Source organism: Sporolactobacillus kofuensis (genome assembly GCF_024125425.1).
GTDB classification, from domain to species: domain Bacteria; phylum Bacillota; class Bacilli; order Bacillales; family Sporolactobacillaceae; genus Sporolactobacillus; species Sporolactobacillus kofuensis.
Window position 1 is genome coordinate 1 of record NZ_JAMXWN010000017.1, and the last position, 57671, is coordinate 57671.

A 57671-nucleotide genomic window follows, 5' to 3' on the forward strand; every position below is an offset into this window, starting at 1 on the left:
CGCTTGTTTTATTTAAAAAGATATGAAGAATGAAAAACACGTAGTTCTTGAAATGAGAACTACGTGTTTTTCATGTTTTTACGTGCATGAATCAAGGATGAAATGGAGTCAGTGAGAGAGTAAAATTAAATAATAGTTAATGGATTCATATCTGGTTCATATTGGGTAGGTAAACTGTAACGAGTTCATGCTATGTGATATGTATCCATGGTTGAAAATCTTGAAGTAGAGAATGGTTAAATAAGGATTGAAAGACTATTGAAAGAATGGAGTTGAGGAAATGGTTCGTCTGGCAAACTATATGAAGCCGTATCTATGGCCGGCAATTTTATCTGTACTCTTTGTGTTCTTGCAATCATTAGCGAATTTGTACCTACCAACGCTTATGTCGGATATTGTGGATACGGGTATTGTGAAAGGCGACATGCCGTACATTTATAAAATGGGGTTCTTGATGCTTCTTGTAACGCTCGTGGCCGGTATTCTTACGGTTGTTGCGAATTATTTGGCATCTAAGGTAGCGTCTGGCTTTGGGAGAGACGTTCGAAATACAATGTTTGCCCATATTGAGACATTTTCACTGAAGGAATTTGATCAAGTAGGGACCAGTTCACTGATCACAAGAACTACAAATGATATTGCACAAATTGAACAGGTCTATATGATGATCCTTAAGATGATGACAATGGCGCCACTGATGTGTGTCGGTGGTATTATCATGGCACTGTCAAAGGATGCCAAACTTTCACTGGTGCTTGTTGTTTCTCTTCCTTTGCTCATCGTATCGATTCTCATTCTTGCTAAGAAAGGGTTACCTTTCTTTAAAGTCATCCAAAAAAAAATGGATCGGCTTAATTTGATTTTACGCGAGGAACTGACGGGCATTCGTGTCATTCGTTCGTTTAATCGTACGAATCATGAATTGAAGCGGTTTGATGAAGCCAATAAAGACATTACACAAACATCAATAAGAATAAATCAGATTATGTCAACTGCTATGCCGCTGATGATGTTGATCATGAATTTATCTATGGTGGCAATTGTTTGGTTTGGTGGCCTACGAATTAATAGCGGGGCAATGCAGGTTGGGGATCTGATGGCATTCATTCAATACGCGATGCAAATTATGTTTTCGATACTTATGGGCGTGATGATGTTCATCATGATTCCAAGAGCACAGGTTTCGGCTTCACGTGTCAATGAGGTATTGGACATCCAACCGGATATTAAAGATATGAAATCCTCATCACTAGCAAGCAATGCCAATGAGAAACAAGGTGTGACTTTTAACGACGTGACGTTTCGCTATCCTGGAGCGGAGACACCGGCGCTGTCTCATCTTTCTTTCACCGCACGTCCTGGGGAAACGACGGCAATTATCGGAGGGACTGGTGCTGGGAAATCAACAGTGCTGAATATGATTCTGAGATATTTTGATGCAGTCAACGGCCGTGTTGAGGTGAATGGTGTCAATGTTAAGCAGCTTCCTCTTAACAAACTTCGTCAGATGATCGGGTATGTACCACAGAAGGCAGTATTGTTTACCGGATCGGTTTCAGATAATATTCGTTACGGTAATGAACAAGCGACGGATGAAGAAATTAGAGAGGCTGCGCGTATCGCACAGGCGGACGATTTTATTCGGGAAATGGACGAAGGTTATGATTCTGTCATTGCCCAAGGAGGTAAGAACGTATCTGGCGGCCAAAAGCAGCGGTTGGCCATTGCGCGTGCACTGGTACGCCATGCAGATGTTTACCTACTGGATGATAGTTTTTCAGCACTTGATTATCAGACGGATGCACGTTTGCGTGCTGAACTGAGCCAAGTGACTAAAGAAGCTGCATTAATTATCGTCGCCCAACGGGTAAGTACAGTGCTTCATGCCGACAAGATCATCGTCTTGGACGATGGCAAAAGTGTAGGAATGGGTACACATGATCAACTCATGAAATCATGCGCGGTTTACCAAGAAATTGTGGCTTCGCAGTTGGATAAGGAGGAGTTGGCATGAGCGAAAAAGGAAACCGCGGCTCTCATGGGGGATTTGGCCCGGGGCATATGCGCATGCCGGTCCAAAAGGCGAAAAATTTTAGAAAGACATTCCATCGATTGATGGGGTATTTGCGGCCTCATCTAGTCGTGTTGATAGCAGTATTTGTGACAGCCCTATTAAGTACCATTTTTACAATTATTGCTCCGAAACTGATGGGTAATGCCACGACCAAACTTTTCGAAGGCATGATGATGAAAATAAAGGGCGTCCCGGGTGCCCATATTGATTTTCATTATATTTGGGGCATTGTCGTTACGCTTGTTATTCTGTACGTATTGAGCTCGCTGTTCACATTCATCATGCAATATCTGATGAGTGGTGTAGCTCAGAAAATGGTTTATAACCTACGTAAACAAGTAAATGAAAAATTGTCACGGATGCCGGTTGACTATTACGATGCGCATCCATACGGAGATGTGTTGAGCCGGGCAGTTAATGACACGGAAAATATTAGTAACACTTTGCAGCAAAGTCTGACCGCTTCCATCACGTCTATTGTGACCTTAGTGGGAGTCATTGTGATGATGCTAACAATCAGCCCGCTGCTGACCTTAGTGCTCCTTGTGACCATACCGCTCAGTTTTATAGGAATTGGTCAGATTACGAAACGTTCTCAAGGTTATTTTAAACAGCAACAGGTGCAGATCGGACAAATAAACGGGCATGTGGAAGAAATGTTCACGGGCCATCAAGTGATAAAAGCATTCGGCAAGGAAACAGAATCGATTAACAAATTTAAAGAAATGAATGGGAAGCTGTACGATTCTGCATGGCGGGCACAATTTCTATCAGGAATTATGATGCCGATGATGATGTTTGTCGGCAATATTGGCTATGTATTGATTTCTGTTGTCGGGGGTATTTTGGTTGTTAAGCGTTCGATTGAAATAGGTGACATTCAGGCGTTCATTCAATATGCACGTCAATTTGGACAGCCGCTTAACCAGATCGCAAACATTTCTAATATTATTCAGTCGACAATTGCATCTGCAGAGCGTATTTTCGAGATTCTCGATGCGGAGGAGATCATGGATCCGGCTGATGCGAAGGTACTGGGAACGCCATCCGGACATGTTGTTTTTGATCATGTTTCCTTCCGTTATAAGGAAGACCAACCATTAATCGAAAATATGAATATTGATGTTAAGGCGGGGCAATCAGTTGCGATTGTTGGGCCAACAGGTGCCGGAAAGACGACATTAGTGAACTTGTTGATGCGTTTTTATGATTGTCGTTCAGGAAAAATTACCGTTGACGGCGTGGATACTCGTGAATTAAAACGGGAGCAACTACACAAACTGTTTGGCATGGTACTCCAGGATACATGGCTGTTCAAAGGCACCATACGGGAAAATATTGCCTACGGTCGTGAAGGAGCGACGGATGAAGAAATCATTCAGGCTGCAGAAGCAGCACACGCCAATCACTTTATACGCACGCTTCCGGATGGCTATGATACGGTATTAAATGAAGAAGGCACAAATATTTCACAAGGGCAGAAACAGTTGCTGACGATCGCACGGGCAATCCTTGCTGATCCTGTGCTATTAATTCTTGATGAAGCTACGAGTAGCGTAGATACACGAACAGAGGTACACATTCAGAGAGCGATGGATACCCTTATGAAGAACCGCACTAGTTTTGTCATTGCCCATCGTCTCTCAACAATTAAAGAAGCTGACCTGATTCTAGTCATGGACCATGGTCGCGTGATTGAGCAAGGAACGCATCATTCTTTGCTGGAAGATAAGGGATTTTATGCTGAACTTTACAATAGCCAGTTTGCAGAAGCGGCGGATAGACAGGAAATGAATTAATTAGTGATGATAGGCAATCGGGGATTCAACCGGTTGCTTTTCATTTTTTATCAAATCTCCATCGACTTTTTTTATTTTTTTGTTTTACTTTCCGCATAAGTATATTAAACTCTTTTAAAGTGGAGTAAAGAAAAAAGCGAGGCAGAGCAATGACAAAAAAGATTGTGTTTACCGGCGGTGGATCGGCAGGTCATGTCACACCGAATTTAGCGCTTATTGATGAATTAAAAGGTTGGCAGGTTACTTATATTGGCTCGAAGGATGGCATTGAGAAAAAATTAGTGCAGGCACATGGGGTTGACTATCGAGCAATTTCAAGCGGAAAGCTTCGCAGATATTTTGATATGAAGAATTTCAAGGATCCATTTAAGGTGCTCGCTGGCGTCATGCAAGCGTATCTAATGCTGAAGAAAATTAAGCCGGATGTGATTTTCTCTAAGGGCGGGTTTGTTTCGGTCCCTGTTGTAATTGGTGGTTGGTTGAATCACATTCCGGTTTACATTCATGAATCGGATATTACACCGGGCCTTGCCAATCGCATTGCGATTAAATTTGCAACGAAATTATTTGTTACGTTTGAAGAGGCTGCGGCCCATTTACCGAAAGATAAAGCCGTCTACACAGGTGCACCCATTCGAGACGTCTTATTCAAAGGCGATCGTAACAAAGGCTTGGACTTTCTGGGTTTCCAATCGGACAAACCGGTACTCTTAATTATGGGGGGAAGTCTTGGAGCAAAGAAAATCAACGAAGTGGTTCGGGAATCACTTCCTGACTTACTGAAGAAGTATCAGATTGTGCATCTGTGCGGGAAAGGCAATGTTGAACCAGCGCTTGAGTCAACGGAAGGTTATCGGCAATTCGACTACGTCGACAAGGAATTGCCGGACGTTATGGCTGCTGCTTCGATTATTTTGTCACGTGCGGGATCCAATGCGATTTTTGAATTTTTGGCGTTAAAGAAACCGATGATTTTGATTCCTCTGCCGCTTCGTGCAAGCCGCGGTGATCAGATCCTGAATGCGGAATCCTTTAAGAACAAAGGATTATGCGAAGTGCTGGAAAATGACACGCTAACCCCGGCACTACTACAGCAGACGATCGAAAATGTGTATAAAAATCGATATGACTATGTGGATCGTATGGAAGCAGCGCAAAATGCAACGCATGGCATTAAAAACATACTCAGTGAGCTTAAAAAATAAAAAGATGAGCGATAGGGGCAATAGTCCCGGTCGTTCATCTTTTTTTGACTGATAAGACTGTAGAGGATGATTTTTGGCTTAAAAGTAGTGAAGATACGCGACACCTTCGAGATCGCGAGCCAGGCGAGACCCCGTAGATTGCCTGTTCGAGGAGGTACATGGATCGCCCGCGGCAAACGAGCACGCGAAGCGCATGTGTGTGTCACTGAGGCAGATCTTTCTCACATGGCATTGTAAAAGCGGAAACAAAATGAGGGTGGGAACATCTCGTCCACAGACACAAGAAAAGCCCAAAAATCATACAGTGACAAAGGATAAGAATTTGAGAAATAGTTTGCTAGCTGTGATTGAATAGATTCTTAAGAACGGGAAATAATGAGACGAGAGGTGGTGAGCTGGAAATGTTGAATCACGCATCAAAGGAAGAGACATGCATAATCTGTGGGCACCAGAAAGCAGAAGGCATCCACATTTGTAATCAATTAATCTGTGATGATTGCCAGAAGAAGATTATTGAAACGGATGTGACGGATTGGAAGTACAAATTTTTTATGAATAAGTTGGCGAAACTTCAGGTGAAGCAGGAGAAGGTTATTTTTCATGCAGGATCAGGAGGAGAAGCAAGCAAGCGCTGAGGCTTCTCTTTTTGTTTTTCAAATCTTATTGACTAAGGTTGCTTAATTCTTCTTGAACAAGATTTGTAATTTACGTGAGGATTCTTTTTCTGCTAAACTGAAGGCAAAGGAAGGGCATTGTGACTATCTGGGGACAAGCTGACGTATAATTGTTTTCGAAAGCTGTCTGTTGGACCACATATGTCTTAGTCTAATGTTCGGGAGGCGGGGACAAATGCCTGCCAAATCAATCGTTCTATGGAAACATTGGTTGCTCTTTGTATGCCTGTGTCTTTCTATGCTCTTATCAGTATCTTTTTTAATGATGAGGTATCCAAGTCAAGATCCTGTACTTAATGTCGGCTTACCGTTCTTTTTCTCTTTCTTCTGCTTTGTACTCGGTTTCTACTTGTGGTACCTAAATAAGTCTGAACGTGGAGAACAGACGCTGATTCTCTTTCTTGCGGTATTTAGTCTCATATGGAACGCTTGGGATGTGGGCGGTTCCGGAATCATCTATCAAGTGGGGCAAAGTGTCTATCTACTTGCCAATTTATTTGGATTTATTCTCTGTATGGAGGTACTGACAAGTTATCTTAGATTTTGGACGATTGAATGGCTACCTCGTAGGTGGCTTAGATACATAGAGGGTACGGTTGTTCTGATCTCGATTCCCTTGGTCATTTGTATTAATTATGGACAAGCAGAAGCACGCGCTGCCGCAATGCTGCTCGTTGCAGCACTGATGGCCGTTATTCTTTTTCGAACAATCTATGTCTATCGTCGTCATCGTGAAGCAGTCTATAAATCTATGTTTCAGCTCCTTCTTGCTTGCTTGGTCATTGCTATCGTTCCGCATCTCGTTCGTTCTATACTTCCGGCTATTTTGCAAGATCGTTTTCTTTTTCATCCGGTTTCGGGTACCATTCTCTTGGTCTTGCCCTTAGCCTTATTTTATTTAATGATCTCTGATCGCTTTATAGATACTTCTTTTACAACAATTGGCATTGTGTATTGTGCACTAGTGGCGTTGATCCCGGCAATGATCCTAGGTATGGTCTTTCATGAAATGACAGAATGGGGCATCATTATCTCTAATCGTACAAATGTTGTGCGTTTTAGTGTTGTCGCTTTTGTTTCTATATTTGCGTTCTTATACATAAAGCAGTACTTGGATTTCTATCTGAGGAAAAGGCTGTACCCTAGGCAGCAGGATATACAGACGAGCCTCAATCGTCTCTTACAATGGATGAATGACGATTACGATTTAAATAATATAGGCCGGATCGTAAAAAGAGAGATGGAAGCTTGTCTGCCGGTAAAAGATGTTCGGCTTGCGTTGGTGGATAAAGAAGATACCTCTGATACATTGATGGTCATGAAGCCTGGTGAAAGCGTAGATCGAAGACCGGATCAGTTGCAGGATGAACTTGGAAAAATCATTAACGCAATGAACGGTTTCCGTATTTTATTGGCTGAAAGCAGACGAGGTAAAGTGGTGTTAGAAGGGCAATGGAAGATGCCGAGAAGGCGGCTCAACCCCGATGAACGTACATGGTTGGCTACGCTGGTCAGTTACACCCAGATGGTTATTGAGAATTTATCGAATACAAAGGACATGCTCGAGAAATTGGAAGAAACAGCCGTACAAAGTACATCGGTGCCACTAACCATTAAGAAGATGATGCTGCGTATTTCCGAACGTGAACGTTGGAAACTATCGCGAAGCCTGCATGATCGCAACATGCAAGATCAGCTGGATATTGCAAGACAACTTGACGCATGGGGATCCAGTACGGATCATTCGGAAACGAAGGCCATAATGGTTAGACTCCGCGAACAGATTCTGGATAGTGTGTATGTACTGCGCCAAGTGATCAATGATCTTCACCCGGAATTTATCTACCGCACAGGGCTAAGAAAAGCGCTTATGGAATTAATTGAAAAGGTTAATCTTCGTGCTGATTTTACATTACAGGCAACGATTGACGAAAAGTTGGATGGGTTTCAGCGAGAATGGGAAATGGCGGTATATAGAGTGGTTCAAGAATTGCTCAATAATGCGCAGAAGCATGCCCATGCGCGTTTGGTCACTTTGGCACTGACAACAACAAAGGATACCTTCGTCTTAAAGTATGCGGATGATGGTGTGGGGCTCAATGTCTCAAAAATTAGAAAATCTTTTGGAACGATGGGATTTCCCGGGATGATTGGACGCGTCGAAGGGCTTGGTGGAAACATCAAACTTCAATCAGGTCATCACGAGGGATTGAAAGTAACCATTCAGTGGACAAGAATAACCGCACAGGTCAATGAATCAAGGAAGGTGTGATTCGATGGATAAAGGAAAAAGGAAAAAATGGATGCGTTCATTGGTGCTTTTGATCGCATTGAGCTATTCGCTCGTCCTTGCAATCCATTTTATGATTGCCATCCTTGGCTCACCCTATGTCGGTATCTATACAGTAAATCAGCATAACAAAGTAAAGGTCAGCTTTGTTGCCCCTTACAGCTGGGCCGAATCTGCTGGTGTTAAAGTAGGGGACGTTGTTGTTGGCGTCAATGGCCAGCGGCCTGAAGAAGATCGAAATATTACCCACTTTGATATGGTTGGTCAAGCCAAATCCGTTGATCTAGAACGCGGATTATTAGAATTTCATCTGGATATTGATAATAGTGCCTCGAAACCGGCGTTACTTTTTTATCTGATCATCCCGCTTGCATTTTTCACGACCTGTTTTGTGGCTGTTCTCTTTTTATATGTACGCAAGGAAAGCAAACCTGTAGTACGCACACTCATTGCTTTATTAATCACGTTTAGCCCTGTACTCTTTGAAATGGCGGCGAATGCTCGTCACGACAGCTGGAGCTTGAGACTGACGAGTGTAGCGATTGTATTCACCATGATTTTCCTTACACAGTTCCTTCGAGACTATTTTTTGGACAGCGGCTTTTTGCTTGTATCCAACTGGCTGCTCGGATGCCTTTATTTGTGTGGATCATTAATTGTGATTAACAGCTGCTTCCTTATCAATCGAGAGGTTAGTGCTTACTATCTTCAGGAACTGTTTTTCTCGGTTTTTGTTTTTGGTTTGCTTTGTATTCAGCTCACCCGGCTTTATTATCAGATTCGGTTATCCTCAGAATACGGACGAGTCATCCACTATCTAATCGCAGGCTTTTTCTTTTCACTTGCACCGTTTATTCTTTTTTATGCGCTACCGAACATGTTCATTGGGACATCTCTGGCACCTGTGGAGTGGACCACACCTTGGATGATCTTACTCCCAATTACCCTTTGTTCTCTTGTGTTGTCCTCGGCGCTCATTGACATGACGTTTTATATTGGCCGACTTGGATACTATTGCGCAATGAGCTTTGTCATCACGATCATCATATTGCTTGGATTCCTCGGTTTGGTCCAGCGCCATTTGACAGAGAGCCCATTAGATATAGCGAAACTTGGTGCATTAACTTTTGTCCTCATTGTGCTCGTCTTCTATATTAAAGAATACACAGATTACAAGTTCAGAAACTATATCCATCCAAAGCGAGAAAGACATCAGGAATTATTAAATAGGTTCCTTCAGAAGTCAAAGACAGAGTATACACTGCGTCATGTCGAATTGATGCTACATCAAGCGATTCTTGATGAACTACCCGTTCAAGATGTTGCCCTTTTCCTTGTCAGTCGGGATGGAGAAGTTCATCGAATCAATCATCGGTTGGCAAAGTCGATGGGTGAGACCATTACTTTTGATCATGTGTTCGGTATGAAGAAGAGTGATCAAGGGTTCACGGCTGTATTAAGAGAAGAAGCTGATCAAAAAGTAGTGTTGGCGGGCGCATGGATGAAGCCGGGACGCGGCCTAAATTTAGATGAACGAATGTGGCTTGAGACATTGATCAACTATGCTCGAGTCGTTGTTGATAATTTGTATAAAATGGAGGGCTTAATGGCGGCATTTAATCATCTGGAGGCCGATCGCAAAAAAATTCCACAAGCAATGAATCGGTGGCTTTTTACGATTTCAGAGCGGGAACGCGCACATTTATCAAGAGATATGCATGATACCAATATTCAGGATCAACTGGCGATTGCGCGTGATATTGATCGGGTATTGAAAAAGCCGATGGATTCAGATACTGCAAATAAACTTTACTATATTCGCGAACGTATTCTAGATAATGCCGACGACATGCGTAAATTAATCAGGGGGTGGTATCCTGCTGAAATTTTTAAAGGAAAGCTCAATCAGTCGCTGAACATGTTGTTCCAGCGCGTCAATTTAACCGCTGATTTTCATTTGGAAACCGAGATCGAAAGGGCACCGATCGTGCTGACAAAAGAACGGGCATTATGTCTTTTTCGTTCAGTGCAGGAATTATTGCGTAATGCGATCAATCATGCTCAAGCGAATCAAGTCAGACTGTCTCTTTCATATCGGGATGGAAGTTGTCTGATTAACTATCAGGATGACGGGCAAGGGATGGACACCGATACGATTAATCCTTACTTTAGTACGTCCGGTATTCCGGGGTTAGTAAGCCGAGTAGAAGGTTTGGGCGGACGCATTCTATTCGATTCCATGCAGAAGGAATGGCGTGGCAGCGGTTTGTCCGTACACATTGAGCTGCCTTTCAAAGATAAGGGGTTGAGTATATGACATCAGTGCTCGTAATAGACGATCATGCCGTTGTTGCCAGTGGCACAAAGGCAGTGCTGCAGAATGCAGGTTTTGAGGTGGAGACTCAGTCGTCGGCAAAGAACATTCAATTGATTTTAAAGGAAACACATTATGATCTCTTTCTCATTGACTTAAATATGCCGGATATGGATGGTATGGCTGTATCTGATTTGATTCTTGATCAGGATCCGGATGCAAAAATTATTATCTATACAGGCTATGAGACGGAAATAGAGCCGTTGTTTGCATCAATGCTCAAACGAGGCATTTCCGGAGTTGTCAGCAAATCAGCTTCCATTGATTCCTTAATTGCCGCGCTGCATGCTGTTTTACGTGACGAAGTGCTTTTACCCATGTGGCTATTCCAGCGATTACGGGTGAACGACTCGGTACATACAGACGGGTCAAAAGTACATCTCAACCAAAATGAACGTGACATTCTTGCCGGAGTTGTCCATGGGGATACGAACCGTGAGATTGCGCAGAATCTCTTACTTGGTCAGCGAACAGTTGAAAAGTATCTGACGGGTATCTTTCAAAAGTTAGGTGTGCATTCCCGTGTTGAAGCGGCGGAAAAAGTGAATGAACTAGGTATTCATCTAGAAATAAGTAGAAATTAATGAATAGGAGACTTGGATAAGTGATCCATATGAGCAAGGAACACCAGTCCCTCTGGATACGATTTCCTTCTACTCTTGTTTGCTTACATTTCCCGCACTATTTTTGCGGGATCACGCATGATAAATGCGGGGCGATGCGGCCTGATTTGTACTAAGCTTGTATTAGGAATATCAGGGCGTGAGGAGGGGTAGAAGGATGAGTCATGTGCTGAATCCGACGATCTTCGAATTTTTTCTCACATATAGTGTATTCCTCTCGGTGAGCCTATTGTGGGAAAGGTATGTGAGAAAAACGCTGACGTATCATCGAGGTGTCTTTCTTTCCTTGCTCGTGGGCTATCTGCTCATTACGTTATTGCTGGCCGTACAACCGATGAGTCGTGTTGAACAGTCCCTAATCAGCCCGGGGGGGCCGTTTGTTAACCTTCAGCCATTCAGAGACATTATGCTGCAAACGCAAAGCGATCAAGGACATTGGCTACTGATGTGGAATAGTCTTTTGCCGGTTCCGTTTATTTTCTTTGTCGGATTTGCTTCGCACGGAAATCTTCGGCTCTCCGGTCTGATTGTCATTGGAATGACTGCCATACTGGTGGTCGAATGTGGTCTCTATTTCATGAACAATGTGCCTCACTTCCCAAAACACCTCTTTGATATCGATGCTCTGATTCTCAATTCTATTGGCGTACTCACAGGTTCAATTCTTTTCTTCTGTATGCAGAAAACACAATGGATGCAAGAATGTATATCGGAAACCATGTCTACAAGATAAAATCCTCATAGAGTAAACCTCTGAATCTTGATTCCCATTTTAATCAAATCATTCTCTTAGGAGATGAATCTACTTGAAAAAACCGGCCGGATATATTATAGGCGTTTTGCTTCTTTGTCTGAGTCTCGTTATCTATAATACCCAATCAGTTAATCATCTGTTTGCAATAGGATTGTTGATTGTCTCTTTGACCATTATTGGTATGACAGAACTTACGGTTAAGCTTGAAAAGAAGTAATCTCAGAATCAATATCCTTCCATCAAATCCATTTTTTCCACTCTTCTCATGTAATGAATCGTTCGGATTATTATTAGTGGTATCATCCATGACTATGCTAAAATGAAGGTATTAACGATCAAGGATGCTTAGACATGGATCAGAACAGAACGCCTATTTTTGACGGATTAGTAGACTATAATCGACAGCAGTTGTATTCCTTTCATGTCCCGGGGCATAAGGATGGGCTGATTTTCCCTGAAAAGGCAGCTGAGCTTTTTAAATCGATCTTATCGATAGATGCGACTGAAGTTGCTCATTTGGATGATCTCTATCATCCTGAGGGAATGTTGGGTGAAGCGGAATGCTTGTTGGCGGATTACTACAAGACGATCAAGAGCTATTTCCTTGTCGGCGGCTCAACGCTTGGCAATCTGACGATGGTCATGGCAACTTGTGCTCCCGGTGATGTTGTTTTTGTACAACGCGACAGTCATAAGTCCATTTTCAATGCATTAAAAATGGCGGGTGCACATCCTATTTTTATCGCGCCGGAGATCGATGCTGAGACAGGATTATCGATCGGCATGGACCCCGAGTCGCTTGCTCGGTGTCTCAAGCGGTGGCCGAAAGCTAAGGCACTTATTTTAACCTACCCGAATTACTATGGGATTGCCGCTCACTCCGTACGTCGGTTAATTGAACAAGGACAAGAGCATGGACTATTGATTCTGGTAGACGAAGCCCATGGACCGCATTTTAAAATGGGGACACCGATTCCGCCAAGCACACTGGATATGGGGGCGGACTTTGTTGTCCATTCAGCGCATAAGATGCTTCCTGCAATGACAATGGGTGCCTACCTTCACGTGAACTCATCGCGCGTCTCTTACGATAAAATTGCGTCGATTCGGGAAATGCTGCAAAGTTCGAGCCCATCTTATCCGATCATGGCTTCACTGGACTTAGCACGCTACTTTATGGCGACATTAACTAGGGAGCATTTGAGTCAGATGCTCGAGCAACGTGACCGGTTCGTTGAACAGCTTCAATCGGTACATGGATTGCAAGTTCTGCAAACAGATCCGAAGCGTTTCACGGTTGATCCTTTTAAAATCACCTTGACGCTGAACACTCAGGAAACCGGGTTTGATGTTCAGGAAAAATTGATCGCATCAGGACTTTATCCGGAAATGGCCGATCCAAGGCATGTGCTGCTCGTTCTAGGTTTGACCGATCAAATCCATTATGACAATGCTTATTTTCGGATAAGGCAAGTAGTGTCCGCTTGCACACCACGCGTTACTGAATACTCGGAGAAGCCACCATCTTTTCCAGCGAGCATCGAACTCTCAGATACATACCGCAATTTGTCAGGAATGCGTGTTGTTGAGGTGGATCAGTATCAGGCGATCGGGAAAATTTGTGCTGAACATGTGATCCCCTACCCACCAGGTATTCCTGTCATTATTCAAGGTGAATGCATTACAGCGCGCAACATCGAAATGATTCGCTACTGGCAGCGAGCCGGTGCCGCCTTTCAGAATGAAAGTAGTAATCACGAAAAAATTAAGATTTACCAGGCAGGAGTATCATAAGCATGGAACATAAAGGACTTTTCATTACGTTTGAGGGACCAGATGGTTCAGGAAAAACAACACAGATTCATCGACTGGCAAATGAACTGAGCCAGCGAAATCTCCCTTATCTGCTCACGCGTGAGCCAGGAGGTACGAAGATTAGTGATACGATTCGGGCGATTATCTTGAATCCTGAACATGCAGAGCTGACCGATGAGACGGAAATTTTGTTGTATGCTGCCTCACGAAGCCAGCATGTTTCCGAGAAAATCTTACCAGCGATAAAAGAGGGGAAAATTGTGCTCTGTGATCGTTTTGTTGACGCTTCGATTGCCTATCAGGGATACGGCCTTGGCCAGCCCATCGAAACGATCAAGCAAATTAATCGCTTTGCAACAGGCGGCTTGACGCCGGATCGGACCTACATGATTGACGTTTCTCCGGAAACAGGGCGTAGCAGAATGAAAAGCCGAACCGGCAACCCTGAGCAAGGAGTTACGCATTCAGCCACAGATCTTGATCGGATCGAAATGCGGGCGCTTGCCTATCATCAACAGGTGAGAGAAGGATTTTATGCGATCTATGAAGAAAATAAATCAAGAATATGTATGATTGATGGCGAGCAAGATCATGAACAGGTCTTTTCAGATATTCTCAAAGATTTAACTCATTTTATGAAACAGTAAGAAGTCGGACTTGTCTAATTCATTCAAAGTACGAAAGGATGATTGTGATGAAGTTGATTGTAGCTGTTATTCAGGACAAAGATAGCAATCTCTTGCAGCAGGCACTTGTTGATGCTGATTTTCACGCAACAAAGTTGGCGAGTACTGGCGGTTTTCTTCGCTCGGGTAATACAACGTTCATTATTGGTACGGAAGATCATCAAGTCGATGATTTACTTGAATTGATCCGACTGCACTGTCACAGCCGCAATCAGGTGATTTCTCCTATTTCTTCGCTTGATGCCAATACGGATGGATACATAATGCATCCTGTTGAGGTTGAGGTAGGCGGGGCGACTGTCTTTGTCCTAGATGTCGATCAATTTAAACACTTTTAACCATTCAAGGCTTGGAGGGGCGTTTCATGGCGATAAAAATTAATCAGCAGCCGAGCATCAGTGAATCGGTCGCCAAACGCGAGAGTTCTGTAGCGCAACCGCGTACAACCTTTGAGCGGACGCTCACCACTCAAAAAAGTGCGATGAAAACCGATGCATTGAAGGCGTTACTGAATAAAGTTGATGAACAAGCAAAACGCGTCTCTGTTTCGCGCACAATTCGGGATCTGCAAGTGTACAAGCAGTACGTACGTTCTTTTCTCCAAGAAGCAGTTCAAAATGGGCTCGGTACTTCTCAGTCTCGATCATGGCAGCAGGGCGGAACGCAGCAAACTTTAGTTAAGACTGTCGATCAGAAACTGATGACCTTGACGAATGATTTACTGGATAAGAATAAAAGCGAATTGAAACTACTTGATCAGCTGGATGAAATTCGTGGAATGCTAATCAATTTATATGTATAGATTTGGAGAATAATTTATCAGAGAGCGAGCGAACACAAGACATGAACTGGCAGGAGCTAAGCGAGCAACAGCAAACCGTGGCAAGGGTTCTTTCTCATGCCATGCAGAGAGAGGAACTGGCGCATGCATACTTGATGGAAGGTCCAAAGGGTACCGGAAAACGACAGACAGCATTGCTGGTCGCGCAAACACTATTTTGCACAGCTCCGACAGAGAAGAAACCATGTCTTGAATGCCGAAATTGCCGGCGTATCGCATCGGGTAACCATCCGGATGTGATTTGGGTAGCTCCTGAGGAAGGTGCTGCATCAATAAAAAAGGAACAAATCTCCTATTTGATGAAGGAGTTTTCCTATCGAAGTGTGGAATCTTCCCACAAAGTCTTCATTGTTGAACAGGCTGAGAAAATGACGGCCCAGGCGGAAAATAGTTTATTGAAATTTATAGAAGAACCTCATCCTGGAACACTAGCACTTCTTGTGACCGAGCATCTTCATCAGCTACTCGACACAATTATTTCCAGATGCCAAGTCCTTTCGTTTATTCCTTTATCTGATCAAGTTGTCGAAAAGCGTTTAATACAAGATGGTCTGCCGAAACAATTAGTGAAACTGGCCGCTGCACTTACGCATGACTATCAGGAAGGATCCCTTCTCTGTCAAGAGGCATGGTTTGCCGATGCGCGTTCTCAAGTGTTACAATTGGTGCAAAGACTTTTTAAGTCTTCAGATTCTGCATTGCCCTACGTTTATGAAAAATTCACTCCCAACTTTGATAACAATCAGAAAATGGCTGTTGGTTTGGACTTGTTGCTACTTTGGTTTCGAGATCTTTTGTCGCTTCATTTGAATCGGCAGGAAGAAATTGTCTATGAGGATCAGATTGATGGGCTTAAGGAGCAAATGCTCTCGCTTACATCGAATCAAGTGATTCGGGCCATGTCCTCAATTTTAGATGCCCGTAGACAGTTGGACGCACATGTCAATGGAGTTAGTGTTATGGAGCGACTTGTGATCAAGTTAGGAGGTTACTTTAAATGAATTATGATATTGTCGGCATTCGATTTAAGAAAGCCGGAAAAGTATATTATTTCGACCCGGAACAACTGTCTATTCCGGAGGATGCTCATGTCGTTGTGGAGACGACACGAGGTATTGAATGCGGGACGGTTGTGATTGGGAGAAAAACAGTTGATGAAGAGGATGTCGTTCTGCCATTAAAGAAAGTCGTGCGGATTGCGACGGAATCGGATGAATTGCAAGTGCGTAAGAATAAGGAAGACGCACAAGCTGCTATGGATATTTGTCTTCAGAAAATATACAATCACCACTTGGAAATGAAACTGGTGGATGTTGAATATACATTTGATCGCAATAAAATTATCTTTTACTTCACTGCAGATGGTCGTGTTGATTTCCGTGAGTTGGTCAAGGACTTGGCGGCTGTATTTAAAACGAGAATTGAACTGCGTCAGATTGGTGTTCGCGACGAAGCGAAAATGCTGGGTGGAATAGGCCCTTGTGGGCGTATGCTTTGCTGTTCAACATTCCTTGGCGACTTTGAGCCGGTGTCAATTAAAATGGCGAAAGATCAAAATCTGTCCTTGAATCCCGCAAAAATATCAGGGGTTTGCGGACGGCTGATGTGCTGTTTGAAATATGAGAACGATCAATATGAGTCAGCGAAAAAGTCTCTTCCGGATATTGGTCAGACGATCAATGTCAGTTATGGACCCGGACAAGTGGTTGGGTTGAATATATTGGAACATTTGGTTCAAGTTGAATTAAAGGATCAAAATAGAGTGGTTGAGTATACATTGGATGAGCTTATTGAAGAAGGGGTTATTTCTTCGGGAAGCCACTAAATAAGAGGTGGATGAACTTGGAGAAGAAGGACATTTTCTCACAAGTCAGTCATTTGGAGGAACAGCTGGGGCAAATCTACGTAGATTTTGGAAATCTGAAAGCTCAACTCACCGCGTTATTGGAAGAAAATCAGAATTTGACTTTAGAAAATCGGAACTTGAGACAACGCATTGAGGATGCCGGCAGCCAAAATTCTGATACGAAAACCCAAAAGACGCATAAATCGGGAACCATTTCTGAACCTGACATTGGTGAGGGCTATGACAATCTGGCAAGGTTGTACAAAGAGGGCTTTCATATTTGCAATTTGCATTACGGCAGTGTCCGCAAAGATGGCGATTGTTTGTTTTGTCTCTCATTTCTAAATAAAAAATGATTGCGCGGGTTCGGACGACGCGATCTGAATGCATTGTTTGGGTGAAATGTAATGAATGAAACATATGATCAGAGTAAGGAACGCGTCGATTATCTTTTTAATACAGGTTTAAAAATCATTCAGTCAAGTGATCTTTTCCCTTTTTCCCTGGATTCAGTTCTGCTTTCGCGTTTTGTCTATGTACCAATACAAAAGGGCAAGCTAGTGGATCTTTGTTCAGGAAATGGCGTGATTCCATTTCTTCTATCAGAACGGACAAAAGGAAAGATTACGGGTGTTGAAGTGCAGCCTGAGGTATGTGCCCTTGCCGAGCGCGGTGCCGTTCTTAATCACTTAGAAGATCAGATCAACTTTATATGTGCGGATGCCAAGAACATCGATAAGCAAATTGGAAGAGGGACCTGTGACGTGGTCACCTGCAATCCCCCCTATTTTTCGGTCGATGCGGCACGTGATATTAAGCTGAATCGTCATTTGGCGATTGCACGCCATGAGCTTTTGATTACGCTCGCAGATGTGCTCTTTATAAGTAGTCGACTACTGAAGCCGGGCGGTAAGTTTGCGCTGGTGCACCGGCCGGAACGTCTTGTTGATATTTTGGAGGGTATGCGTGCGCAAGGCATTGAACCGAAACGGGTTCAGTATGTGCATCCGCATCGCCATAAACCTGCAAATATTGTATTGGTTGAAGGAACAAGAGGCGGCAAGCCTGGACTCTCAGTGCTGCCGCCAATCGTTGTCTACCATGCAGACGGTCGTTATACGGAGGATGTGTGGCCCGAGTCATGAAGCCATTTAGTGTTTATATACTGGAGTGTGCGGATGGCAGCCTCTATACGGGGTATGCTGCTGATGTGGCAAAACGGTTCGCACTGCACTGCAGTGGGAAAGGTGCTAAATACACGCGAAGCCATAAACCTCTACGTATTGCCTATCAGGAGCAGTTGACGGACAAGTCATCCGCGATGCAAAGAGAATGGGCGATTAAGCACCTGACCAGGCAGGAAAAACAGGAATTAATTCAAAGGAGCAGCACAGATGTGGGAACAGCGCAGTTTTCAAAGCGATCATGAAGGGAAAGGAACCTTGTTTCTTGTCCCCACACCGATTGGAAACCTTGACGATATGACCTTTCGTGCACTTGAAGTGCTTAAGAAAGCCGATCTGCTCGCTGCTGAAGATACGCGGCACACAATGAAACTCTGCACACACTTTGACATTCACGTGCCGCTGGTAAGCTATCATGAACACAATAAGAAGACAAGCGGAGCAAAGCTACTTACAGAACTCGAAAGCGGAAAGAACATTGCTCTAGTGACGGATGCCGGTACACCGGGTATTTCTGATCCGGGGGCCGACCTTGCGGCATTATGCATTGATCACCAGATTCCGGTTGTTCCGCTACCTGGAGCGAACGCAGCGGTAACCAGCCTCATTGCATCAGGGTTACCCACGGATCACTTTCTCTTTTACGGCTTTCTTCCGCGTGCAAATAAGGAACGCGGTCAAGCACTGGATACGTTGCGGGTGTTTCCGTATCCGATCATTTTTTATGAGTCGCCTTTTCGAATAAAGGATACGCTGAAAGATCTGTTCGATACTTTTGGAAATCGGTGCATTTCCCTGTCGCGTGAGCTCACCAAGCGTTATGAAACGTTTGTCCGCGGTTCACTGGATGAGGTTATGAGCTTTATCGGTACAGGTGAGGCTCCAAAAGGAGAATTTTGCTTAATCGTTGAAGGAAATAACGACAACGAAGAACAGGCAAACGCATTATGGTGGTCGGCACTTACTGTTCAGGAGCATGTTGACCATTATGTGCAGGAGAACGGATTGTCTGTGAAAGATGCGATCAAACAAGCGGCAACGGATCGTGCACAGCCAAAGCGTGAAATCTATCGGATTTATCACCAAATTGAAAACTAACCTTTGAGGATTTACGCTTGTCGTGAATCCTTTTTGATTAAGATAAGAATGTCTATGATTTTTGGCTATAATGTGGTAGTAATGCGAGACGCCTGCGGAGGTTCCTGCTGATCGTGAGCCAAGTGAGACTCCGCAGAAAGTGGGTTGACCGAAGAGGATTAAGGATCGCCTGCGGCAAGCGAGCGATCAAAGCGCAATGGGTGTAAAAAAAGGACTGGGCGGTTCTTGCCACGGTTTTGCTAAATAGACGCAGTTACTCATGGAAAAACTTGGGGTGAACACACAAGGATCGTGCATCAGAGCAAGCTTCGTGATCCCTTTCGCTTTCTTGACATTCATTACGGTGAAACGTATAGTTTTTAAAGATAGGGATCATTTGGAAACGGTATTCATTAAGGAGGTTGCACAGGCTCATGACTGAAGAAAAAAAATCTTTCTATTTAACGACGCCTATATACTATCCAAGCGGTAGATTACATATTGGCCATGCCTATACTACGGTGGCTGGAGACGCGATGTGCCGCTATAAACGGCTGCGCGGATACGATGTCATGTTCTTAACAGGAACAGATGAACATGGCCAGAAAATTGAAGAAAAAGCAAAAGCAAAAGGGATAGCGCCCATAGACTATGTGGACGGAATGGTTGCTCAGATTAAGCAGCTATGGAAGAAACTTGATATTTCCTATGATGATTTTATCCGCACGACACAAGAGCGCCACACAAAAGTCGTACAGAAACTTTTTGCAAAGCTGGAACGCCAAGGCGACATCTATCTCGGCGAATATGAAGGCTGGTACAGTATTCCTGATGAAACCTACTATACCGAGTCGCAATTGGTCGATATTGAAAAGAACGACAAGGGTGAAGTGATCGGTGGGAAGAGCCCGGACAGCGGTCACCCGGTTGAGAAAGTTAAAGAAGAATGCTACTTCTTTAAGATGAGCAAGTATGTCGATCGTCTGCTGCAATACTATGAGGAACACCCCGACTTTATTCAGCCGGAGTCGCGTAAGAACGAAATGATCAATAACTTTATTAAGCCCGGCTTGGAAGATTTGGCGGTTTCCCGTACTTCCTATACATGGGGAATCAAGGTTCTCGACAATCCAAAACATGTGGTCTATGTGTGGTTGGATGCGTTGATTAATTATATAACAGCGATCGGTTATGGTTCTGAAGATGAAACGAAATTTAATAAATTCTGGCCGGCCGACGTGCATTTGGTCGGAAAGGAAATTGTTCGTTTTCATACCATTTATTGGCCAATTATGCTGATGGCGCTTGGTCTTCCGTTACCAAAGAAAGTGTACGGACACGGCTGGCTATTGATGAAGGATGGCAAAATGTCCAAATCAAAAGGCAATGTTGTGGATCCGGAACCGCTGATCGACCGCTATGGGCTTGATGCGCTGCGCTACTACTTGCTCCGCGAAGTACCATTCGGTTCTGATGGTATGTTCACACCGGAAGCCTTTGTTGAACGTATTAATTTTGATTTGGCCAACGATCTTGGGAACTTGCTCAACCGTACCGTTGCAATGTGCAACCAATATTTTGATGGAAAAGTTCCTGCCTATGCTGGTCATGTCACCGAATTTGACGCAGGACTCGAAGATGCGCTGAAGGAGACACGCGCGACCGTTGAAGAGCAGATGGAAAATCTGCAGTTTTCGGTTGTTTTGTCGGCAATCTGGAAGCTGGTCGGACAAACAAATAAATACATCGATGATACGCAGCCTTGGGTCCTCGCCAAGGATGAAGCGAAGAAAGAAGCACTTGCATCGGTGATCGGACATCTCGTGAACACGATCCGGGTTGTTGCAATTATGATTCAGCCGTTTTTCACATCGACGCCAAAGAAAATGTTCGCACAGCTCGGTGTAACTCAGGATGAAGATCTGGCATGGGATTCAATCCAGGTACCTGATGCGAATAAAGGTCAGTGGACGGTGCAAAAGGGAGAACCCATCTTCCCACGTCTTGATCTGAAGGAAGAAGTGGCTTACATCAAGTCGCAGATGCGCGGCGCAGCCGATACAAAACCGAACGGCAACAAAGAAAGCAAGTCAAAGGCGAAGAAAAATGCTGAGGTACCGGCACAAATTAATCTGGAGGACTTCCAAAAAATCGATTTACGTGTTGCCGAAGTCCTTAAGGTTGAAAAGGTGAAGGGTGCAGATAAACTGCTGAAACTTCAGCTTGATCTTGGTTATGAACAACGACAAGTTGTTTCAGGAATTGCCGAGTACTATACGCCGGAAGAACTGGTCGGCTTAAAAATAATTGTGATTGCAAACCTTAAGCCTGTGAAATTACGGGGTGAGCTGTCACAAGGCATGCTACTGGCGGGTGACGCAGAGGGCACGTTAAAAGTTGCGACGGTCTCGGGTCCGTTACCTAATGGGACAAAGATTCGTTAATCTGAAGAGATGGACGACACAGAAGGCGGGAGTTCGGCGATTCGCAGATCCCGCCATTTTTGTATGACATAAACGTATAGAAAGTTTGAAACGCTGATTCTGTCTGTATTGAAGGATTGTTGTGAACGGAAAAAATCGTTTCATTGAATGATTTCATGATCGTATTCGGTCAGAGGAGGACAGTCATGCTCTTTGACACACATACACATATCAATGATGAGGCTTTTGATGCAGATCTTCCGGCTGTACTGGATCGTGCAAGAGCGGCCGGTGTTGCTCAAATGGTTGTCGTTGGTGTTGATCGCGCGACTATTGAGCGGGTCTTTCCAATTATCGATCAGCATAAGCATATTTATGGTGCCATTGGTTGGAATCCAGAAGATGCAATTGATATGACTGAAGATGATTTTCAGATGATTAAGCAGCAGCTTAGTCATCCGGGTATTGTCGCACTAGGTGAAATTGGGCTGGATTATCATTGGGATAAATCGCCGAAATCGGTGCAGCATCAGATATTTCGCAGACAAATTCGGTTGGCTAAGGATGCGGGTCTTCCGTTGATTATTCATGACCGCGAAGCAACAGAAGATGTTGCGCGTATTCTTCGTGAGGAGCATGCGGAAACAGTGGGCGGTGTGATGCATTGCTACAGCGATAACTGGGAATGGGCGCAGCAATTTATCGATTTAAATTTTTACATCAGTTTTGGGGGACCTTTGACCTTCAAGAATGCGTCCTTGCAGCGAGAGACAGCTGAACAGATTCCGCTTGAACATTTGCTGATTGAAACCGATTGCCCATTCTTAAGTCCGCATCCGTTCCGCGGCAAGAGAAATGAACCGGCGCGCGTCCGTTTGGTGGCTGAGAAGCTTGCGGAAATTAAAGGGCTGACCCTCGAACAGATTGCCCAAATAACAACGGAGAACGCAATGCGTTGTTTTCGAATCAATACGGCTACTGAAAACAGCTGAGCAAGGAGAAACTTATGATTGTTAAAGAAATTATTGTTGTGGAAGGCAGAAGCGACACGGAAGCCATTCATCGTGCGCTCGATGCCGATACAATTGAGACGAATGGATCGCGCGTCAGCAAACGCACGATTCGAGCGATTCAACATGCGCAGGCGCGCCGCGGAGTCATTGTATTTACGGATCCGGACTATCCAGGCGAGCGGATCCGAAAGATTGTCAGCAGCGCTGTACCTGGGTGTAAGCACGCGTTCATTACGCGGAGAGAAGGGCGTGGCGCGGCAAATGAAAGCTTAGGCATTGAACATGCCTCGCCGAGAACCATTCTTCATGCTTTGGAAAAGGTCTATACACAGTTCGAGGAACCCGAGGAACAAATCAGTATGCAAACGTTAAGATCGCTAGGATTACTTGGGGGCAAGACATCACGCGCACTTAGGGAACGGCTCTGTGATCAGTTGAACATTGGCTACGCAAATGGAAAACAGCTGTATAAACGGCTGCGCATGTTTCAAATTGCAGAGAGTGATCTGATACAGGCACTCGATGCCATCCGATCGGAGGAATGAGTGTCATGAATAAGAGGATCTCTTCACCGAAGACGATGCAGGATGTCATTCATCGTCACCGGTTTACGTTAAAGAAAAGCCTGGGGCAGAATTTTCTTATCGATGAGAACATTTTGAATAACATTGCAGCTGCTGCGGGAATTGATCAGGAAAGCTACGTATTGGAAATCGGACCGGGTGCCGGTGCACTGACGCAAGTGCTCGCGAGTCAGGCAAAGAAAGTGATTGCCGTTGAAATTGATCGTCGACTTGAACCGGTATTACGTGATACACTTCAGGATTTTGACAATGTAGCTGTGCACTTTGGAGATGTTCTGAAACTGGATCTCCATCAGATTATCGCTCAGGAGTGCCCACCTGAGGCGTCGGTGACTGTTGTCGCTAATCTTCCCTACTATGTCACCACACCTATTTTGATGAAGTTGTTAACCGAGGGTCTCCCAATTGAAACGATTGTGGTTATGATTCAAAAAGAAGTAGCGAGCAGACTTCAAGCTGAACCGGGCGAAAAAAGCTATGGATCTTTGTCCATCGCCGTCCAATATATTGCGGACCCCAAAATTGTCATGACCGTTCCAAAGACGGTTTTTGTTCCACAGCCCAATGTCGATTCAGCGGTCATTCGTCTTGATGTACGTGCTAATAAAAAGGTAAAAGTTCAGGATGAAGCCTTTTTCTATAAATTGATTCGCGCGAGCTTTGCGCAGCGTCGTAAAACGTTGATGAATAACCTGATGAATAATTTGTTTGACAAAACAAAAAAAGAACACCTGCTTCAAGTGCTGAATCATGTAGGCATTGACCCGAATCGTCGTGGTGAAACGTTAACCATTGAAGAATTTGCGCATTTAAGTGATGCATTATCTCGTCAATAATAAAAAGAAGAGCCGTTCGGCTCTTCTTTTTTTGAAGATTAGTAAGGATAACTGCTTTCGTATAAATGCAGCGAAGATGCGAGATGCGTGCGGGAGTGCAGTCGAGTGAGCTCAGCGGATTTTTAGTTGTTTGAGTAGGCTCACGGATTGCCCGCGGCAAGCGAGCAACCGAAGCACAAAGAACGCAAGATCAAACTTGGTGATTTTTTCCCGATTTTCTCCCTCAATGAAGCTTTCTAAGGCATTAAAAAGTGTAGTTCGGCTTAGCGTCGAATATTCAACCAAGAGCACGCATAACATGATAAAGACGGCTCTGAAGTCTTAAGGTTCCGGACCGCGTGGAGAGAGGGAGAGGGACATGACGATTGAAGTTGGGGATCTTGTGGCGCGTACATCGTACCACTGCGATGTTCCGTTTCGTGTAGTAGCGATTCATGAAGAGTCGAAAAGTGCCGAACTAAATGGTCATGATTTACGTCTTTATGCGGATGCACCGCTGGATGATTTGGTTCTGGTAAGCGATGATGAACGGGAAAAATACGAGAAAATGACGAGTTCAAAAGAGGCGGAGTCTTATAAACTGTTCAGGCAGGATTATAAGCAAATGAAGCTGAAGAGGGGCTACACGGCAACAAATGGTTACCGAGAAAATACGTCTTACTTTGAAATGCCGGGTCGTGTACTCCATGTTGACGGTGATCCTTATTACTTGAAGAAATGCCTCGCCTTTTATGAAAAGTTACGGGTTCCTGTGATTGGAAAGTATATGCCGGAGTCAGAGATGCCTGAGCTTGTCCCCAAGCTTGTCGGCCAGATTCGTCCAGATATCCTTGTTTTGACCGGCCATGATGCATTTATGAAAAATAAAGGAACGGCGGACGAAATAAAGGCTTATCGAAACTCCGGCTATTTCGTTCGAACGGTTAAAGAAGTGCGTTACCATTGGCCGAGTTTGGACCAGATGATTATATTTTCCGGAGCCTGTCAATCCCATTTTGAATACTTAATTCGCGCAGGGGCCAATTTTGCCAGTTCACCAGACCGTGTGAATATTCATGCACTTGACCCGGTGTATCTTGCGGCGAGAGTCAGCTTTACTTCATTTATGGATCGAATTAATGTATGGGAGGTATTGCGCAATACACTGAGCGGAGCAGGCGGCCTTGGTGGCGTCGAAAGCCGTGGTATGTTACGGACCGGACTCCCCTATCCCACCGAATAGTCAACCGAGAAGTGAGAATAATGGCGAAACATTGAAGAAAAAAGTAATTGTATTGGATGATAAATGTATTGACAGTCACAATGGTTTCCTGATATAATTCATACTATTTGATTTTTTGACGTCCATTGTGGTATACTTATAATTAAGCGAGGTGGATTGTCGAGATGGGAAAAACCATTGATGATATCAAAGGCGCTTTAGATGAACGTGTCGGCAAACGTTTGACTTTGAAGGCAAATGGCGGCAGGCGCAAAACGATTCAACGCATTGGTGTTTTGGAAGGAACCTACCCGTCTGTATTTATTGTGAGGCTGGATAAAGATTCGAACGCTTATGATCGCGTTTCATACAGCTACACAGATGTTTTGACGGACTCGGTGGAACTCACCTTTTTAGAGGAAATGGCAAGCGGTCAGTAATGAACAGCGTTGTCCATATTCCGTAACTTAAGACCAACTATTATTATAGCGGATGCGCGCACACTTTTTTGTTGGAAGTTCAGACAAAATTGGAGATGCGCGTTTATGCTTTTATGCAACTTATCGCCAAAATTCATATTAGCACATTTGGCGAATAGAAGGAAGCAAAGTGACACAACCTAATCCTGCTCGACCATTGGAAAGGGGTTGTGCCGATCATGGCCAGACGCAGAGGCATTATGTCTGAATCGTTTAAAGAGGAACTTGCCAAAGAACTGGGTTTTTATGATACGGTAAAAACAGAGGGATGGGGCGGCATCAAGGCTCGGGACGCGGGTAACATGGTGCGCCTAGCAATCCAAAAGGCTGAACAACAGCTATCAAACGCAGAAAAGCGCAATGATTGAGCACGAATTAGGGGGATTCTGTCCAGAAAAGGATGGAACCCCCTTTTTCTTCATGCTTGTTTCCTATATAGTACTATAAGAAGAATAAGATTTTCTGCGTACTATAGGATGGGTGGTCCGGAAAAAGCCGCGCTCCTGTTGATAAATCACAAATCCGTGGCTAACACAGGAAGCCCTTTATATGGGCCAAGAGCTGGTCATCGACAAATTTTTCTATGCAGATAGTAATAGGAAAAGTGGGGGAACTGTTTGAAAGTACTAGAGAAGGCACCGGCCAAAATCAACTTGTCTTTGGATGTCCTCGGCAAAAGAGACGATGGGTATCACGAAGTAAGAATGGTGATGACGTCCATTGATCTTGCTGATCGAGTGGAATGTGAGGATTTGCCGGAGGACACAATTTCGATCCGGACATCGGCACCTTATGTCCCTGAAGATGAACGTAATTTCGCTTATCAAGCGGCAAAGTGCATAAAAGAAACCTATAATATCCACCGCGGCGTGGCTATTTCAATAAAAAAGAATATACCGGTTGCTGCCGGACTTGCAGGCGGAAGTACCGATGCAGCAGCAACGATACGTGCGTTAAATAGACTCTGGAATTTAGAAATGACTTATGAGGCAATGCTCGACATAGCGGTTCAGATTGGGTCTGATGTTGCCTTTTGTATTAAAGGGGGCACCGCGCTCGCTACGGGAAGAGGCGAGCAAATTGCTCCGCTTCCCTCACTGCCGCCGTGCTGGGTGATTTTGGTGAAACCGGCAGTATCCGTATCAACTGCACAAATTTATAAAGAGTTAGATAGCAAGTCCGCGGATCATCCGGATGTTGACGAGATGATTGAAGCGATCAAACGCGAAGATTTTCTTGGCATTTGTCAATTACTCGGGAATACGCTTGAAGCAGTAACGATGAAAAAGGTTGCAGATATTGGAAAAATCAAGCAACATATGAAAACAATCGGTGCCGAGGGTATACTGATGAGCGGAAGTGGACCGACTGTCTTTGCCTTGACTCAACATGAATCGCGTATGCAGCGCCTGATCAATGGCATGAAGGGCTACTGCTCACAAGTATTTGCTGTTCGCCTTTGCAAACCGTTCCCCCTCTTGTCTAAATACGAATAATGGTGTAGAATTGCCTTAAATTATTCGGATTTGGAGGATTATCATGAAACTTAAGCGAAGCAGCAGGCTCGTAGACATGACAGAATATCTGCTGCGCCATCCTCATCAGGTCATTCCGCTTTCCTATTTTTCGGAACGATATGCCTCCGCCAAATCCTCGATAAGCGAAGATCTGACGATTATTAAGGAGAATTTTGAGACTCAGGAAATTGGACGGCTTCAAACGCAGGCGGGAGCTACCGGCGGTGTCTGTTACATGCCCAGTATGGGGAGAACGGAAGCCGCGCAGCTCCTTAGCGATCTACGAGAGCAAATGACTCAGGAGGATCGACTACTTCCTGGTGGTTATTTGTATATGACAGATATCCTTGGAAAACCTGAATACATCAATGCGATCGGCCGTCTCATTGCATCGGTTTTTAGTGACAAGCAATTGGATGCAGTGATGACGATGGAGACAAAAGGGATCCCTCTTGCTTATGCAGTCGCTTCCCAATGCAGTGTTCCGGTTGTTGTTGTGCGTCGGAGTAGCAAGGTAACTGAAGGTTCGACAGTAAGCATTAATTATATCTCAGGTTCCTCAAAACGAATTCAGACAATGGTTCTTCCACGACGAAGCCTTCACGAACATGCGCGCGTGCTCATTGTTGATGACTTCATGAAGGCAGGCGGCACAATGAAGGGCATGATGAACATGATCAAGGAATTTGGTGGCGAAGTTGCCGGCATGGCGGTCTTTGTTGAAAAGAAGGACGAAGTTCCAAAACTGGTTGATCAATATGTTTCCCTCCTAAAATTATCTATTCCGGAACAAGAAGGCATGCTGACCATTGAAAACGGTAATGTTGACGAATGGTTGTCAAAATCACTACTTTCCCACAAATGAAAAAAGAGATCTTTTGTAAATCTGACTACCCCATTTGATCTGATGCAAAAATATTTGTTTTTTCTTTTAGTACTATGCAGGATTTTCCACTTTTTGTGTTGAAACAAGTATTTAGAATAACGCATAAGGGAAAAGGGTGGTGTCTTATTAATGGAAATTACAGATGTCAGACTGCGGCTTGTGCATACTGACGGGCGCATGCGAGCGATTGCTTCGATTACCATCGACAAAGAATTTGTGGTTCACGATATTCGGGTGATTGATGGCAACAACGGTACTTTCGTCGCTATGCCGAGTAAGCGGACACCTGACGGGGAGTTTAGGGATATTGCCCATCCCATCACATCAGGGACTAGAGAGAAAATTCAATCTGCAATACTTAATGAATACGAGCATGCGTGTGAAGGTGATCCTTCATTTGAACAGGCAGGTGCTTCGTGATATAGGGTGTAGATACAAAAAAGGAACCTTAATGGGTTCCTTTTTTCTTAAATGAAAACGAAAAACAGATTCTATCAACTTTCGTTAATGTTGTCTTGAAAAAGGGGTGTTTTTAAGCTATAGTCTAAAATGGACGCTAAGGATCAGCGAAAGCTATGGGGGTTCATCATGTCAAATCGTTATGCGATCATTCTGGCTGCCGGTAAGGGCACTCGGATGAAGTCGAAATTATATAAAGTATTGCATCAGGTCTGTGGAAAACCAATGATACGCCATGTTGTTGACGAGACTCGCAAAGCTGATTTTTCTAAACTCTATGTCATTGTTGGACACGGAGCAGATGCGGTTGCAGCGACTGTAGGAAATGAAGGCGAATGTCTCTTACAGAAGGAACAATTGGGGACGGGTCATGCGGTTCTTCAGGCTGCAGATCAACTCGCCGATGTTGATGGAACGACGGTTGTACTGAATGGGGATACGCCGCTCATTACACATCAGACCATCGAAAAGTTGATGCGTATTCAAGAAGAGCAAGCTGCAGCTGCAGCGGTACTCACAGCGATGGTTGACGACCCGACAGGCTATGGACGAATCATTCGGGATGAGTCCGGCAATGTTGCGAAAATTGTCGAAGAAAAAGATGCGAATTCCGACGAAAAAAGGGTAAAAGAGATAAACACGGGTATTTATAGTTTTGATAACCGAAAGCTCTTTCGTTTGCTAAAGCAGGTAACCAATAATAATGCCCAAGGTGAATATTACCTGCCTGATGTCATTAGTCTCCTCGTCCAAAGTTCTGAAAAGGTGACGGTGTATACAACGGAACACTTTGAGGAAACTGTGGGTGTTAATGACAGAATTCAACTGGCTGCCGCAGGGAAATATATGCAAGAACGGATTAACAGAAACATGATGGAAAATGGTGTAACGCTTATTGATCCGGACTCGACATATCTATCGGCAGAATGCACAATCGGCAAGGATACGATCATTTATCCTGGAACGGTCGTTACCGGAGCATCACATATCGGCAATGGCTGCATTATTGGCCCGCATTCACAAATCAAGAACTGCGCGGTTGGTGATGAGACAGAGATTGATCAATCGGTGCTCGAGGACAGCTGGATTGGCAGCCAAGTACAGATTGGACCTTTCGCTCATATTCGCCCGTTGTCCAAGATCCATGATCAAGCAAAAGTAGGTAACTTTGTTGAAGTGAAGAACACGGAAATTGGAGAACGGAGCAAAGCTTCACACCTGACTTACCTAGGTGATGCTACACTGGGCAAAGACGTCAACATGGGTTGTGGAACCATCACAGTTAATTATGATGGCAAAAACAAATTTGCAACAAAAATTGGTGATGGTGCATTCATCGGCTGCAACGCCAATCTTATTGCACCGGTCACAATTGGTGATGGCGCATTTGTTGCCGCCGGCTCCACCATTACTAAATCAGTGAATGACAATGCACTTGCCATCGCAAGATCCAGACAAACTAATAAAGAAGACTATGCCTTAAAATTGAATTACAGGGTAAACCATTAACTGGAGGGAACCATTAGATGGTCAGCTATTTAGATCCAAATTTGAAAGTATTCAGCCTCAATTCCAATCCTGATCTTGCCAAGCAAATTGCCGAACACATCGGCATTAAACTCGGAAAATGTATTGTGTCATCGTTCAGTGATGGCGAAATACAAATCAGTATTGAAGAGAGTATCCGAGGTAGTGAAGTTTATGTCATCCAGTCCACAAGCGATCCGGTCAACCAACACCTGATGGAATTACTGATCATGATTGATGCATTGAAAAGAGCATCCGCAAAAACAATCAATTTGGTTATTCCTTACTATGGTTATGCACGTCAAGACCGTAAAGCGCGTGCAAGAGAACCGATTACAGCAAAACTTGTGGCAAATCTGCTGGAAACAGCAGGAGCAACACGTGTCTTGACACTGGATCTTCATGCACCACAAATCCAAGGATTCTTTGATATTCCGGTGGATCAATTGCTTGGTGTTCCGACACTGTCTGAATACTTTATGAGCAAACAACTTGATGATATTGTGGTTGTTTCCCCTGATCATGGCGGCGTGACGCGCGCTAGAAAAATGGCTGACCGCCTCAAGGCTCCGATTGCAATCATTGATAAACGCCGTCCTCGGCCAAATGTTTCGGAAGTCATGAACATTATTGGTGATATTCAAGGGAAAACCTGTATTATTATTGATGACATTATTGACACGGCAGGAACGATTACGCTAGCGGCCAATGCATTGGTTGAGCGTGGCGCTAAAAAGGTGTATGCTTGCTGTACACACCCTGTCTTGTCGGGTCCCGCAATCGAACGTATTCAGGCATCTGCAATCAGCGAATTGGTTGTAACAAATACGATTCCACTGCCTGAAGAGAAAAAGACTGACAAAATTGTGCAACTGTCTGTTGCGCCGCTGATTGGAGAAGCAATTATCAGAATTCATGAGAAGCTCTCAGTCAGCCGGTTGTTTAATTAAGATTGAACGGAATTTAGTGTAATACAGGGTTAGATAAGATGTACTAGTTAAAAAAATATTAAAGATGGATTTAATGAAAGGGAGTGCAACGCATGGCAACATTAAATGCGGTAATTCGTGACGACTTTAGAAAGTCATATGCAAAGAAATTGAGAAATGAAGGTAAGATTCCGTCCGTGGTTTATGGAAAAACAGTTGGCAATGCCTCTGTATCCGTTGATGCAGGTGCGGTAAGCAAGTTGTTCCGTAGCGAAGGGCGAAATGCAATTATCAATCTGGACATTGAAGGTAAGAAGTCCTACACCGTCATGGCTCACGAACTTCAGTTCGACCCATTGAAAGCGACTGTTCGCCATATCGATTTTCTAGAAATTAATATGAACGAAGAAATTGATGCAGTCGTACCAGTTGTACTCCAAGGTGCTGAAACTGTTGAAGCAGGAGACGTTGTACTTAACCACCAGTTATCTGAACTGACGGTACGTGCACTCCCTAATGATCTGCCAAGTGCCATTGAAGTCAATGTGTCCAAGCTAACGGTTGGAGATGCAATTCGTATCAGCGATCTTGCTTCAGAAGCAAGCAATTACACAATTCTTGGTGATCCAGAAGACGTTGTTGTTACACTTTCTTATGGTGCCCAAGTAGCTGAAGAACCTGCAGCAGCAGCTGATACTGCAGAACCTGCAGCAGCAGCAGATGAAAACGCAGCAGAATAAGCAAATTGGAATAAATGGGGAAGGACGTAACCAATGCGTTACGTCTTTTTTCACAAGTAAAGAAAGTATATGCGCTTAAAGCAGAGGTTGTGAACCAAATGCGTAGGTGCGCGATTCCTGCGAGCAACAGGAGCGTCATCAAAACCAGGCATGGTTTTTCTAGATAGAAAAAAGTTAGTGATAACATTTTTTGCTTAAACGTGCAGCAGAGATGTGGGACGCCCGCGGCAAGCGGACGATCAAAGCACAATGAATACAAAATAAGGACTGGGCAGTTTTTGCCCGGTTTTTCGCATATCATAAAGCATCTTGAGTAATCGAATAGTTATGATGATCCGGATAGTTACAGCACGGGTGTGTTCGGTAGAGAACGAAGTTACTCAGTAGCTGTCATCGACTTGGTGAAGTCAAGTGATCTAATGAAAGAGAGGAAGTAGCGTGAAAGTCATCGTTGGACTTGGGAACCCTGGTTCTGAATATGCCCATACAAGGCATAACATAGGTTTTGAAGTCATTGATTTGCTCAGTAATCAATTTGGAATTTCACTAACAAAGACAAAATTCAATGCATTATTTGGAAAAGGGACGGTTGACGGGCAAGAACTTTTGCTCGTGAAGCCGCTTACTTATATGAATGCTTCAGGAGAAGCAATCGGACCATTGTTGCACTTCTTTAAATTGTCAGCAGAAGACTTACTGGTAATTCAGGATGATATGGATTTACCAGTTGGAAAAATTCGGCTAAGACAAAAAGGAAGTGCAGGGGGACATAACGGTATCAAATCGCTGATTCAGCATGTGAAAACGCAAGAATTTGCTCGCATCAAAGTTGGCATTGGCCATCCACAGCACACTCATGACGCGGTTGTCCGCTATGTACTACAAGGATTTTCAGCGGATGAACAAATGGACATTGACTCAGCTATGGAACGTGCTTCCAAAGCAGCACGTGCTTGGATGACGTTACCTTTTGCACAGGTGATGAATACGTATAATGCGAATAAGTAAACGGATACGCGGGCATAATCATAGAAGTTTATTTTGGTATATTAAGGTTCTGAGTAATCACTGCAGGGCTTTGGCTTACGCCAAAGCGTTTTTCGGTTTTATGAAAGCGAGGGTAGCCAATGCTTGGCCTGAGCCATTATTATCAACAACACATTGATGAGTTACACACGGTCCTAGAAGGTTATGAGCAAGGCATGCTGCAACAACTGGTTTCCGGACTGTCCGGGGGTGCAAAATCCCTGTGGATCGCCTCGCTTTATCAGCAAAGGCAGCAAGCATCTGTGGTTGTTACACACAATCTCTATCAAGGACAGAAACTTTATAATGATTTGGAAGGATTAATAGATTCAGAGGATTTGCTGCTTTACCCAGCGAATGATTTAATTGCCTCCGAATTAGCTGTTGCCAGTCCCGAACTATTAGCTCAACGTATCGACGTCCTGAACCGTCTCGCACAAAATCAGAAGTGTTTGGTGATTATTCCGGTTGCTGGACTGAAGAAATTACTGGCGCCATTGTATTTGTGGAAGGCAAGCTTGATTCGTTTTGAAACAGGCAAGAAGATTGCTCTTGATGACTTACTACACAAATTGATTGCGATCGGCTATGAACGCGAAACGATGGTTACCGGTCCGGGGCAGTTTAGCATACGCGGGGGCATTATTGATATTTTTCCATTAACTGAGGAACACCCAATTCGTATTGAATTGTTTGATGATGAGATCGATTCTGTTCGCTTTTTCGACAGTGAATCCCAGAGATCTCTAGAAATGATTCAAGGGAGTGTGCGGATCGGTCCAGCACGTGAACTTTTACTTTATGAGGAAAACTATGCAACAGCCGTGGAAAAGCTTGAACATGCATTCGCGCAGACACTTTCCAAGATGAAGGATCAAAAGGCACAGGAACTGCTTAATGAGCGGGTCGGTGCTGATCGTGAAGCATTGAAGCAGCACCAACCATTTAGTGGAATGGTCAAGTATGCTTCTTTGTTCTATAGCAAGAAGACGACCATTTATGATTATTTGCCGGACAATGCTTTAGTTATTTTTGATGAAATCAGCCGAATTCAGGAAATGTCCGAACAATTGGATCGTGAAGAAGGTGAGTGGCAGGTTGATATGCTGCAACGAGGGGAAATCGTTGCCGACTTGCCAATCACGATGGACTGGCCACAATTGACGGAGCGTCTCACGGGTCCGCTACTTCTTCTTTCTCTTTTTCTTCGTTATCATGGACAATTTCAGCCGCAAAATGTCATCAGCATGACATGCCGTGCCATGCAGAATTTTCATGGGCAGATCCCGCTCCTTAAGACCGAAGTGGAGCGTTGGCAGAAGGGCGGTTTTGCCGTAACCTTTCTTGCTTCAGATATTGAGCGGGCGAAACGACTGGCTCAAGTTCTGTCAGATTATGGTGTACCGGCAGAATTGGTTGAGCAGGAGACGCCGCCGGTTCATGGGATCAGTCAAATCACCGTAGGTCATTTTGAGAATGGTTTTGAGTTGCCGCTTAAGAAAATTGCGGTCGTAACTGAACGTGAAGTCTTCACAAAGAAGGCTGCGAAGGCGGCCACTCATAAAGGGAAAAAATTATCGAATGCAGAACGGCTGAAAAATTATAGTGAGCTCAAAGTCGGTGATTATGTTGTACACGTCGATCATGGTATCGGTCGTTATGCGGGCATTGAGACACTAGAAGTCAATGGGACACATAAAGACTATTTACAAATTATCTATAAAGGCAACGATAAGCTCTATGTCCCCGTCGAACATATCGATCAAGTCCAGAAATATGTGAGTTCGGAAGGCAAAGAACCGAAAATCTATGCCCTCGGTGGCAGTGAGTGGAAGAAAGTTAAGAGCAAGGCACGTACCTCTATCCAAGATATTGCAGATGATTTAATCAAGCTCTATGCGCAACGCGAAGCGAGCAAGGGCTATGCCTTTTCTAAAGATGAGGAAGCTCAGCAGGAATTCGAAGCTGCTTTCCCATATCAGGAAACGGTAGACCAGCTTCAGGCCATTGAAGAAATCAAGAAAGATATGGAAAAAGAAAAACCAATGGATCGTTTGCTTTGCGGGGATGTTGGTTACGGTAAAACAGAAGTTGCCTTGCGTGCTGCTTTTAAGGCCATCGCAGACGGTAAACAAGTTGCTCTCCTTGTACCAACGACTATTTTGGCGCAACAGCATTTTGAAACGGCGCGTGAGCGATTTGAAGATTTTCCGGTATCGATTGGGTTACTTAGCCGTTTTCGATCAAGAAAAGAACAAACCGAGACGCTTAAGGGATTAAAGGCAGGCACCGTGGATTTAGTGATTGGGACGCATCGGTTGCTTTCAAAAGATGTCCAATATAAGGATCTTGGTTTGCTCATTGTCGATGAAGAACAACGGTTTGGTGTCACACATAAGGAAAAAATTAAGCAGTTAAAAGCAAATATTGATGTGTTGACGCTGACGGCGACACCGATTCCACGTACACTGCATATGTCTATGCTTGGTGTCCGCGATCTGTCGATTATTGAAACGCCGCCGGAAAATCGATTCCCAGTACAAACTTTTGTGATGGAATACAACGCTTCGCTGATTAAGGAAGCGATTGAGCGGGAAATGGCACGTGGGGGTCAAGTCTATTTCCTTTATAATCGGGTAGAATCAATTCAACATATGGCGGAAATGATTTCAAGTCTTGTACCGGATGCGGCAGTGACTTATGCACACGGCCAGATGAAAGAATCTGAGTTGGAATCCGCAATGATCGATTTTCTCGATGGAAATGATGATGTACTGGTCAGCACGACAATCATTGAAACAGGTGTTGATATTCCAAACGTTAATACATTGATTGTTTACGATGCCGACCGCATGGGTCTGTCGCAGTTGTACCAACTACGCGGCCGCGTTGGCCGTTCTAACCGCGTTGCGTATGCGTACTTTACATATCAACGCGATAAAGTAATGAATGAGGTTGCCGAGAAACGACTTCAGGCAATTAAAGAATTTACAGAGCTGGGTTCCGGATTTAAAATTGCAATGCGTGATCTGTCGATTCGCGGAGCGGGAAATCTATTGGGTGCAGAGCAGCATGGGTTTATTGATTCGGTTGGTTTCGACCTTTATTCTCAGATGCTTCAAGACGCCATTGCAAAACGGAGCAACAAAGAGCCCGCTGTCAAGTTGCCGCCAAAAGTCACTATTGAGATGGACATTGATGCGTATATTCCGGATCAGTACATTGCGGACTCACTGCAAAAAATTGATATGTATAAACGATTTAAATCGGCGGAAACGCTTAATGATGTAGAAGAACTAAAGGATGAGATGATTGATCGTTTCGGGGACTACCCGAGAGAGGTTGCCGATCTGTTTAAAGTTGCAGAGGTACGAGTGATTGCCAACAAACTAATGGTTGAGGAAATCAAACAGCAAAATGCTGAGGTCACGGTTATCTTTTCAGAGGTGGGCTGGAAGGCACTCGATCGTGAATCGTTATTTAAATCAATTAGTAGAATGGGGACAGGCGTCGGGCTTGGTTCTGAAGGGACAAAGATGAAGATTACGATGAAACAGAATATACGGCGTACTGAAGGACCAATGCTGGATGAAGTCGCTAAACTACTTAGTGGTATTGAACAGGTACAGAACGCGTCTGAGAAAGTCGGTTAAATTTGGTGGAAAATGCATACTTTGTCTAGGAGCGCAGATAATAATGCAAGGAATAAATGATTTTTGCGGAAGCGGAAAGAGAGGACATCCTTGTATGAAAGCAACTGGCATTGTCCGCCGAATCGATGATCTTGGGCGGGTAGTTATTCCCAAAGAAATACGGCGAACGCTTCGAATTCGTGAAGGCGATCCATTAGAAATTTTTGTTGATCATGACGGTGAAGTGATCTTAAAAAAATATTCACCGATGAGTGAACTAGGAGATTTTGCGAAGGAATACGCAGAATCGTTGGCTGAAAATTCCGGCAAATTAACACTGGTCAGCGATCGAGATACCATTATTGCCGTCTCAGGCGGATCCAAAAAAGACTATCTCGACAGAAGGCTGCTTTCCGTACCTGAAAAATCGATGGAACAGCGGCAGACCATCTTTGAACCAAACCAAGGCGAACCGTTATTGGAAGGCCATGAGAACTTATCTGGTTCGTATGTCATTGCCCCGATTATTGCCAGTGGCGATCCCATTGGTACAATCATCCTTATTGATAAAGACAAGAAAACGATGAGTGAAGTGGAAGTTAAGCTTGCGGAGACAGCAGCCGGTTTTCTTGGTCGGCAAATGGAACATTAATGATGAATGAAAGAGGCGATGATTTCGCCTCTTTTTTAACGGAAAAATGTAGCGAAGACGCGTGCCGGCGAGTCGCCGCAGAGTATTGGTGAGTCAAGGCGCGCCTGCATTTGGATAGGAGCAGGTTGAGTTGAGTTTAAATGCGTACAACCTAGCCCTTTTGTCTCCAAGCGATACTTCGTGTGTTCAAGAGTAGTGGAAGAGCCAACCTTGAAAATCCATAGAGTATGGTATAATCCAATTTAGAAATGAGGAAAAGCGAGAAAAATCATGGGAAATAAGCAAAGGGAAAGTCATCGGGTTTGGCGCGGTGCGGCGATTCTCACCGGCGCAGCACTGCTTGTTAAGGTTATGAGTGCGCTTTATCGGCTTCCTTATCAAAATTTTGCTGGCGATGTTGGCTTTTATGTTTATCAACAAATCTATCCTTTTTATGCATTGGCAGTGGCACTTGGGACTACCGGTTTTCCGATTGTGATTTCAAAATATATGGCGGAAACTGATGAACAATCGAACAGGGCAGCGCTTCAAAGACATGCAATGGTTGCTTTGCTTCTATTGTGCGGGTTCTTTTTTGTGTTCTTATTCTTCTTTGCACGCGCGCTTTCAGCATTTATTGGTGATCAACACTTGGCACAATTGATTCGTATTGCAGCATCAGTCTATCTTTTTGTGCCTATGGTTGCTCTATTACGTGGCACTTTTCAAGGGGACAAAGAAAATATGCTGCCGACTGCTTTGTCCCAGATCGGAGAGCAGTTGACCCGTGTACTGTTCATTCTTGGTAGTTCGTGGTTCTTGTTCGTCAATCATGGCAATGCTTATCAGTTTGGTTTAACAGCAACTGCGGGTTCTGCTTTCGCCCCAGTGGTCTCTCTCTTGATCTTGTTGTTGTTCCTTCCTCAAAAATGTATATTTTTTCAAAATATCCTGGCCAAGAGCATTGCGCCAATCCATTGGCGATTAGTGAAAAGTCTGATCATCAGTGGGTGTTTGTTCTCTATTCTGGCCCTTCCGCTCCTCACGTTTCAACTTATTGATTCACTGACTGTGCTGCGGCTCTTGGGAAAACTACAGCTTGCGGATCCACGCGCAGAGAAGGGAATCTATGATCGTGCCTATCAATTGACGCAATTTGGTATGATTGCGGCAACATCGCTCACTGCTGCTATCGTACCGCGTCTCGCACAGCTTTCTGCACTCCAAAAAGAACACGATTTTCAATTAGAAGCGACACTCGCATTAAAAATAAGTCTGGCATTTGGTGCGGCAGCCGCCGCAGGACTTGCGGTAATTAGCCGTGAAGTTAATATCATGTTATTTCGGAATGCAGACGGAACACCTTCTTTTGCACTCGCTTCACTGACCATGCTGACGCTTTCACTAATTCTGACCGCTTCCGGCATCCTGGAGGCCGCGGGTAAACCATGGATTCCATTTTCTTTTCTTTTGATTGGTACGCTCGTTAAAGGAGTGGGCAATAGTTTGCTCATTCCGCGTCTTTCCATAACTGGGGCGTCGCTCGCAACATGCATAGGAACAGCGGTTACAGCGGGATTATGTCTCTACTATTTGGAGCGCGTTCGACTGATCAACCGTCTCCCATGGAAGACACTGGTGAAACTAGCCCTAGCACTCACGGGTATGGTTGGTGCCGTGTGGGTTTGGAAAGCGGGAGTGGATCGTTGGAGCACCATCCTTGATACACGGCTGCATGCTGCTTTGCTTGCGTTATCCGGAGCAACCATCGGTGGGATCGTGTTTATCATCATGATGTATTCGATCCGTTATTTGGACAAACGCGATTGGCACATGCTCCCATTACCGGGATTCCGAAAGAAAGGTGCCAACGTGCCAAACGAGGAATCTAGGGCGATCTCTGAGTCACGGAAACTGTGATCCGCCCACAACTTATGATAGAATGAATAAAAAATATGGCAAAGTATGTTTGATTAATCAATAAATGTGGAGGAATGATTTTAATGAATAAAAACGAGCTGATCCATAAAGTGGCTGAACAGACAGGAATTTCAAAAAAAGAGACCGAAACGGTTGTCAACGAAACACTTGAACAGGTGATCAGTGCGCTCAACGCAAATGAAAAAGTTCAAATTGTAGGATTTGGAACATTTGAAGTGCGTGAACGTGCGAGCAGGACGGGACGCAACCCGCAAACGGGTGAAACAATCACAATCCCGGCTACACGCGTACCTGGATTTAGGGCGGGTAATAAATTAAAGGATGCCGTGAAAAAATGAGATTGGATAAATACTTGAAGATTTCGCGCTTGATTAAAAGACGAACGGTCGCAAAGGAACTTGCAGATCAAGGCCGTGTAGATATCAATGGTCAGCCCGGAAAGGCAAGTGCGACGGTTGCAGTAGGTGACGTCTTGACACTTCACTTTGGTCAGAAACCGATGACGGTGCGCGTTCTGCAATTGAAAGAAGTTGTGAAAAAAGAAGAAGCAACTTCTCTTTATGAAGTTGTTAGTGAACAAGGGTTGAACAAATAAATAATGGGCAAACAATTGGCTCATGGCTCTCGTCCTCGGTTCTAAATGGGACAAATTCCTCATAGTGTATGGAAAAGAGGAGGGAGTCCAATGAGTCAATTTTATTCGTCGCAGATCCCGAATAAAGACAAGCCAATTCAAAATCAGAACATTGTCGTGAAGGACCGGAAATCAATTGAGATAACAGGGGTTAAGCATGTCGAAAGCTTTGATCATGAAGAATTTCTACTTGAGACTGTGCTCGGTTATCTCGCAGTTCGGGGCTCTGAATTGAAGATGCAGAATCTGAATGTTGAGCAGGGACAAGTATTGATTGAAGGACATATCATTGAGATCAGTTATTTGGACGATCAGGGCGGAGAAACCGGTAAAGGCTTCTTCAGTAAGCTGTTTCGATGACACTTCACGAACAATATGTCTCGCTCATTCTGATGATTGTCATGGGTGTATGGATCGGTGCTTCATTTTCAGTTTATCAGCGGTACGTGCATCCGGGCAGAGGGCGCCGTTGGCTTTTGCTGATCTCAGACCCCCTCTTTTGGATTGTACAGGCCTTATTATTATTTGCTCTGCTCATGCCCGTGAATGAAGGGCAATTGCGGCTTTATTATTTTTTAGGTATTGCGCTCGGCTTCGCTTTCTATAAAGCATTGCTGGAAAGACCTTTTATGCGTCTATTCAACAGAGTGATGACGGCAATTGTCCGAACAGGACGTTTTATCGCAAAAACAGTCTATCAATTGTTTCTCTATCCCCTCTTTTTTCTATTGATGCTCGCCTACAGATTGTGTAGAATGACAGTAAGCGTTGTTTTGAAGATTTTGCTTTTTTTGCTTGCCATTCCCCTTAAGATTCTGAAAGGCCTGATTCGACTGATTGTGCCGAATCATTGGCTGATCTTTTTGCGAGATACAGGCATCCGGATAAGGCAGAAATTCAGACAATGGATGTCGGTGCTGATAAAGCGCAAATGATCGGGGGGAATAGTCTATGGAAAGTGCTGGCGCAGAGCGAGTCACACGATTGCAGACAAATTATTTGCAGTCGCATGAAATGAACGAAAAGAGAAAAAAGAAAAGACGGCAAGGTCTCATTCGTCGATTGGTCGCCTTTTTGGTGGTGTTCGCAATCGCCTGCACATTCATGATTTCCTCTTTGCTTTCGCAATCTCACCATTTAAGCCAAGCTTTGGAAACCAAAGCAGGGCTTCAAAAACAATTGACCCAATCGAAGCAACAGGCCGGAGAACTGAAGAAACGGATCCAGTTGCTCCACAATAAAAAATATATTGGCGAAATTGCCCGACGTGATTATCTATTATCCAATAAAGGTGAAATTATTTTTTCAAAACCCGATCACAACAAGGATTGACAGGCACTTTTTTTGCTATGTATAATAAAATAATTAGTGATACCAATTTAGGAGGAAGCTTTTTTTTATGTCAATTGAAGCAGGCAGCAAGCTGAAGGGTAAAGTATCAGGAATTACGAACTTCGGAGCCTTTGTTGATTTGCCCGACGGAAAAACAGGGTTGGTTCATATCAGTGAGGTTGCGGATCGATATGTGAAAGATATTCATGATGTTTTGACAGTGGGTGATGAAGTCACTGTAAAAGTGTTGCAGGTCGCTCCCGACGGGAAGATCGGTCTATCGATCCGTAAAGCTGTCGATAAGCCTAAGGTAACATCGTCCAGAGGTCCGAGACACGGTGGAGGCAAGCGGTTTACACGCGAACCAAGCTTTGAGGACAAAATCTCTCAGTATCTGAAAGACAGTGAAGATCGCCTTTCGACGATTAAGCGCCAAACGGAATCTAAACGTGGAGGGCGCGGCGCAAGAAGAGGCTGAGCGCAACCTCCTAGACGTTTCTATATACACATACGAAACATCCAAGCTTATCAAGGCTTGGGTGTTTTTTTATGCAAAAGACTAGAAAATATAAAACTATTTGCTTAAAAATACAGCGGAGATGCGAGACGCCTGCGGGATCAGCGAACCAGTGAGACCCCGCAGACTCTTGCCTGTTCGAGGAGGCTCACGGATTGCCCGCGGCAAGCGAGCAATCGTAGCACAATTGATAAAAGATAAGGATTGAAGGTTTTTGCCTAGTTTTTAAAAAATGAAAGTTAAAGGCTTTTTTGTTTGAAAATACAACAAAAATGAGATACGCCTGTGGGAGTGCGAGCCAAGTGAGACCCCGCAGATAGCGGGAAGACCGAGAAGGCTCACGGATCGCCCACGGCAAGCGAGCAATCGAGAAGCAGAGTGGATTCAAAATAAGGCTTGGGTGTCTTTAATCAGCTTTTCTGAGCATATGGATGATCAATAAATCGACAGTACATGCGGACAAACGCCGTTCATGGCTGACCATCAGGAAAGGCGTCGAAGTTTTTTTTAGAATGGTTATGCGATTCTGACAAATTACGAACGTCTATTATGTTTTAATGGATCATACAATCATAAGTTACAAAGGTGGCGAGTGAGATGATTCAAAAATATGGCAATGCGGCTGCAGGTACGGCGGATTCATACATGACCAAAGAGCGAACCATCCAACAGAAAACAAAGGGTGAGCGTTCATTTCAAACGTTTCTTTTGGGGATATTTTTCCGCACAGATCTGTTTTTCTTAGCAGCAGGATTTTTACTGGGGCGTGCCGTAATTATCACAAGTTTGACACCGTTTGTGCTCCCCTTTTTTGCAACCGTATTCTGGATGAAGCGTAGAAGAAGGTGGGCAGATTCCATTGCTGTTTTGGCTGGGGGATTAACTCTTTCGGTTGGACAAGCGTTCTATGCATTGCTAGGGCTACTAATCTTTCTTGCTGCAAGGCGAATCGTCATGATTTTTCATCCTGCTCATGAAGATCGCTGGCTTCCTGTGCTTGTGTTTGTTTCCGGATTCACGGTTCGCTTACTGTGTCAGGCTGCATTTACGCTGAATCTTGTTTGGACGGATGTGCTGACCGCAGGTGCCGAAGCTTCCTTATCTGTATTAGTAACCTTAATCTTCTTGCAAAGTGTTCCGCTGATGTCTACGCGCGTGAATCATAAGCTGTTCAGAAATGAAGAAATTATTTGTTTTGTCATTCTGATTTCATCCGTCCTTGCCGGAACGATTGGATGGCATATGTACATGCTCTCTGTAGATCATGTCCTTGCGAGATATGCAGTGTTGCTGTTTGCATACGCAGGGGGTGCTGCGATTGGTTCAACCGTCGGTGTTGTCATCGGGTTAATTCTTGGATTAGCAAGTGTAACGAGTCTTTATCAAATGAGTCTGCTCGCATTCTCGGGTGTGCTTGGCGGTTTACTGAAGGAGTCGGGTAAAGCCGGCGTGGCTGGTGGACTGCTGATTGCAACGCTACTTATCGGTGTGTACGGGAACGGTTATGCTGGACTAAGCAATGAGTTTGCCGATTCGGCTGCCGCTCTCTTACTCTTTTTACTGACGCCAAAACGGTTCATTCGCCAAATGGCCTCGTTTATACCTGGGACCCGTGAATATCAGGCAGAACAGCAGCTTTATGTTCGAAAACTAAGGGATGTGACTGTTGGACGAGTGGAACAATTTTCGGGCCTCTTTCAATCATTAGCCAAAAGCTTTTATCCGCCTGTAGAGGAAGAGGCATCAGATGATGATCTCTTTTTAAGCAAGGTCACTGCGAGGACCTGCCAGAATTGCTTTAAGAAAGAATCGTGCTGGGTGAAAAATTTTGATCAGACGCAGCAGTTGATGCTTGAATTGCGTGAAGAGGCGCGTACGGGGGGAAGCAAAGAGGATCGCGTGCAGCTTTATCGACGTTGGCGTGAACATTGCTCAAAGGCGGACAAGACCGTAGAAGCGATTCGCAAAGAACAGGGCCTGTCGGAATTGCAAGAAAAGATGAGAAGGAATGTCCAAGAAAGCCGTCGTCTTGTTGCGGATCAACTTAAAGGCGTATCCCAGGTAATGGGCGATTTTGCCAACGAAATGAAACGTGAACGTGGCCTGCACGAGTGGCAAGAAGAAATGATTTTATCCAGATTGAACGGTATTGGTCTACGTGTGGAAAGTATCGAAATCTACAATCTTGAAACCGGAGCAATCGATATTGAAGCCATGTTACCGAATGATCAGTATGGGGCTTGTGAAAAAGTGATTGCACCGCTCCTTTCGGATATTTTAGGTGAAAGCATTGTGGTGGAAAAGAAACAGGCATCGGATCTTCCGGGCGGGCCGAGCCGTGTTGTCTTTATTTCGGCAAGGGCCTATGATCTTGAAACGGGTGTTGCCACTGCAGCCCGAGGCGGTGGGTTGGTTTCGGGAGATAATTACTCTCTTTTTGAAATCGGTTCCAAAAAATGTGTACTTGCAATTAGCGACGGGATGGGGCACGGTGAGCGAGCGGCTATGGAGAGTCAAGACACACTGCAATTGTTGAAAAAAGTATTAAAATCAGGTATTCATGAGACATTGGCCATTAAATCGATTAATTCAATTTTATCTCTTCGTTCCACTGAAGAGATTTACGCAACCTTAGACCTCGCACTCATTGATTTACAAAACGCTACCTCTAAATTTCTAAAAATCGGTTCTAATCCGAGCTTTATTAAGCGAGGAGGGCGGGTGTTCATGCTTGATTCAGGTAATTTGCCGATTGGTATCATTCGTGATTTCAATATAGATGTAAAAGCAGAACAGCTTAAATCAGGTGATTTGCTCATCATGATGAGTGATGGAATCTTTGAGGCACCAAAACACATTGAAAATAAAGAGGTTTGGGTAAAAAGAAAAATTAAAGAGATGCAAACAAACGATCCTCAAGAAATTGCGGATTTATTGCTAGAGGAAGTGATCAGAGTAGGAGACGGACGCATAAACGACGATATGACAGTAATCGTAGCAAGAATTAGCCATCATATTCCGGAATGGTCATCATTCTCGTCAGAGGGCAGTGCTAAGCATTTTAGTAAGGCGGAGTAACTTAAGTATTGATGCAAAATACGGACATGACGGTCGTTTAAATAGATAGAAAAATGATCACTAGATTTATTGAAAAACCCTAGTGTACATTAAAAGTTTTCACTACAGGCTAAGTATAGAAACGATTCTTCCTGTCTATCATAATGCTAGATTCAGGGAGGAGTGAAGGAACGATGAAGAAAGGTACATTGAAGCAAATCTTGCTAATTACCGATGGATGCTCAAACCAAGGCGAGGATCCGGTGGCAATGGCAGCACTCGCTAAAGAACAAGGTGTTATTGTCAATGTGATTGGGGTATTGGATCGCTACGACTCTGAAGATAGTCATGGTCTCCAGGAAGTGGAAGGCATTGCTCAGGCAGGCGGTGGCATTAGTCAGATTGTCCAGACGCGGCAGTTGTCGCAAACGGTTCAAATGGTAACGAAACAGGCAATGACACAGACGATTAAAGGAGTCATTAATGAACAGCTCCAGGATATCTTGGGTGAATCAGGTAGTGTTGAAGATTTGCCTCCGGAAAAGCGTGGAAAAGTCATGGAGGTTGTTGATGAAGTTGGAGAAACTGCGGATTTGCAAGTATGTATCCTTGTCGATACAAGTGCGAGCATGAAAAATAAATTACCAACTGTTCGTGAAGCATTAATCGACCTATCGTTGAGCCTGTCCGCACGTATGGGCGGAAACCAATTTTGCTTGTATTTATTTCCCGGGAAAAGAAAATCAGTACAAAAAGTGCTCTCATGGACACCACAATTGGACAGCATCGAACGAACTTTTGAGAAAATCAATTCACACGGTGTAACGCCAACAGGACCGGCAATCAAAGAAGCAATCAAGAGCTTTAAAGTGGTTTCAAGAAAAAGTGCACTCTATGAAGATGATGAGGTTTACGATGACCGGCCTCGATGAACTACGGTTTGCATCGGGAACGCTCATTGAAGGGAAATGGCATAAACAGCACTATAGGTTGATCAAGTGGCTTGGAAGTGGCGCACAAGGGACGGTGTATCTAGGCAGAAGCAGTACACGGACGGTTGCAATTAAATTAGCAAAAGATCGTGAGTCCTTGATCTCAGAGGTGAATGTACTCAAACGATTTGGGGAGCTCCAAGGTCATTCTTTGGGGCCTTCTTTATATGATCATGATGATTGGCTGATTAAAGGGAAAATCATTAGTTTCTGCGCCATGGAATTTTTGGACGGTGTGCCGTTGTCCGAAGCGCTAAAGCGAAAGCCATTTGACTGGGCGGTGGTTTATGTGCTTCAGCTATTAACGCAACTGCAGCAATTGCATCATATCGGCTTTGTTTTTGGTGATCTCAAGCCTGAAAATCTTATCTTGATGGACCCTGGGCACACTGTTCGCTGCCTAGACTTTGGCGGAGCAACAAAACTAGGGCGATCTGTTCGAGAATATACCGAGTTTTATGATCGAGGGTATTGGGGGATCGGCGGGCGCCGGGCAGAACCAAGCTATGATCTGTTTGCATGCGTGATGATCCTTTATTATGCGGCACTAGGCAAGCGTATCGAACGTTCAGGCAACCCCGAACAGCAGCTGATCCAATTGGCAAAAACAGAGCCAATGTTGATCCCTTTTCAAAGAGTTATAGTGAATACTGTGAAAGGGCGGTATACAGAAGCCGCGCAGATGCGGCGAGATCTTTTGCAGGACATGATGACAAACAAAAGAAACGAGCAGCAAAGGCCAGTGCAGAACGTGCAAAGAAAGCGAGCAAAGACGAATAAGGAGAGCTGGAAATCGGCCTGGCTAACCGCTTCGATTCTGTTGACCGCCTATATTCTATTTGTCATTATTTACGTGATGTAAAAATTGCGTTATGGTGAACATACCTATTAAAGGAATGGCGGGAACAAGGAGAATCCACGATGACTTTTGAAGAAACAGTCACAATGTTTATCATGAAGCATCAGATGATCCGCACTGGCGATCGGCTTTTACTTGGTGTCAGTGGTGGAGCAGATTCAATGGCGCTGCTTCAATACTTCTATAAAAAAAGGGCAACTTGGAAATTGGAACTTGCGGTTTGTTCCGTTGATCACATGCTTAGAGGAGCGGAAAGTGCAGAAGATGTAAAATATGTTGCATCATTCTGCAAAAATAAGGATATCCTTTTTATTGGGAAAACCGTGGACGTGCGTGCATATAGTAAAAAGAAAAAAATCAGCGTAGAAACAGCGGCACGGGAATTGCGCTATCGGGCATTTGCAGAAGCATTACATGAGTGCCGAGCAGATCTTCTTGTTCTTGCACATCATGGAGACGATCAAATTGAGACAATGTTAATGCGTCAGGTACGAGGAACTGTTGGTATGGGGAGAGTGGGGATTCCTGTGAAACGCGTATTTAATGACAAACTGATTATCCGGCCGTTTCTCTCCCAGACGAAGAAGGCGATTGAACACTATTGTATTGACAATGGCATCGTTGCCCGGCAAGATGCTACAAATGAATCGGAGGAGCATACAAGGAACCGTTTTCGAATGGCTGTACTGCCCTTTTTGAAGCAAGAAAATCCGTCTGTACATTTGAAATTTCAGTATGAAAGTGAGTGCCTTGCAGAGGATGAAGCATTACTTCAGGAGCTGGCAGAAAAAAAGCTACCAGAGGTTGTTCTTGAGGAGGATAAGGAAAAATATGCGCTTTCAATTCCTAAGTTACTAGGGATTCATCCAGCTTTACAAAGGCGGACAATTCATCTACTATTATGTTATCTGTACACAAATCAACAGATGAAGCCAATGCACCAACCGATACATATTGAGCAATTATTGCAGTTGTTACGCTCCGACCGTTCATCTGGACGCACGGTTTTTCCGAAAGGGCTTTCGGCTAGAAAATCATATACTTATTGTTGGATTGGTTTTATGCCGAAATCTCGTGAAATTTCTGAGCAAGTTGAATTGTGCATCCCAGGCGAAACTCGGTGTGCTGCAGGATGCTTTAAGGCTGAATATATCACAGTTGAAGAATTTAAAAAAGGTGTCCATGATCCGAGTCATTTAATCGTTGATACCAATGCGGTGTCTTTGCCACTTTTTGTTCGTACTTTTCGTCATGGTGATCGCATGAGGCCGAATGGGATGTCAGGAGATCAGAAAATCCAACGAATATTTATTAATGAGAAAGTGGACCGTGATCAACGGGCGTTATGGCCTTTAGTTACTGACGGAGAGGGGCGTGTGCTGTGGCTGCCATTATTGAGGCGGGGATCGGCTTTGCCAGTTGACCTCACAGCAGATAAGACAAATTATTTAAAGCTTAAATTTATACCGTTTGCCGGTTTTGGGAGGACACAGGCGTGAAGGAAGATGTCAAGGAAATATTAATTACAGAGGAAGATATTCAGGAAAAGGTATGTGAGTTTGGGGAAAAGCTGTCTGCTCAATATGAGGGTACTTTTCCACTGGTCATTGGCGTTCTGAAAGGGGCGCTACCTTTTATGGCTGATCTGATCAAAAAGATCACCGTTCCGATTGAAATAGACTTTATGGATGTTTCAAGCTACGGAAATTCTACAGTCTCCTCTGGTGAGGTGAAAATACTCAAAGATCTGGATACTTCAGTAGAAAATCGGGAAATTCTGATTATTGAGGATATTATTGACAGCGGTCTGACTCTCAGTTATTTGGTCGAATTATTTAAGACTAGGAAAGCGAAATCGATTAAAATAGTGACGCTGCTTGATAAACCGTCAGGCAGAAAGTCGAAGATCACGCCTGATATGTCTGGGTTTACCGTTCCCGATGCATTTCTCGTCGGCTATGGACTTGATTATGCGGAAAAATATCGCAACCTTCCTTACATTGGTATCTTGAAACCTGAAATTTATATGTCTTAAGTTTTTCACTGTCGGAAGGGCAAATGCTCGATCGAGTATCACCAGAAATGTAATTGTTTGAGGATTTTTAATCGTATGTGGTACTATAAAATATAACTTGTTTTAGAGCGGGAGGAGGTAAGGCATGAATCGACTTTTTAAGAACATTATCATATATTTATTTATTGCGCTTGTCATTATCGGGATCGTCAGCTGGCTAACAGAAACGAACCGAACAGTTAAACCAATGACATATAGTGCGTTTGAAACTAACTTAAGTAATGGCAATGTGGATCAATTAACCTTACAACCGGAAGGCAGTGTCTACGCAGCAACGGGGCATTTAAAGACTGCGGATAAGAATACGACTTTTAAAGTATATCTGCCTGCAAGTGAAAAAGCGGTTAATCAGGTAACGGATTTAGCAAAGCAATACAATCTTGATGTCAAGCCTGCCGAACGTACCAGTGGATGGATTACTTTTGTTACATCACTAATTCCATTTGCGATCATCTTCTTTCTGATCTTTTTCCTTCTGAATCAGGCTCAAGGTGGCGGCGGCCGTGTCATGAACTTCGGCAAAAGCAAGGCGAAGCTCTATTCAGAGGACAAGAAGAAAGTGACCTTTAAAGATGTCGCCGGGGCCGATGAAGAAAAGCAAGAACTTGTGGAAATTGTTGAATTTCTTAAAGATCCTCGGAAATTCGTTGCACTTGGTGCCAGAATCCCAAAAGGTGTCTTACTTGAAGGACCTCCAGGTACCGGTAAAACTTTGCTGGCCCGTGCCGTTGCCGGTGAAGCGGGTGTACCATTCTTCTCTATAAGCGGTTCGGATTTCGTTGAAATGTTCGTGGGCGTTGGTGCATCACGTGTCCGGGACTTGTTTGATCAAGCAAAGAAAAATTCACCATGTATCATCTTTATTGATGAAATTGATGCCGTGGGTCGTCAACGTGGTGCCGGGCTCGGCGGTGGTCATGACGAACGTGAACAGACGTTGAACCAATTGCTGGTTGAGATGGATGGTTTCGGTGCCAATGAAGGAATTATTATTGTTGCAGCGACCAACCGTCCGGACATCCTTGATCCGGCACTTCTCCGTCCAGGACGTTTTGACCGTCAGATTCCGGTTGGTCGTCCGGATCTTAAAGGACGTGAAGCAGTACTGCGTGTTCATTCGCGGAATAAGCCACTGGCAAAGGAAATTGATTTGAAAACTGTTGCCAAACTGACTCCTGGATTCTCAGGCGCCGATTTGGAAAACTTGCTGAACGAAGCAGCTTTGGTTGCAGCGCGAGCAAATAAAAAAGTAATTAACATGGAAGACATCGATGAAGCAGTGGAACGCGTTATTGCCGGTGTCGCTAAGAAATCACGTGTTATTTCTCAGAAAGAACAAAATATCGTTGCCTACCATGAATCCGGGCATACGATTATCGGGCTCGCTCTAGAAGGTGCCGATGAAGTTCATAAAGTAACAGTTATTCCACGTGGGCAAGCAGGTGGCTATACGGTTTCATTGCCTAAAGAAGATCGCTATTTTATGACCAAACCAGAACTTCTTGAAAAAATCTGTGGGTTGCTCGGGGGCCGTGTTGCCGAAGAGATTACCTTCGGTGAAATTTCAACCGGTGCAAGCAATGACTTGCAGCGTGTGACAAATTTGGCACGTCGTATGGTTACTGAATTTGGAATGAGCGACAAGCTTGGCCCAATGCAATTTGGCAATAACGATAGCGGTCAAGTATTCCTTGGGCGCGACCTTCAGAATGACCAAAATTACAGCGATGCTATTGCGTTTGAAATTGATCAAGAAGTACAGCGCATTGTGAAAGAAGAGTATGATCGATGCAAGAAACTGCTTCTTGAACATCGTGATAAATTAGAATTGATTGCCAAGACCTTGCTCAAGGTTGAGACTCTGGAAGAAGAGCAGATTAAATCGCTTTATGAAACCGGCAAGTATATCGAACCAAGCAAGAACAGATATGGCATGCAGGATGATGATAAAGAAGAAGCACCGGCAATCGAAAAGGAACCGGTAACCGATCCTGAAACGGATGTTAAAGTGAATATCCATTCCAAAGGTGAGGACTCCATTGTTGAGAGACCTGAGGAGAAACAACAACCGTCGGATGCAAAACATAAAGACGACGACCGTAATCTTTAATCTTATGTTGACTTGCTACTTACAAAGGAAAAGGGAGGTCTCTCCAATTTGGGAGTGCCTCTTCTTTTTTTATAAGATAAGAAAGATAAGGATTCTGCCTCAAAATGCAGCAAAGATGTGAGATACGTGCGGCAAGCAATCGATGCACAGGTGATACAAAATAAACATTGGATGGTTTTTGCCCATTCTTCTCACAGATGTGTCGTTGAGATCGGACGATTAAAGGCAACGGCTAGGTGAACAGGGGGATAAAAAATGATCTTTGTGTGTGATGTTGGAAATACACATATTGTTCTGGGTACTTATGATGAAGGGAAACTGACGAATCATTGGCGCATTTCAACCGATCGTGAGAAGACAGAAGACGAATTTGCGATGCTGGTGAATGATCTTTTTCGGTACAGCGGACTTTCTTTCGAGGACTTCAGCGGTGTTGTCATTTCTTCTGTTGTACCGTCAATAATGTTTGCACTTGAACGTCTGTGTGCGAAATATTTTCACTTAAAACCGTTGATTGTTGGCCCTGGGGTCGAAACTGGATTGAACTTGAAGTATGATCATCCGAAAGAACTAGGCGCCGATCTTATTGTGAACGCAGTTGCAGCGGTCGACGCTTATCAGGCACCAATTATTGTCATTGATTTTGGAACGGCGACTACCTATTCGTATATTGATGAACAAAAGGGTTATATCGGGGGAGCAATTGCCCCAGGGATTGATATTGCGACTGAGGCGCTTTATGAGAAGGCATCAAAGTTGCCGAGAATTGAAATTGTAAAGCCGCCGCATATTGTCGGACGCAATACGGTCCATGCTATGCAGTCTGGAGTTCTTTTTGGCTATGTTGGTCAGGTGGAAGGCATTGTTTCACGAATGAAAAAACAAGCGGCTTCCGATCCGGTCGTCGTTGCAACAGGCGGACTCTGTTCGCTCATCTCAGGAGAGACGGATGTTATTGATCATGTTGATCCTTTATTAACGCTTAAAGGACTTTTTCTTATCTATCAGCGCAATGCGTAAGCGGAAAGGAATGAACAACCATTGGGTGACTATTTTATCAAAGCATTAGCATGTGGCGACAGTCTTAGGGTGATTACCACTGTGACGACAGAAACGGTACGTGAAGCACAAACGCGACACCGCACATGGCCAACAGCAACTGCTGCACTTGGCCGTACGCTAACAGCGACCATGATGATGGCTGCCCAGCAAAAAGGTGATGAAAAGATCACTGTTACGATTCAAGGCGGCGGACCGATCGGAGCGATTGTTGCCGATGCGAACACGAGCGGACAAGTCCGCGGTTATGTCACAAATCCTGAAGTGCATTTTGACTTAAATGCACAAGGTAAGCTGGATGTTGCACGAGCGGTCGGCAACGCAGGCTTTCTAAGTGTGGTCAAAGATCTCGGTTTACGTGAAAATTTTACTGGGCGTGTGCCGATCATTTCCGGTGAACTTGGGGATGACTTTACTTATTATTTTGCTAGGAGTGAACAGGTGCCATCGGCAGTCGGTGTAGGCGTGCTCGTTAATCCCGATGAATCCGTGAAGGCAGCAGGAGGCTTCATTATACAGGTCCTTCCAGGTGCAGACGATGCGGTGATTGAAAAATTGGAAAACCGACTTAAGGAGATACCGCCCATTTCTAAATTAATTGATGCCGGGCACTCTCCGGAACAGCTTCTGGATGATCTGTTCGCCGATCATGATTACAGAGTGCTCCAGAAGCACTCGGCTGAATTTTATTGTGATTGCTCTAAGGAAAAATTTGGTGACTCCATTGCCGGACTGGGTACAAAAGAAATTCAGGCCATGATTGATGAAGATGGTGGAGCGGAAGTTACCTGCCAATTTTGTGAAACCCACTATCAATTCACTGCAGACGAATTAAAAGCACTGATGCACTAAATGCATCAGTAACAATAAGGTGTCTCGAAAGTCTGATGACTTTGAGGCACCTTTTTAAAATGGTGAAAAAAAAGCGCTAAAAATGCAGCAGAGATGCGAGACGCCTGCGGAGCGTTCCTGCTGATCGCGAGCCAAGTGAGACCCCGCAGGCTTTTGCCTGTTCGAGTGATCGCCTGCAGCAAGCGAGCAATCGAAGCACATGGATACAAGGATAAGGACTGGACGGGATTAGTGCCCAGTTTTTCTCAAGAGCTAGAAACGATACGATGGTTTAGTAAAAACAGCAGAGATGCAAGACGCCAGCGGGATCAGCGTGCTGGTGAGACCCCGCAGACTTTTGCCTGTTCGAGTGATCGCCTGCAGCAAGCGAGCAATCGAAGCACATGGATACAAGGATAAGGACTGGACGGATTAGTGCCCAGTTTTTCTCAAGAGCTAGAAACGATACGATGGTTTAGTAAAAACAGCGGAGATGCGAGACGCCAGCGGGATCAGCGAGCCAAAGTAGACTTGCAAATAATGTGAATAAACGCTGCTCAATTTCAATAGGAATTAAAAATTGACGGCATAATTGTTGACTGATAGTATAGTATATAAATCATACAAGAATACTGAGGATTTAAAGGGGGATTATTCATGACGGTTGCAAATTCAATTACAGAATTGATTGGGAAGACACCGATTGTTCGCTTAAATCATTTAACGGGTGAAAATGATGCGGAGCTCTATGCGAAACTTGAATACTTTAATCCGGGGAGCAGTGTGAAAGACCGGATCGCTTTGGCGATGATTGAAACGGCTGAAAAAGAGGGTAAGTTGAAACCTAACGATACGATTATTGAACCGACCAGTGGCAATACAGGAATCGGTCTTGCGCTTGTCGCTGCAGTAAAAGGTTACAAGGCTATTTTGGTTATGCCGGAAACAATGAGTATCGAAAGACGCAAGTTATTCAAAGCATACGGTGCAGAAGTGATTCTCACACCGGGTGCACAGGCAATCAAAGGTTCAATTGCGAAGGCTCAGGAATTGGCTAATGAGAAAGGTTACTTCTTGCCGCAACAGTTTAAGAACCCTGCCAACCCTCACGTTCACTATTTGACTACGGGACGAGAGATTGCAGAAGCTTTTGATTCTCTCGATGCTTTTGTTGCAGGTGTGGGCACCGGTGGTACGCTTAGCGGAAGCGGGAAAGCGCTGAAGGAAAAATTTGCGGACATTCGTATCTATGCGGTTGAGCCTAAGGATTCACCAGTTCTCAACGGTGGGAAAGGCGGCCCGCATAAAATTCAAGGCATCGGTACAGGTTTTATTCCGGATACATTAGATACTGAGATTTATGATGAAGTCATTGATGTCGCAAATGAACAGGCCTTTGACTATGCACGCCTTGCTGGTAAAAAGGAAGGTGTACTCGCAGGTATCTCCGGAGGTGCGGCGATCTACGGCGGCGTTCAGGTTGCCAAAAAACTTGGCAAGGGTAAAAAAGTCGTTGTGGTTATACCGGATAATGGCGAAAGATATTTAAGCACGCCGCTTTACCAAGCTGAGGACTAATACAGTTAAAGAAATACATTGTGGAATCAGGTCCGGGCTTCCGGGCCTTTTTCTTTTGAATAACAAGCTGGAAAGATCTCCTGTTCACTATTTATATGCTTTTTTAAGCTGCTGTTTTTTCCGGCTCTTATGAGAAAGAATATTTATTATCTGTGTTATACTGATTTTATTAGATTGTGATTGATTTACAGGAGGATAGAGAAGATCTGTGAGAACATTTCAAAGTTCACCCTATCATTTGCTTAAGGCAGGAGAAACAACATTTGACTATCGCAAAAAAACACTGATCATGGGCATTTTAAACGTAACCCCGGATTCTTTTTCAGACGGCGGACGTTTTAACCAGTTAGATCGCGCAGTAGAACATGCACTTCAAATGGAACGCGACGGTGCGGATATTATTGACCTCGGCGGGGAATCCACACGCCCGGGGCATACGCCCGTAGGTATGGACGAAGAAATTGCTCGTGTCGTTCCTATGATTCAAGCGATTAGACAACATACCAAGATTCCGATTTCGATAGACACTTATAAGGCTGAGACAGCTAGAAGAGCACTTGAAGCAGGGGCAGATATCATTAATGATATCTGGGGTGCAAAGGCCGATAAGAATATGGCAAAAGTGGCCGCCGAATCTCAGGTGCCCATTATTCTTATGCATAATCGCGAAAATAACCAGTACCAGAATATTATTGAAGATATGAAAAGCGATCTTCAGGAAAGTATCGACCTTGCACTGAACGCAGGTGTCACGCCTGATAACATTATCCTAGATCCGGGTATTGGTTTTGCAAAAGATTACCAACAAAATCTATTTGTAATGAATCATCTTGAAGCGTTTCATGAACTAGGCTATCCGATCTTACTGGGCACATCTCGTAAAGGGTTTATTGGGAAAACATTAAATGTGACGGTGGATAGACGGGTGGAAGGTACCGGAGCGACCGTTTGCCTTGGCATTACAAAGGGCTGCCAGATTATGCGTGTGCATGATGTGCTTGAGATTACACGAATGGCAAAAATGATGGACACCATGTTGCAGGAGGATCATCTTGACTGACACGATTCGTTTAAACCGTATGCAATTTTATGGTTACCACGGCGCGCTTCCCGAAGAGCAGCGGATTGGCCAACGCTTTGATGTCGACCTTGCCTTAATTTGCGACCTTTATCAAGCAGGTATAACAGATCAGCTCGATCAAACAGTGAATTATGCGGATGTTTATACACAGGTCAAAGAAATTGTTGAAGGACCTGCCTGGGCACTCATTGAAACTGTAGCGGAGAAGATTGCTGAGAAGATACTGAGTCAATTTGATGCGGTTCAAGGCTGCCGCGTCAAAGTAATTAAGCCTAACCCACCGATCGCCGGTCATTATGAATCGGTTTCCGTGGAAATTGAACGACAGCGTACGATTGCCTATCTGGGGCTTGGATCGAATATAGACGACCGCGAAGGGTTTCTAGAACGCGCACTCGATGCACTGCAAGCGGATCCAAAAATACATGTTGAACGCTGTTCTTCTATATACGAAACGGATCCTTATGGACCTGTTGATCAGAATGACTTTTTAAATATGATTGTTCAGATTCAAACGTTACTTCCCCCAATGGCGCTGCTGCGTACGCTTCACGACATAGAGGCGGACCTGGACAGAACGCGAGAGGTACATTGGGGACCAAGAACGATTGATCTTGATCTTTTGACTTTTGACCAGATGATCACGCGAACAGAGAAATTGTCTTTACCGCATCCTGAAATCGCGCGTCGCGCATTTGTCCTCAAACCTTTTGCAGAGATTGCGCCTCATTTGGTTGTTCCTGGGATCAACCGTTCAGTTATGGATATGTGGCAGAATCTCAGTGGAGAAGAGGGAGTGCGCTTATGGAGGAAGAACAATGGGGAAGGAAAATTCGGGCTTTTCGCAAATTGAAAGGCTACACACAAGCCACATTAGCTAAAGAATTAGGCATTTCTCTAACTCTTTTAGGCGAAATTGAAAGAGAAAGTCGTAAACCTGAAAAGACCCTTGTTTTGAAAATCTGTGATACATTAGGCATATCTCTTCGGGAGATGCAAGAATTATAACATCAGGGAGGATCATTTGTTGCTGAAAATCGGACCGATCGAAATGAAAAACCGAGTTGTGCTCGCCCCTATGGCCGGCGTATGCAATTCGGCATTTCGACTGATTGCCAAACGCTTCGGTGCGGGGTTGGTCTGTGCTGAAATGGTAGCCGACCGCGGCATTATTAACCATAACCAAAAAACATTGGATATGCTGTACATTGATGATCGAGAAAAGCCGCTTAGCCTGCAAATTTTTGGTGGTTCAAGAGAAACATTAGTGCAGGCTGCAAAATATGTGGATAAAAATACAAATGCAGATATCATTGACATAAATATGGGGTGTCCGGTACCGAAAATCACGAAATGCGATGCCGGATCTAAATGGTTGCTCGATCCCGACAAGATCTATGAAATGGTGGCTGCGGTTGTTGATGCGGTGGATAAACCGGTCACTGTGAAAATGCGCAAAGGCTGGGATGATGACCATATTTATGCTGTACGCAATGCCCAAGCTGTCGAACGTGCGGGTGGAAGTGCAGTCGCTGTCCATGGGCGAACACGTGTTGATCTGTATGAAGGAGATGCAGATTGGGATATTATCCGCCAGGTGAAAGAATCGGTAGGTATTCCGGTGATCGGCAATGGAGATGTTCGTACACCAATGGATGCAAAAAGGATGCTGGATGAAACCGGCGTAGATGGTGTAATGATTGGCCGGGGTGCACTTGGAAATCCATGGATGCTCTATAGAACAGTTAAATATTTGGATTCGGGTATTTTATGTCCTGAACCGACCGCTAAAGAAAAAGTGGATGTTTGCCTCATTCATTTTGACCAATTAGCAAAATTGAAAGGTGAACATATTGCATCACTTGAAATGCGCAGACATGCTGCTTGGTATCTAAAAGGGTTACGTGGCGGCGATGATGTGCGGAAGAAAATTAATCACTGTGAAACCGGAGATGAGCTCCGCCAAATATTAATTGATTTTCGAAATGAATTGGCGCATGATTTGGTGCCGAACGTCTAAGGTTGACAGTGTTTTTTTAATTCTCTATAATTCGGTTAGATATCAAACTGCCGGTGGTATTGCTGGCAGTTTTCTTTATACTGACAAGGATGTATGCTAATTTAATGTCTATTATGTATTTACATACATTCGAAATTGAGTGAAGCTCGAACCCGCAACGCATACATACGATGCTGCGAGAGATGACTGGAGGTAAAAGATATATGAGTCAGGAAGTGGATCTGACTGATCAGCTTCAAGCCAGACGCGAGAAGTTGAAGGTTTTGGTTGAACAAGGTGTTGATCCTTTTGGTGGACACTATGATCGGACACATGATACAGAAAAAATTCGTGCATTGTATGCAGATACAACCACAGAAGAACTTGAGGAAAAGGCAGTTCCCGTTGTCATGGCCGGACGATTAATGGCGAAAAGGCGGAAAGGAAAAGCCGGGTTTGCCGATATTCAAGATTTTGGCGGC

Annotated in this window: 57 protein-coding genes (1 of these 57 running past the window's edge); all 57 read left to right on the forward strand. The window is 44.3% G+C overall.

The window, feature by feature from the left end; all coding sequences use genetic code 11:
- The first annotated feature begins 280 nt into the window (after positions 1–280).
- Positions 281–2014: an ABC transporter ATP-binding protein gene (locus NIE32_RS12330; protein WP_253077198.1), complete on the forward strand. Its 1734-nt coding sequence runs from the start codon at positions 281–283 to the stop codon at positions 2012–2014.
- Positions 2011–3873: an ABC transporter ATP-binding protein gene (locus NIE32_RS12335; protein WP_253077199.1), complete on the forward strand. Its 1863-nt coding sequence runs from the start codon at positions 2011–2013 to the stop codon at positions 3871–3873. Before NIE32_RS12330 ends, NIE32_RS12335 begins: the two co-directional genes overlap by 4 nt.
- Positions 3874–4022: 149 nt before the next feature.
- Entirely contained in the window at positions 4023–5078 is a 1056-nt protein-coding gene (gene murG, locus NIE32_RS12340; protein ID WP_253077200.1) for an undecaprenyldiphospho-muramoylpentapeptide beta-N-acetylglucosaminyltransferase, read from the forward strand.
- 401 nt (positions 5079–5479) lie between these two features.
- Entirely contained in the window at positions 5480–5713 is a 234-nt protein-coding gene (locus NIE32_RS12345; protein WP_253077201.1) for a sigma factor G inhibitor Gin, read from the forward strand.
- A 214-nt stretch (positions 5714–5927) separates the two neighbouring features.
- Complete coding sequence (locus tag NIE32_RS12350; RefSeq protein WP_253077202.1) at positions 5928–8024, forward strand: sensor histidine kinase; 2097 nt, start codon at positions 5928–5930, stop codon at positions 8022–8024.
- Between the two features lie 4 nt (positions 8025–8028).
- Positions 8029–10359, forward strand: a complete 2331-nt coding sequence (locus tag NIE32_RS12355) for a sensor histidine kinase (RefSeq protein ID WP_253077203.1) — start codon at positions 8029–8031, stop codon at positions 10357–10359.
- Positions 10356–11000 carry a response regulator transcription factor gene (locus NIE32_RS12360; protein WP_253077204.1) on the forward strand — a complete coding sequence of 215 codons (645 nt, stop codon included), beginning with the start codon at positions 10356–10358 and terminating at the stop codon, positions 10998–11000. The genes NIE32_RS12355 and NIE32_RS12360 overlap by 4 nt, the downstream gene beginning before the upstream one ends.
- A gap of 196 nt (positions 11001–11196) precedes the next feature.
- Complete coding sequence (locus NIE32_RS12365; protein WP_253077205.1) at positions 11197–11772, forward strand: VanZ family protein; 576 nt, start codon at positions 11197–11199, stop codon at positions 11770–11772.
- Between the two features lie 73 nt (positions 11773–11845).
- Positions 11846–12010 (forward strand): hypothetical protein, encoded by a 165-nt coding sequence (locus NIE32_RS12370; protein WP_253077206.1) that lies wholly within the window; start codon positions 11846–11848, stop codon positions 12008–12010.
- Between the two features lie 134 nt (positions 12011–12144).
- Positions 12145–13587, forward strand: coding sequence for an aminotransferase class I/II-fold pyridoxal phosphate-dependent enzyme (locus tag NIE32_RS12375; RefSeq protein ID WP_253077207.1), 1443 nt, complete (start codon positions 12145–12147; stop codon positions 13585–13587).
- A gap of 2 nt (positions 13588–13589) precedes the next feature.
- On the forward strand, positions 13590–14255 hold the full coding sequence (gene tmk / locus NIE32_RS12380) for a dTMP kinase (protein WP_253077208.1): 666 nt from the start codon (positions 13590–13592) through the stop codon (positions 14253–14255).
- A gap of 47 nt (positions 14256–14302) precedes the next feature.
- The gene (gene darA, locus NIE32_RS12385) at positions 14303–14632 is read left to right on the forward strand and encodes a cyclic di-AMP receptor DarA (RefSeq protein WP_253077209.1); all 330 of its coding nucleotides are present in this window, start codon (positions 14303–14305) and stop codon (positions 14630–14632) included.
- Positions 14633–14658: 26 nt separating this feature from the next.
- Entirely contained in the window at positions 14659–15096 is a 438-nt protein-coding gene (locus tag NIE32_RS12390; RefSeq protein ID WP_253077210.1) for a YaaR family protein, read from the forward strand.
- A 41-nt stretch (positions 15097–15137) separates the two neighbouring features.
- Positions 15138–16136 carry a DNA polymerase III subunit delta' gene (gene holB, locus NIE32_RS12395; protein WP_253077211.1) on the forward strand — a complete coding sequence of 333 codons (999 nt, stop codon included), beginning with the start codon at positions 15138–15140 and terminating at the stop codon, positions 16134–16136.
- Positions 16133–16960 carry a PSP1 domain-containing protein gene (locus tag NIE32_RS12400; RefSeq protein WP_253077212.1) on the forward strand — a complete coding sequence of 276 codons (828 nt, stop codon included), beginning with the start codon at positions 16133–16135 and terminating at the stop codon, positions 16958–16960. The genes holB and NIE32_RS12400 overlap by 4 nt, the downstream gene beginning before the upstream one ends.
- A gap of 17 nt (positions 16961–16977) precedes the next feature.
- On the forward strand, positions 16978–17337 hold the full coding sequence (gene yabA / locus NIE32_RS12405; RefSeq protein WP_253077213.1) for a DNA replication initiation control protein YabA: 360 nt from the start codon (positions 16978–16980) through the stop codon (positions 17335–17337).
- 51 nt (positions 17338–17388) lie between these two features.
- Positions 17389–18126 (forward strand): tRNA1(Val) (adenine(37)-N6)-methyltransferase, encoded by a 738-nt coding sequence (locus NIE32_RS12410; RefSeq protein WP_253077214.1) that lies wholly within the window; start codon positions 17389–17391, stop codon positions 18124–18126.
- Entirely contained in the window at positions 18123–18410 is a 288-nt protein-coding gene (locus tag NIE32_RS12415) for a GIY-YIG nuclease family protein (RefSeq protein ID WP_253077215.1), read from the forward strand. Before NIE32_RS12410 ends, NIE32_RS12415 begins: the two co-directional genes overlap by 4 nt.
- Positions 18376–19263, forward strand: a complete 888-nt coding sequence (gene rsmI, locus NIE32_RS12420) for a 16S rRNA (cytidine(1402)-2'-O)-methyltransferase (protein WP_253077216.1) — start codon at positions 18376–18378, stop codon at positions 19261–19263. The genes NIE32_RS12415 and rsmI overlap by 35 nt, the downstream gene beginning before the upstream one ends.
- 413 nt (positions 19264–19676) lie before the next feature.
- Entirely contained in the window at positions 19677–21686 is a 2010-nt protein-coding gene (gene metG / locus NIE32_RS12425) for a methionine--tRNA ligase (protein ID WP_253077217.1), read from the forward strand.
- Between the two features lie 185 nt (positions 21687–21871).
- Positions 21872–22657, forward strand: coding sequence for a TatD family hydrolase (locus tag NIE32_RS12430; RefSeq protein ID WP_253077218.1), 786 nt, complete (start codon positions 21872–21874; stop codon positions 22655–22657).
- Between the two features lie 14 nt (positions 22658–22671).
- Positions 22672–23223 (forward strand): ribonuclease M5, encoded by a 552-nt coding sequence (rnmV, locus tag NIE32_RS12435; RefSeq protein WP_253077219.1) that lies wholly within the window; start codon positions 22672–22674, stop codon positions 23221–23223.
- Positions 23224–23228: 5 nt separating this feature from the next.
- Positions 23229–24098 carry a 16S rRNA (adenine(1518)-N(6)/adenine(1519)-N(6))-dimethyltransferase RsmA gene (rsmA, locus tag NIE32_RS12440; protein ID WP_253077220.1) on the forward strand — a complete coding sequence of 290 codons (870 nt, stop codon included), beginning with the start codon at positions 23229–23231 and terminating at the stop codon, positions 24096–24098.
- Between the two features lie 358 nt (positions 24099–24456).
- Positions 24457–25320: a sporulation peptidase YabG gene (gene yabG, locus NIE32_RS12445; RefSeq protein ID WP_253077221.1), complete on the forward strand. Its 864-nt coding sequence runs from the start codon at positions 24457–24459 to the stop codon at positions 25318–25320.
- A 164-nt stretch (positions 25321–25484) separates the two neighbouring features.
- Positions 25485–25739: a Veg family protein gene (locus tag NIE32_RS12450; protein WP_023511706.1), complete on the forward strand. Its 255-nt coding sequence runs from the start codon at positions 25485–25487 to the stop codon at positions 25737–25739.
- Positions 25740–25957: 218 nt separating this feature from the next.
- Positions 25958–26146, forward strand: coding sequence for a small, acid-soluble spore protein, alpha/beta type (locus NIE32_RS12455; RefSeq protein WP_253077222.1), 189 nt, complete (start codon positions 25958–25960; stop codon positions 26144–26146).
- Between the two features lie 249 nt (positions 26147–26395).
- Positions 26396–27274: a 4-(cytidine 5'-diphospho)-2-C-methyl-D-erythritol kinase gene (ispE, locus tag NIE32_RS12460; protein WP_253077223.1), complete on the forward strand. Its 879-nt coding sequence runs from the start codon at positions 26396–26398 to the stop codon at positions 27272–27274.
- Positions 27275–27317: 43 nt separating this feature from the next.
- Entirely contained in the window at positions 27318–28160 is an 843-nt protein-coding gene (purR, locus tag NIE32_RS12465; protein ID WP_253077224.1) for a pur operon repressor, read from the forward strand.
- 150 nt (positions 28161–28310) lie between these two features.
- The gene (gene spoVG / locus NIE32_RS12470; RefSeq protein ID WP_253077225.1) at positions 28311–28601 is read left to right on the forward strand and encodes a septation regulator SpoVG; all 291 of its coding nucleotides are present in this window, start codon (positions 28311–28313) and stop codon (positions 28599–28601) included.
- Positions 28602–28769: 168 nt separating this feature from the next.
- A complete protein-coding gene (gene glmU, locus NIE32_RS12475; RefSeq protein ID WP_253077226.1) occupies positions 28770–30149 on the forward strand; it encodes a bifunctional UDP-N-acetylglucosamine diphosphorylase/glucosamine-1-phosphate N-acetyltransferase GlmU in 1380 nt (459 codons plus the stop codon).
- Between the two features lie 17 nt (positions 30150–30166).
- Entirely contained in the window at positions 30167–31117 is a 951-nt protein-coding gene (locus tag NIE32_RS12480) for a ribose-phosphate diphosphokinase (RefSeq protein ID WP_253077227.1), read from the forward strand.
- 92 nt (positions 31118–31209) lie between these two features.
- Positions 31210–31836 (forward strand): 50S ribosomal protein L25, encoded by a 627-nt coding sequence (locus tag NIE32_RS12485; RefSeq protein WP_253077228.1) that lies wholly within the window; start codon positions 31210–31212, stop codon positions 31834–31836.
- Positions 31837–32274: 438 nt separating this feature from the next.
- Positions 32275–32844, forward strand: coding sequence for an aminoacyl-tRNA hydrolase (gene pth / locus NIE32_RS12490; RefSeq protein WP_253077229.1), 570 nt, complete (start codon positions 32275–32277; stop codon positions 32842–32844).
- Between the two features lie 119 nt (positions 32845–32963).
- On the forward strand, positions 32964–36515 hold the full coding sequence (gene mfd, locus NIE32_RS12495) for a transcription-repair coupling factor (RefSeq protein ID WP_253077230.1): 3552 nt from the start codon (positions 32964–32966) through the stop codon (positions 36513–36515).
- 94 nt (positions 36516–36609) lie between these two features.
- Positions 36610–37146: a stage V sporulation protein T gene (gene spoVT, locus NIE32_RS12500; RefSeq protein ID WP_253077231.1), complete on the forward strand. Its 537-nt coding sequence runs from the start codon at positions 36610–36612 to the stop codon at positions 37144–37146.
- A 270-nt stretch (positions 37147–37416) separates the two neighbouring features.
- Entirely contained in the window at positions 37417–39045 is a 1629-nt protein-coding gene (locus NIE32_RS12505; protein ID WP_253077232.1) for a putative polysaccharide biosynthesis protein, read from the forward strand.
- Positions 39046–39128: 83 nt separating this feature from the next.
- Positions 39129–39404, forward strand: coding sequence for an HU family DNA-binding protein (locus tag NIE32_RS12510; protein ID WP_253077233.1), 276 nt, complete (start codon positions 39129–39131; stop codon positions 39402–39404).
- A complete protein-coding gene (locus NIE32_RS12515) occupies positions 39401–39661 on the forward strand; it encodes an RNA-binding S4 domain-containing protein (protein ID WP_253077234.1) in 261 nt (86 codons plus the stop codon). Before NIE32_RS12510 ends, NIE32_RS12515 begins: the two co-directional genes overlap by 4 nt.
- A gap of 90 nt (positions 39662–39751) precedes the next feature.
- A complete protein-coding gene (gene yabP / locus NIE32_RS12520; protein WP_253077235.1) occupies positions 39752–40060 on the forward strand; it encodes a sporulation protein YabP in 309 nt (102 codons plus the stop codon).
- The gene (gene yabQ / locus NIE32_RS12525; RefSeq protein ID WP_253077236.1) at positions 40057–40635 is read left to right on the forward strand and encodes a spore cortex biosynthesis protein YabQ; all 579 of its coding nucleotides are present in this window, start codon (positions 40057–40059) and stop codon (positions 40633–40635) included. Before yabP ends, yabQ begins: the two co-directional genes overlap by 4 nt.
- 16 nt (positions 40636–40651) lie before the next feature.
- Positions 40652–41032 carry an FtsB family cell division protein gene (locus tag NIE32_RS12530; protein ID WP_253077237.1) on the forward strand — a complete coding sequence of 127 codons (381 nt, stop codon included), beginning with the start codon at positions 40652–40654 and terminating at the stop codon, positions 41030–41032.
- A gap of 67 nt (positions 41033–41099) precedes the next feature.
- A complete protein-coding gene (locus tag NIE32_RS12535) occupies positions 41100–41510 on the forward strand; it encodes a S1 domain-containing RNA-binding protein (protein ID WP_253077238.1) in 411 nt (136 codons plus the stop codon).
- A gap of 636 nt (positions 41511–42146) precedes the next feature.
- Positions 42147–44627: a stage II sporulation protein E gene (spoIIE, locus tag NIE32_RS12540; protein ID WP_253077239.1), complete on the forward strand. Its 2481-nt coding sequence runs from the start codon at positions 42147–42149 to the stop codon at positions 44625–44627.
- 173 nt (positions 44628–44800) lie between these two features.
- Positions 44801–45538, forward strand: a complete 738-nt coding sequence (locus NIE32_RS12545) for a vWA domain-containing protein (RefSeq protein WP_253077240.1) — start codon at positions 44801–44803, stop codon at positions 45536–45538.
- The gene (prkT, locus tag NIE32_RS12550; protein WP_253077241.1) at positions 45522–46460 is read left to right on the forward strand and encodes a serine/threonine protein kinase PrkT; all 939 of its coding nucleotides are present in this window, start codon (positions 45522–45524) and stop codon (positions 46458–46460) included. Before NIE32_RS12545 ends, prkT begins: the two co-directional genes overlap by 17 nt.
- A 59-nt stretch (positions 46461–46519) precedes the next feature.
- Positions 46520–47956, forward strand: coding sequence for a tRNA lysidine(34) synthetase TilS (tilS, locus tag NIE32_RS12555; protein WP_253077242.1), 1437 nt, complete (start codon positions 46520–46522; stop codon positions 47954–47956).
- On the forward strand, positions 47953–48492 hold the full coding sequence (hpt, locus tag NIE32_RS12560) for a hypoxanthine phosphoribosyltransferase (protein WP_253077243.1): 540 nt from the start codon (positions 47953–47955) through the stop codon (positions 48490–48492). The genes tilS and hpt overlap by 4 nt, the downstream gene beginning before the upstream one ends.
- 124 nt (positions 48493–48616) lie before the next feature.
- A complete protein-coding gene (gene ftsH / locus NIE32_RS12565; protein ID WP_253077244.1) occupies positions 48617–50641 on the forward strand; it encodes an ATP-dependent zinc metalloprotease FtsH in 2025 nt (674 codons plus the stop codon).
- Positions 50642–50896: 255 nt separating this feature from the next.
- Entirely contained in the window at positions 50897–51661 is a 765-nt protein-coding gene (locus tag NIE32_RS12570) for a type III pantothenate kinase (protein ID WP_253077245.1), read from the forward strand.
- Positions 51662–51682: 21 nt separating this feature from the next.
- A complete protein-coding gene (gene hslO / locus NIE32_RS12575) occupies positions 51683–52552 on the forward strand; it encodes an Hsp33 family molecular chaperone HslO (protein WP_290443615.1) in 870 nt (289 codons plus the stop codon).
- 93 nt (positions 52553–52645) lie between these two features.
- Positions 52646–52951: a hypothetical protein gene (locus NIE32_RS12580; RefSeq protein ID WP_253077246.1), complete on the forward strand. Its 306-nt coding sequence runs from the start codon at positions 52646–52648 to the stop codon at positions 52949–52951.
- 237 nt (positions 52952–53188) lie between these two features.
- Entirely contained in the window at positions 53189–54109 is a 921-nt protein-coding gene (gene cysK, locus NIE32_RS12585; RefSeq protein WP_253077247.1) for a cysteine synthase A, read from the forward strand.
- Between the two features lie 208 nt (positions 54110–54317).
- Complete coding sequence (gene folP / locus NIE32_RS12590; RefSeq protein ID WP_253077248.1) at positions 54318–55169, forward strand: dihydropteroate synthase; 852 nt, start codon at positions 54318–54320, stop codon at positions 55167–55169.
- A complete protein-coding gene (folK, locus tag NIE32_RS12595) occupies positions 55162–56043 on the forward strand; it encodes a 2-amino-4-hydroxy-6-hydroxymethyldihydropteridine diphosphokinase (RefSeq protein ID WP_253077249.1) in 882 nt (293 codons plus the stop codon). Before folP ends, folK begins: the two co-directional genes overlap by 8 nt.
- Complete coding sequence (locus tag NIE32_RS12600; RefSeq protein WP_253077250.1) at positions 55995–56198, forward strand: helix-turn-helix transcriptional regulator; 204 nt, start codon at positions 55995–55997, stop codon at positions 56196–56198. The genes folK and NIE32_RS12600 overlap by 49 nt, the downstream gene beginning before the upstream one ends.
- 19 nt (positions 56199–56217) lie before the next feature.
- Positions 56218–57210, forward strand: coding sequence for a tRNA dihydrouridine synthase DusB (gene dusB / locus NIE32_RS12605; RefSeq protein WP_253077251.1), 993 nt, complete (start codon positions 56218–56220; stop codon positions 57208–57210).
- A gap of 203 nt (positions 57211–57413) precedes the next feature.
- Positions 57414–57671: the 5' end (the start) of a lysine--tRNA ligase gene (gene lysS / locus NIE32_RS12610; protein ID WP_253077252.1), read on the forward strand. It continues 1233 nt past the right edge of the window; the window shows 258 of its 1491 coding nt (coding positions 1–258); its start codon is at positions 57414–57416; its stop codon lies beyond the right edge, outside the window.

Bases quoted from the DNA above. Each gene is read 5' to 3' on its own strand.
- NIE32_RS12410 (WP_253077214.1), top strand. From the start codon at position 17,389: ATGAATGAAACATATGATCAGAGTAAGGAACGCGTCGATTATCTTTTT.
- NIE32_RS12415 (WP_253077215.1), top strand. From the start codon at position 18,123: ATGAAGCCATTTAGTGTTTATATACTGGAGTGTGCGGATGGCAGCCTC.
- darA (WP_253077209.1), top strand. From the start codon at position 14,303: ATGAAGTTGATTGTAGCTGTTATTCAGGACAAAGATAGCAATCTCTTG.
- NIE32_RS12455 (WP_253077222.1), top strand. From the start codon at position 25,958: ATGGCCAGACGCAGAGGCATTATGTCTGAATCGTTTAAAGAGGAACTT.
- cysK (WP_253077247.1), top strand. From the start codon at position 53,189: ATGACGGTTGCAAATTCAATTACAGAATTGATTGGGAAGACACCGATT.
- murG (WP_253077200.1), top strand. From the start codon at position 4,023: ATGACAAAAAAGATTGTGTTTACCGGCGGTGGATCGGCAGGTCATGTC.
- yabQ (WP_253077236.1), top strand. From the start codon at position 40,057: ATGACACTTCACGAACAATATGTCTCGCTCATTCTGATGATTGTCATG.
- purR (WP_253077224.1), top strand. From the start codon at position 27,318: ATGAAACTTAAGCGAAGCAGCAGGCTCGTAGACATGACAGAATATCTG.
- spoIIE (WP_253077239.1), top strand. From the start codon at position 42,147: ATGATTCAAAAATATGGCAATGCGGCTGCAGGTACGGCGGATTCATAC.
- NIE32_RS12450 (WP_023511706.1), top strand. From the start codon at position 25,485: ATGGGAAAAACCATTGATGATATCAAAGGCGCTTTAGATGAACGTGTC.
- NIE32_RS12505 (WP_253077232.1), top strand. From the start codon at position 37,417: ATGGGAAATAAGCAAAGGGAAAGTCATCGGGTTTGGCGCGGTGCGGCG.
- NIE32_RS12350 (WP_253077202.1), top strand. From the start codon at position 5,928: ATGCCTGCCAAATCAATCGTTCTATGGAAACATTGGTTGCTCTTTGTA.
- yabG (WP_253077221.1), top strand. From the start codon at position 24,457: ATGACGATTGAAGTTGGGGATCTTGTGGCGCGTACATCGTACCACTGC.
- NIE32_RS12515 (WP_253077234.1), top strand. From the start codon at position 39,401: ATGAGATTGGATAAATACTTGAAGATTTCGCGCTTGATTAAAAGACGA.
- NIE32_RS12400 (WP_253077212.1), top strand. From the start codon at position 16,133: ATGAATTATGATATTGTCGGCATTCGATTTAAGAAAGCCGGAAAAGTA.
- NIE32_RS12345 (WP_253077201.1), top strand. From the start codon at position 5,480: ATGTTGAATCACGCATCAAAGGAAGAGACATGCATAATCTGTGGGCAC.
- ftsH (WP_253077244.1), top strand. From the start codon at position 48,617: ATGAATCGACTTTTTAAGAACATTATCATATATTTATTTATTGCGCTT.
- NIE32_RS12545 (WP_253077240.1), top strand. From the start codon at position 44,801: ATGAAGAAAGGTACATTGAAGCAAATCTTGCTAATTACCGATGGATGC.
- rsmA (WP_253077220.1), top strand. From the start codon at position 23,229: ATGAATAAGAGGATCTCTTCACCGAAGACGATGCAGGATGTCATTCAT.
- metG (WP_253077217.1), top strand. From the start codon at position 19,677: ATGACTGAAGAAAAAAAATCTTTCTATTTAACGACGCCTATATACTAT.
- rnmV (WP_253077219.1), top strand. From the start codon at position 22,672: ATGATTGTTAAAGAAATTATTGTTGTGGAAGGCAGAAGCGACACGGAA.
- NIE32_RS12510 (WP_253077233.1), top strand. From the start codon at position 39,129: ATGAATAAAAACGAGCTGATCCATAAAGTGGCTGAACAGACAGGAATT.
- spoVG (WP_253077225.1), top strand. From the start codon at position 28,311: ATGGAAATTACAGATGTCAGACTGCGGCTTGTGCATACTGACGGGCGC.
- NIE32_RS12365 (WP_253077205.1), top strand. From the start codon at position 11,197: ATGAGTCATGTGCTGAATCCGACGATCTTCGAATTTTTTCTCACATAT.
- NIE32_RS12600 (WP_253077250.1), top strand. From the start codon at position 55,995: ATGGAGGAAGAACAATGGGGAAGGAAAATTCGGGCTTTTCGCAAATTG.
- NIE32_RS12480 (WP_253077227.1), top strand. From the start codon at position 30,167: ATGGTCAGCTATTTAGATCCAAATTTGAAAGTATTCAGCCTCAATTCC.
- NIE32_RS12535 (WP_253077238.1), top strand. From the start codon at position 41,100: ATGTCAATTGAAGCAGGCAGCAAGCTGAAGGGTAAAGTATCAGGAATT.
- tilS (WP_253077242.1), top strand. From the start codon at position 46,520: ATGACTTTTGAAGAAACAGTCACAATGTTTATCATGAAGCATCAGATG.
- spoVT (WP_253077231.1), top strand. From the start codon at position 36,610: ATGAAAGCAACTGGCATTGTCCGCCGAATCGATGATCTTGGGCGGGTA.
- NIE32_RS12335 (WP_253077199.1), top strand. From the start codon at position 2,011: ATGAGCGAAAAAGGAAACCGCGGCTCTCATGGGGGATTTGGCCCGGGG.
- NIE32_RS12430 (WP_253077218.1), top strand. From the start codon at position 21,872: ATGCTCTTTGACACACATACACATATCAATGATGAGGCTTTTGATGCA.
- NIE32_RS12580 (WP_253077246.1), top strand. From the start codon at position 52,646: ATGCGAGACGCCTGCGGAGCGTTCCTGCTGATCGCGAGCCAAGTGAGA.
- holB (WP_253077211.1), top strand. From the start codon at position 15,138: ATGAACTGGCAGGAGCTAAGCGAGCAACAGCAAACCGTGGCAAGGGTT.
- NIE32_RS12330 (WP_253077198.1), top strand. From the start codon at position 281: ATGGTTCGTCTGGCAAACTATATGAAGCCGTATCTATGGCCGGCAATT.
- NIE32_RS12390 (WP_253077210.1), top strand. From the start codon at position 14,659: ATGGCGATAAAAATTAATCAGCAGCCGAGCATCAGTGAATCGGTCGCC.
- glmU (WP_253077226.1), top strand. From the start codon at position 28,770: ATGTCAAATCGTTATGCGATCATTCTGGCTGCCGGTAAGGGCACTCGG.
- NIE32_RS12360 (WP_253077204.1), top strand. From the start codon at position 10,356: ATGACATCAGTGCTCGTAATAGACGATCATGCCGTTGTTGCCAGTGGC.
- NIE32_RS12375 (WP_253077207.1), top strand. From the start codon at position 12,145: ATGGATCAGAACAGAACGCCTATTTTTGACGGATTAGTAGACTATAAT.
- NIE32_RS12485 (WP_253077228.1), top strand. From the start codon at position 31,210: ATGGCAACATTAAATGCGGTAATTCGTGACGACTTTAGAAAGTCATAT.
- rsmI (WP_253077216.1), top strand. From the start codon at position 18,376: ATGTGGGAACAGCGCAGTTTTCAAAGCGATCATGAAGGGAAAGGAACC.
- yabP (WP_253077235.1), top strand. From the start codon at position 39,752: ATGAGTCAATTTTATTCGTCGCAGATCCCGAATAAAGACAAGCCAATT.
- NIE32_RS12570 (WP_253077245.1), top strand. From the start codon at position 50,897: ATGATCTTTGTGTGTGATGTTGGAAATACACATATTGTTCTGGGTACT.
- NIE32_RS12355 (WP_253077203.1), top strand. From the start codon at position 8,029: ATGGATAAAGGAAAAAGGAAAAAATGGATGCGTTCATTGGTGCTTTTG.
- mfd (WP_253077230.1), top strand. From the start codon at position 32,964: ATGCTTGGCCTGAGCCATTATTATCAACAACACATTGATGAGTTACAC.
- NIE32_RS12530 (WP_253077237.1), top strand. From the start codon at position 40,652: ATGGAAAGTGCTGGCGCAGAGCGAGTCACACGATTGCAGACAAATTAT.
- prkT (WP_253077241.1), top strand. From the start codon at position 45,522: ATGACCGGCCTCGATGAACTACGGTTTGCATCGGGAACGCTCATTGAA.
- tmk (WP_253077208.1), top strand. From the start codon at position 13,590: ATGGAACATAAAGGACTTTTCATTACGTTTGAGGGACCAGATGGTTCA.